Here is a 57,671-nt window from a genome sequence, read left to right as displayed (position 1 = left end):
CAAGTCCTCTTTCGTACCGAAGTAGTTGAAGACGGTCATCTTGGAGACCTCGGAGGCGTCGGCGATCTCCTGCACGGAGACCGCGTCGAAGCCCTTCTCGTCGAACAGGGCCACCGCGGTCCGGTAGATCCGTATCGCCGTCTGAAGCTTCTTGCGCTCGCGCAGCCCCATGCCCTCAGCAAAAGCCATGGCGGCACCCTACCAAGCATCGCTGTACCAGGATGAAATTTGATCCGAGATAAAACATTGACTCGGTACACAATCCTCGGGCATGGTGCTGCCCATGACCGAAACCCAGCGCAAGATCGGCTTCCTCGTCTGCCTCGCCACGATCGTGCTGGCCGTCCTGGACATGCAGATCGTGTCCGCGGCGACCGTCCCGATCGTCCGGGACCTCGACCCCGCGCACGGCATCGACAAGATCCCGTGGCTGGTCAGCGCCTTCTCGCTGGCCTCGGCCGCGGTGCTCCCGCTCTACGGCAAGCTCTGCGACACCCTCGGCGCCAAGCAGGTCTTCCTCGGGGCCGTCGGCACCTTCCTGTTCGGCTCGGCGCTGTGCGGCGCCGCCCAGTCGATCGGCCAGCTGATCGCCGCCCGGGCGGTGCAGGGCATCGGCGCCGGCGGCCTGATGAGCGTGACGATGGTGGTGATCGCCCAGCTCAAGGACCCCGGCAAGGAGAAGGACAGCAAGGGCGCGGGCATGGGCGGCATCGTCGCGGGCGGCGGCATGGCACTCGGCCCGTGGATCGGCGGCGTGCTCTCCGACCACGCGAGCTGGCGGTGGATCTTCTACGTCAACCTGCCGATCGGCATCGCCGTCCTGATCGCCTCCGCACTCGCCCTGAAACTCCCCCGGCACACCGAGCGCCACCGCATCGACTTCCCCGGCGCGGCCCTCGCCGCCGCCTTCTCCACCACGCTGCTGCTGGTCACCGAATGGGGCGGCAAGGAGTACGACTGGACGTCACCGCAGGTCATAGGGCTGGCGCTGGCCTCCGCGGCCTCCCTCGCGCTCTTCCTGCGCCGCCAGAGCACCGCCGCCGAGCCGATCCTGCCGCTCTCCATGTTCCGGGTCCCGGAACTTCGCTGGGGCTTCGCCATCCAGGGGCTCGTCGGCGCGGCCATGGTCGGCTCGATGTACTACGTGATGGTCTATCTCCAGGTCGTCCGGGGCATCGCGAGCTCCTCGGCGGGGCTGTATCTCCTCCCCATGGCCATCGGTATGACCGTCGTCGGCATCGTCACAGGCAAGCTCACCGAACGCGGCTGGTCCGAGCGGACGTTCGTGGTCACGGGGTCCGCCGTCACCGCCGTGGCCTTCCTCCTCCTGGCCACCACCGGAACCGACACCTCGCTGTGGTGGCTGCGCGCCGAACTGCTCCTCGTCGGCGCCGGGTTCGGTCAGCTGATCGGCCAGCTCATCCAGCTGGTGCAGGACGCGGCACCCCGCCACCAGCTCGGGGTCGCCACCACCGGCATCCGCTTCTTCCAGACCCTCGGCACGGCCCTGGGCGCGGCCCTGTTCGGCACCCTGATCAGCAGGCTGAGCGACGGCACGGACATGACGTCGTACGTCTCCGCCATGGACACGGTGTTCCTGTGCGGGGCGGCACTGATGGGGCTCGGGGTGGCGCTGGCGCTGCGGTTGCCGAAGGCGGGGGCCTCGTCCTCAGAGCCCGTCCCCGCTCGACGTGGGGACGATCACTCGTACGTGTGATCGGCTGCGAAAGCCGCCCCGCAGCGCCGGGCCCCGGACAACACTGGCTTCCGCCTGGAAGGGGGTGCAACATGACGGTTATGGCCGAGCGCACGTCTCAGATGTCGGTGGTGGAGTTCGAAACGATCGCCTCCGCCGCTCCCGAGACCGTCACGTTGGAGTTCATCAACGGACGGATCGGAGTCAAGAAGGTGGCAGACGGAGACCACAACGCCATCGTCTCCTGGCTGGCCCGGCGCTGTATGCAGGCCAGGCCCGACCTAGACCTGATTTACGGCCAAGGGCTCCGGGTGGAGGCGTACCGGGAAGGCAGGGCGAAACCGGACGCAGTGCTCGCGCCCGAGGCCCACTTCGCGGGACAGGGTGAGTGGGCCGACCCGGACGGCGCGCTCATGGTCGTCGAGGTCACCTCGTACGACTCGGACACCGACCGGCGGGATCGGCACGAGAAGCCGACTGCGTACGGGCAGGCCGGGATCCCCCTGTACCTCCTGATCGACCGGGACTCCTGCACGGTCACGGTGCACAGCAACCCGAACCGGCAGGTCGGCGGCTACCGCAGCACCCAGACCTCGAAGTTCGGCGAGAAGGTGTCCGTACCCGGCCCCATGAACATCGAGTTGGACACGGAGATCCTCAAGAACTACGTCCGCTGAACGCCCGACAAGCAGAGAAGGCCCCGCCCGGAAACGTGATCCGGGCGGGGCCTTCACCGTCGTACCACTGCCTACGCGAGCAGCGCCGGGATCGTCTCCTCGTGCGCCTTCCTCAGCTCCTCCAGGGTGAGCGCGAACTCGCCCTGGATGTCGACGGTCTCGCCGTCCACGACACCGATGCGGGTGACCGGCAGGCCCCGCGCACCGCACATGTCGTTGAAGCGGACCTCCTCGGAGCGCGGCACGGCCACGACCGCGCGGCCCGCCGACTCGGAGAAGAGGAAGGTGAAGGCGTCCAGCCCGTCCGGTACGACCAGACGCGCGCCCTTGCCACCGAGCAGCGCCGACTCCACGACCGCCTGGACCAGACCGCCGTCGGACAGGTCGTGCGCGGAGTCGATCATGCCGTCGCGGGAGGCGGAGATCAGGATCTCCGCGAGGAGGCGCTCCCGCTCCAGGTCCACCTTCGGGGGCAGACCGCCCAGGTGGTCGTGGACGACCTGCGACCACGCCGAGCCGCCGAACTCCTCGCGGGTGTCGCCGAGGAGGTAGAGCAGCTGCCCCTCCTCCTGGAAGGCGACGGGCGTGCGCCGGGCGACGTCGTCGATGACACCGAGCACCGCGACCACGGGCGTCGGGTGGATGGCGACCTCGCCGGTCTGGTTGTAGAGCGAGACGTTGCCGCCGGTCACCGGGGTGCCCAACTGCTGGCAGGCGTCGGCCAGTCCACGGATGGCCTCGGCGAACTGCCACATGACGGCCGGGTCCTCGGGCGAGCCGAAGTTCAGGCAGTCGGAGACGGCGAGCGGCTTGGCGCCGGTCGTCGCCACATTGCGGTAGGCCTCCGAGAGGGCCAACTGCGCGCCCGCGTAGGGGTCCAGCTTCGCGTAACGGCCGTTGCCGTCCGTCGCGATGGCGACGCCGAGGCCGGTCTCCTCGTCGATGCGGATCATGCCCGAGTCCTCGGGCTGGGCCAGCACCGTGTTGCCCTGCACGAAGTGGTCGTACTGGGACGTGATCCACTTCTTGGATGCCTGGTTCGGGGACGACACGAGCTTCAGGACCTGCTGCTTCAGCTCGTCCGAAGTCGCGGGTCGGGGAAGCTTGTTGGCGTCATCGGCCTGGAGCTCGTCCTGCCAGGACGGGCGGGCGTACGGGCGCTCGTAGACCGGGCCGTCGTGCGCGACCGTGCGCGGGTCGACATCGACGATCTTGCCGCCGTGCCAGAAGATCTCGAGGCGGTCGCCGTCCGTGACCTCACCGATCACCGTGGCGATGACGTCCCACTTGTCGCAGATCTCCAGGAACCGCTCGACCTTCGCCGGCTCCACGACCGCGCACATGCGTTCCTGCGACTCGCTCATGAGGATTTCCTCGGGAGAGAGCGTCGAGTCGCGAAGGGGGACGTCGTCCAGCGTCACGCGCATGCCGCCCGAGCCGTTCGAGGCCAGCTCGGACGTCGCGCAGGACAGGCCCGCCGCACCCAGGTCCTGGATGCCGACGACCAGCTTCTCCTTGAAGGCCTCCAGGGTGCACTCGATGAGGAGCTTCTCCTGGAAGGGGTCGCCGACCTGGACGGCGGGACGCTTCGAGGGCTTGGCGTCGTCGAAGGTCTCGGAGGCCAGGATGGAGGCGCCGCCGATGCCGTCGCCGCCGGTCCGGGCCCCGTACAGGATGACCTTGTTGCCCGCGCCGGACGCCTTCGCGAGGTGGATGTCCTCGTGCCGCATGACGCCGATGGCACCGGCGTTGACCAGCGGGTTGCCCTGGTAGCAGGCGTCGAAGACGACCTCGCCGCCGATGTTGGGCAGGCCAAGGCAGTTGCCGTAACCGCCGATACCGGCGACGACGCCCGGCAGGACGCGCTTGGTGTCGGGGTGGTCGGCCGCGCCGAAGCGCAGCGGGTCGACCACGGCCACCGGCCGGGCGCCCATCGCGATGATGTCGCGGACGATGCCGCCCACGCCCGTGGCCGCGCCCTGGTAAGGCTCGACGTAGGAGGGGTGGTTGTGCGACTCGACCTTGAAGGTGACCGCGTAGCCCTGGCCGACGTCCACGACACCGGCGTTCTCACCGATGCCGACGAGCAGCGCGTCGGACTGCGGGGCCTTCTCGCCGAACTGGCGGAGGTGGACCTTGGAGGACTTGTAGGAGCAGTGCTCGGACCACATGACCGAGTACATGGCGAGCTCGGCACCGGTGGGCCGGCGGCCGAGGATCTCCACGACCCGCTCGTACTCGTCCTTCTTCAGACCGAGTTCGGCCCAGGGCAGCTCGACGTCGGGGGTCGCGGCCGCGTGCTCGACCGTGTCCAGAGGCGTCCGGCTCATGCGTTGACCAGCTTCTTGAGGATCGAGGTGAAGAACGGGAGGCCGTCGGTACGACCGGTGCCGATCAGCGGCTCGGTGGCGTGCTCCGGGTGCGGCATGAGGCCTACGACGTTCCCGGCCTCGTTGGTGATGCCGGCGATGTCGCGGAGGGAGCCGTTCGGGTTGAAGTCGACGTAACGGAACGCGACCCGGCCCTCGGCCTCCAGCTTGTCCAGCGTGTACTCGTCGGCGACGTACCGGCCGTCCATGTTCTTCAGCGGGATGTGGATCTCCTGGCCCGCCTCGTAGTCGACGGTCCACGCGGTGTCCGCGTTCTCCACCCGCAGCTTCTGGTCGCGGCAGATGAAGTGGAGGTGGTCGTTGCCGAGCATGCCGCCCGGGAGGAGGTGGGCCTCGGTGAGGATCTGGAAGCCGTTGCAGATACCGAGGACCGGAAGTCCTGCCTTGGCCTGCTCGATGACCGTCTCCATCACCGGCGAGAAGCGGGAGATGGCGCCGGCCCGCAGATAGTCGCCGTAGGAGAAACCACCCGGAAGGACGACCGCGTCCACCTGGTGGAGGTCCTTGTCCTTGTGCCAGAGAGCGACCGGTTCGGCGCCCGCGAGGCGGATCGCGCGCTGGGTGTCCCGGTCGTCGAGACTCCCCGGGAAAGTGACGACGCCAATACGAGCGGTCACTTCGCGGCCTCCGCGACTTCTTCCACCTTCACCGTGAAGTCCTCGATCACGGTGTTGGCGAGGAAGGATTCCGCAAGATCATGGATGCGGGCGAGGGCGGCCTCGTCGACCGGCCCGTCAACTTCCAGTTCGAAACGCTTTCCCTGGCGGACGTCCGAGATGCCTTCGAAACCCAGACGCGGCAGTGCGCGCTGCACCGCCTGGCCCTGGGGGTCGAGGATCTCCGGCTTGAGCATGACGTCGACTACGACGCGTGCCACTGGCACTCCCGGTGTGTGGTGCTGAGCAGGTTCCTTCAGACTACCCGCACAAAATTTCTACGCGCGTTGACTTGTAGGAAGCTACGTGACGGCTGTCACGATCCGGTATCGGGGCCGGTGTTCACCAAAATTTCCAGGAAAGATCCGCGATCGACACCCGATACCTATTGCGCTCGGACACGCCAAAGGATTTAGTCGGGCTTCACAATGCATTGTCGGGCACTGTACAAATGAATTGGCAAAGTGCCGTACGAAGGGACCGATATTCGTGGCGCAGAAGGTCGTGGTCACTCTCTTTGACGACATCGACGGCTCGGAAGCGGCGGAAACGATCGCCTTCGGACTCGACGGCAAGTCGTACGAGATCGACCTGAATCAGGTGAATGCCAAGAAACTGCGTAAGGCGCTCGAGCCCTACGTGGAGGCCGGCCGGAAGCGCTCGCGGTCCGGCAAGGCGTACAAGCAGACCGAGGTCGCTCCCGACCCGGCGGCGGTCCGCGCCTGGGCCCAGGCCAACAAGATGGACGTGCCCGCCCGCGGCCGTATCCCCAAGAAGGTCTACGAGGCGTTCGCCGAGGCGCAGTAGCCCCGTCGACGCCCGGTCACCCGCCCCCCGGGGCAACCGACTTGCGCTGCACCCCTCCTGGTCGGCTAGAGTCTGGAGCACGCCGAGGGGCGGGGACGGAAAAGCCCAGCCCACGGAGTACATGCGGGTGTAGTTCAGTAGCAGAACATCCCCCTTCCAGGGGGAAGGCGCAGTGTGCAATTCCTGTCACCCGCTCTGCATCGCCGGTCTGGTCCTCTTGTGGATCAGGTAGGATGGTGCTCGCGCCGATCAGTGAGAGCTGGTCGGAGGCAATGCGAACGTAGCTCAGTTGGTAGAGCGCAACCTTGCCAAGGTTGAGGTCGCGAGTTCGAACCTCGTCGTTCGCTCCAGATCAAAGCCCCCCGGCTTCAGTCGGGGGGCTTTCTTCATGCCCGGTCGGCATGCCTGGTCAGGCGTCTGACATTTGTCATGCCGAGTGATGACAGCGCGCACTGCCTCCGGTCCCGAAGCGCCGAGATGCTGGGGCCATGAACACGAACGTGATTGAGGTCACCGACCTGCGACGCGTCTACGGGGGCGGGTTCGAGGCGGTCCGCGGGATCAGCTTCTCCGTGGCCCGCGGCGAGGTCTTCGCGCTGCTCGGCACCAACGGGGCCGGCAAGACATCCACGGTCGAACTACTGGAAGGGCTCGCGCCACCGGCCGGGGGCCGGGTGCGGGTGCTCGGGCACGATCCGTACGTCGAGCGGGCCGTCGTACGGCCGCGGACAGGCGTGATGCTCCAGGAGGGCGGCTTTCCGTCCGAGCTCACCGTCGCCGAGACCGCCCGGATGTGGGCGGGGTGCGTGAGCGGGGCACGGCCGCCGGCCGAGGCGCTGGAACTGGTGGGGCTCGCGCGCCGGAGCGACGTACGGGTGAAGCAGTTGTCCGGGGGCGAACGGCGGCGGCTGGATCTCGCGCTCGCGCTGCTCGGACGGCCCGAGGTGCTGTTCCTGGACGAGCCGACGACCGGGCTCGACGCCGAAGGGCGCCGGGACACCTGGGAGTTGGTGCGGGCGCTGCGCGACGGCGGTACGACCGTGCTGCTCACCACGCACTATCTGGAGGAGGCCGAGGGCCTCGCCGACCGGCTCGCCATCCTGCACGAGGGGCGGATAGCGGTCACCGGGACGCCCGCCGAGGTGACCGCCGGGCAGCCCTCGCGGATCTCCTTCGAGCTGCCCGAGGGGTACTTCGTCGGCGATCTGCCGCCGCTCGGGGAACTGGGGGTGCTCTCCCACGAGGTCGACGGGCGGGTCGTACGGCTGCGGACGCGGGAGTTGCAGCGGGCGGCGACGGAAGTGCTGGTGTGGGCCTCGGGAGCCGGGGTCGAGCTGCGGGGGCTCGATGTGCGGTCCGCCTCGCTGGAGGAGGCGTTCCTGGGGATCGCGGCTCAGGAGGTCAGGGCATGAGCGCCGTGGTCGATCGGGTCGTGGTCGGTCGGGTGAAGGCCCTCGCGCGGGCCGAGCTGACGCTCTTCGGGCGCAGCAAGGGAATGATCGTCACCGCGGTGTTCGTGCCGCTGGTGCTGCCGTTGAGCGTGCGGGCCGCGGTCGAGGACATGGACCTGACGGGCACCGGGCTCAGCGTCGGGATGGTGCTGCTGCCGGGGGCGATCGGGTTCTCGCTGCTGTTCGCGGTGTACTCGGCGCTGGTCGGCGTCTTCGTCGGGCGGCGCGAGGAACTCGTCCTCAAGAGGCTGCGGACGGGAGAGCTGCGGGACGGCGAGATCCTCGCCGGGACCGCGCTGCCGGCCGTGACGACGGGGTTCGTGCAGTCCCTGGTGCTGGCCGCGGCCTGTACCGCGCTGCTCGATGTACCGGCTCCCAAGGCGCCGCAGCTCGCCGTCGTGGGCCTGCTGCTGGGGCTTGTGGTGTGCGCCCTGCTGGCCGCCGTCACCGCGGGCGTCACCAGGACCGTGGAGAGCGCCCAGGTCACGGCGTTGCCGCTGGTGATGGTCGCCATGGTGGGTTCGGGGGTCACCGTCCCCCTGGAGCTGATGCCGGACCGCATGGCGTCGCTGTGCGAGCTGCTGCCGCTCACGCCGGTGATCACGCTGATCCGCGGCGGCTGGACCGGCGAGCTGAGCGCGTACGGGACGATCGGGCCGGTGATGACCGCGCTGGCCTGGGCGGCGGCCGGGGTGTTTGCTGTAGGACGGTGGTTCCGGTGGGAGCCGAGGCGCTGAGGTACGGGGAGAGCATGCGCAAGCCGGGGAGCTGGTGGGGGCGGAAGAGCACGCCGGCCAAGGTCGAGACGTACACCCGGTGGTCCTTCCACTTCTTCGCGGTGATCGAGGTCGCCTCCATCGGGCTGCCGCTGCTGGGCTCGATGACGGTCTGGCTCGCGGCGCCGCTGCTGGCGCTGGTGACCGCGCACGGCACGGCCTGTGCGGTCACCGCCTCGCAGGCGCTGGACTGGACCCTCGGCCGGCGTGAGCAGCCCGTCCACATGCTGTGGACGCTCGGCGCGGTCACGACCGTGGTCGCCGTCGCCGCGATCGGCATCTCGGAGCGCGGGCCCGGCGGGGACGACGTCGACACCGCGGCCGGCAGCGTCTTCGGGGTCGTCCTGATCTTCGGCGCCGGCGTCATCGCGATGGGCGTGCGCGAGCGACGGCGGGTGTACGCCGTCGTCGCCGGGTTCGCGGCCGGGGCCGGGGTCGTGGCCCTCCCCCTGGGACTGCCGGCGGCCGCCGCCCTGGTGACGATGCTGATGGTGCTGCTCGGCGGCGGGTTCCTCGCCTTCACCTCCGCCTTCTCCGTCTGGCTCCTCAACGCCGTCTACGCCCTCGACGAGGCCCGTGAGACCCGGGCCCGGCTCGCCGTCGCCGAGGAGCGGCTGCGCTTCGGACGCGATCTGCACGACGTCATGGGCCGCAACCTCGCGGTGATCGCGTTGAAGAGCGAACTCGCCGTACAGCTGGCCCGGCGCGGGCGGCCCGAGGCCGAGGAGCAGATGATCGAGGTGCAGCGCATCGCGCAGGAGTCGCAGCGCGAGGTGCGGGAGGTCGTGCGGGGGTATCGCGAGGCCGACCTGGGGGTCGAACTCGCCGGGGCACAGGGGGTGTTGGCGGCGGCCGGGATCGAGTGCACGGTCAGCGGGGAGGTGGCCGGGCTGCCACTGGACGTGCAGTCGGCGCTCGGCTGGGTGGTCCGGGAGGCCACGACGAACGTCCTGCGGCACGGGGACGCCAAGCGGTGCACGGTGGCCGTACAGCGGTCGGGCGAAGGTGTGGTGCTGACGGTGGAGAACGACGGGGCCGCCGGTCCGTCCGGGCCGGGTGGATCCGGGCTCGCCGGGCTGCGGGAGCGGCTGGCGGCGGTGGACGGGACGTTGGAGGCGGGACCTGTGCGGGAGGGTGTGTTCCGGTTGGTGGCCCAGGCGCGGACGGAGGCGGTCACGTGACGGCGGGGCTGGTGGCCCGGGGGTCGGCGGAGGTGGCCTCGTGACCGTACGGCTGCTGCTCGCCGACGACGAGCATCTGATCCGGGGGGCGCTGGCCGCGCTGCTGTCGCTGGAGGAGGATCTGGCCGTCGTCGCCCAGGCCGCGTCCGGGCCCGAGGCGTTGGCGATGGCCCGGGCGCACGCACCGGATGTGGCGGTGCTCGATCTTCAGATGCCGGGGGCGGACGGTGTGAAGGTCGCCACATCGCTGCGGGCCGAACTGCCCGGCTGCCGGGTGCTGATCGTGACCAGTCACGGTCGGCCCGGACATCTGAAGCGGGCGCTTGAGGCGGGTGTGCGCGGGTTCGTCCCCAAGACGGTGAGCGCCCAGAAGCTCGCCGAGATCATCCGCACGGTGCACGCCGGAAACCGTTACGTCGACCCCGAGTTGGCCGCCGACGCGATCTCCGCCGGGGACTCGCCGCTGACCGCGCGCGAGGCCGAGGTGCTGGAACTCGCCGCCGACGGGGCGCCCGTCGCGGAGATCGCCGAGCGGGCCGCGCTGTCCCAGGGGACCGTACGGAACTATCTGTCGTCGGCCGTCTCCAAGCTCGGGGCGGAGAACCGGCACACCGCCGTACGTCTCGCGCGCGAGCGAGGTTGGGTATAGTGGGCACCGCGCTTCGGCGCAGTGCGAACGTAGCTCAGTTGGTAGAGCGCAACCTTGCCAAGGTTGAGGTCGCGAGTTCGAACCTCGTCGTTCGCTCCAGATCAAAGGCCCCGGTCATCGACCGGGGCCTTTGTCGTGCGGTCAGCTCCAGCTCGTACCCGTCAGACGCTCGTACGCCTCGATGTACTTGGCGCGCGTGCGGTCCACGACCTCCTGCGGCAGCGCCGGCGGCGGCTGCTCGCTCTTGCGGTCCCAGCCGGAGGCCGGCGAGGTCAGCCAGTCACGCACGAACTGCTTGTCGTACGACGGCTGCGCGTGCCCCGGCTCCCATGACTCGGCCGGCCAGAAGCGGGAGGAGTCCGGGGTGAGGACCTCGTCGCCGATGACGAGGGTCCCGCCGTCAAAGCCGAACTCGAACTTGGTGTCCGCGAGCAGGATGCCCCGTTCACGGGCGATGTCCCGGCCGCGGGTGTAGACGGCGAGGGTGGCCTGGCGCAGCTGGGCGGCGGTGTCGGCGCCGACCTGGCGGGCGACCTCCTCGTACGACACGTTCTCGTCGTGCTCGCCGACCGCGGCCTTGGTGGCCGGGGTGAAGATCGGGGCGGGGAGTTCGCTGCCGTCGGCCAGGCCCTCGGGCAGGGCGAGACCGCAGACCGTGCGGGAGTCGTTGTACTCGACCAGGCCGGAGCCGGTCAGGTAGCCGCGGGCCACGCATTCCACGGGGACCATCTTCAGCGACTTGCAGACCACCGTGCGGCCCGCCCAGTCGGCGGGGGCGCCCTCGGGCAGCTCGGTGCCGATGATGTGGTTCGGGATCAGATCGGCGAGCTGGTCGAACCACCACAGGGAGAGCTGGGTGAGGACGCGGCCCTTGTCGGGGATCTCGGTGGGCAGCACCCAGTCGTACGCGGAGATGCGGTCGCTGGCGACCATCACGAGGTCGCCCGCCTCGTTCTGGTACAGCTCGCGCACCTTGCCGGTGTGCAGATGCACCAGACCCGGAACCTGGATCGGCTCGGGCTTTTCTACGAATCCGGACACGGTTCCTCCCCGTGGTTCTGTCCAACGGGTCGATTGTCCCTTATAGGCGGCTGACCTCGGACCAGGGGTCAGTCGCGCTTGCAGATGCGGTCCAGGAGGTTGGCGGTGGCGCGCTGGACGCGGGTGTCCACATGGCCCGGGCGGTCCAGGGACGGGGACCAGGCGAACGTCCCCGACGCGAAGACCAGGGCGCCCGAGGGGGCGCGGTAGAGGGAGGTCTCCTGGTGGCGGAGGGCGCCCTCGCTGTCGGCGTACGGGGAGTGCGCGAGCAGGATGCGGTCGTCGTGCTCGGGAAGCGCGGTGCGCGGGAAGTAGCGGTCGGCCTCGCCCGCGACCAGGCCCTCGATCTCGTCGCCGTCATGGGCGCCGGTCGCCTCCCACAGCCAGTGGCCGGCGTTGCGCACGACCAGGGGGTGGGGATCGGGGACGCGGCCCGCGTACTGGATGCCGACCAGCTGCTGCTCGGGGCGGTCGATCTCGCGCCACAGCACCGGACGACCTGGGCCCCTGCGCTTGCGGCAGGTCAGCAGGCGGTCCGGGACGCCGGACGGGGACGGGCCCAACTCCACCTGCCAGTACATGGTGTTGGCGGAGAGGAAGACCAGCGAGGTGCCGTGGTCCCTGGCACGTTCCACCGTGCGGCGCATGTTCGTCGACCAGTACTCGTCGTGGCCGGGGAAGACCAGACCGCGGTAGCGGGTGGGGTCGACGCGGCCGGAGTGCAGATCGCGGGCCTCGGCGTAGGCGAGGTCGTAGCCGTAGCGCTCGGCCCAGCGGATGAAGTCGTAGGCGTGGCCGACGTGCAGGGGCAGGCCCGCGCCCGCGTACGGGCGGTCGAAGGAGACGGTGGTCGCCGCGTCGGACTCGCCGAGGAGACGGCCGTCCTCGTCCCAGGCGTGGTAGAGGCTGGCGCCGGTGCGGCCGTCCTCGGGGTAGAGGTTGTACGCCTGCCAGGTGACGTCCGGCAGGAGCAGGAGCAGGTCGGCCGGCTGGTCGTGGCGGACGGTGAAGGGAACGTGGGAGCGGTAGCCGTCGGCGGTGGTGAGGACCGCCACGTAGGCCCCGATGCTCCAGTAGGAGGGGATCTGAAGGCGCCAGCTCAGCCACCAGTGGTGGCAGGAGACCGTGCGGTCCGCGGTGAGGGGCGGGGGCTGGACGATGCCGGACAGGCGCGGGCTGGTGGTGATCTTCGCGGCGCCGTCGCCGCCGTAGTGGCCGATGCGGTAGACGTCGACGCTGAATTCCTGGGGCGGGTCGACCGTGATGTGGAAGTCGATGGCCTCGCCCGGGGCGGCGGCGCCGGTGGAGGCGAAGCCCTTGATCTGGCGGCGGACGTCATCGGCGGCGCGGGGGCCGCCGGCGGTTCGGGGGGCGGGGATCCGGGCGCCGGTGGCTCCGGCCGGGGGCTGGGGTGGGGCGGCGTCCACATACCAGGGGACGACCTGGCCGGTGTCGTCGAAGTAGGTCTCGCTGCCGCGGAGCCAGGGGAGGGGGCCCTGGCCGAAGGGGTCCGACACGGCGTGCGCCAGGGCTCCCGACTCCCAGCGGCGGATCGGCTCCGAACCCATGGCTGCTCCCCTCCCTCGTGCCCCCGTGTGGTCGTGCGTGCGTTTGTCTTATGTCGTAAGCCCTTGCCATGTGCGCGATCGGTCCCAGCACATCACATTACGCACGCAGGCTGTCACTATTCGTTGCGAATTGGCCGAAAGTGGAATCCAGGCTTCCGATACGGCGGCCGGTCTCAGACGAGGCGGAGCGGCTTCTCCGGACGTATGCCTGCCTGGGTGAGCCAGTGGCGCAGCGGGGTGGGGTCGCCGTCCTCGACGAGGCTGAGGACCCCGGGGGCGAGGTCGGGGGTCCGCTCGCCGTCTATGAGGAGGGTCGGGCCGTCCAGCCAGTCCAGTCCGGGGGTGGCGCCGGCGGTGTCCATCGCGGCGCAGCAGACCATCGCCGTGACGTGGTCGGTGAGGAGTTCGCGGGCGGTGCGCGGGGGCTGGAGCGGGAAGAGCGGGAGGGTGGTGTCGTCCCAGGGGGGCGGGGTGTCGGGGGCCTTCGCCTTGGGGGCCGTGGCCTCCTCGCGGGCCAGTGCGGTGGTGAGGGCCGCGGCGAGGGTGGCGGTGCGTTCGTTGTCGAACTCGGCCTCGGAGTCGCCTTCGGCCTCGGCGCTCCCGGGATGGGGATCGGGATCGGGGGCCGGTGCGGGCTGCTGGAGGCCCGGGGTCGCCAGGTAGTCCAGGACCCTCGACAACGTGGGGCCCGCCGGTGCCAAGGCCGTGGGCGGCGCGGTGTGGTGGATGCCCTGGGCGTCCAGGACCCGGTGGAGGCGGGCCGCGTCCAGGCGCCACTTTCGGTCCACCACCTCTTCCGGGTACTCCTGCCAGTCGACCGGGGCCCAGTCCGGGCCGCGCTCGGCCGGGCCGCCGTGGAAGAGGCGGGCGGCGAGGAGGGAGGTCGCCTCGTCGATCGCGCCGGGCTCCTCCAGGAGGTCGCAGGCCGGGCGCTCGCCCAGACGCGAGGCGAAGCCCTCGGCCAGCCGGTCACGGCGGGACAGCTCCGTCAGCGCGGCCACCACCCCGGCATCCAGGCGGGAGGGCCAGCGGCCCATGCGCCAGGCGGGCAGCGCGACGCGGGTCAGCAGGCGGTCCCAGCCCGCGTACGCCAGGCCCACCTGCTCCTGCGCGACGATCCGCAGGCCGTAGTCCACCGCCTGCGCGCGCTCGGCCGCGGCGGCGGCCACCCCGCGCTCCATCAGCGCCGCGTGCTCCCGGCAGCTGCGCAGCAGCAGCCGCGCCACCCAGCCGACGCCCGCGCAGACCACGCGGGTCAGCGGGCAGCGGCCGGAGGTCGAGGAGACGGCGACCGCGGCGTCCAGACCGCGCACGAAACGGCGGGCCGCGGCTATGTCCGGGTGGGCGGAGGGGCCCGTACCGGCGACGACGGGGGCGAGGACCGCCCGGAGCTCGCCCACGCGCATCCACCACAGGAACGGGGAGCCGATGACGAGGACGGGGGCCGCGGTCGCCCGGCGGTTCGCACCGCGGGCGCCGGTGAGCTCGTCCCGCTCCTCCTTCGGGGGCGGGCCGTGGGCCGGGTGGGTGCGGTCCTCCAGCCAGCTGTCGCAGTCCGGGGTGAGCGCTATCGCGGAGGGGGCGGGGACGTCGAGGCGGTCGGCCAGGTCGCGCACCATGCGGTACAGGTCCGGGGCGGACTCCTCGGCGATCGGGACCGTCGGACTCACCGCGGGGCGGGCGCGCGCGACGACCAGGGCGATGACGGCGGCGGCCGTCAGGACGAGGACGGCGAGCGGGGTGACGGTCCAGCGGGCGGCATGCCAGCCGGGGCCCACCAGATGGCCGGTGGTCCCGCCCGCGTACAGCACCACGGCGAACGCGGCGGGCAGCAGGGCGACGGCCAGCGCGCGACTGCGGATGCGCAGCACGGCCAGCGCCCGGGAACGAGCGGCCTGTGCGCCCGCCTCCACACCCATACCGGTCACGACCGGAGTCGCCCCCTCCCTGCTGTCCTGGCGTTGCTCATTCCCCCACTGTGGCACCCACCACCGACATCGCAATGCCGGTGGGCCAAGTGCCGGAACGCTTGCGCCGCACCCTAGTTGGGCCCTTGGCCTCCGTCAGCCGGAAAAGACATCGGTCACTCGATGGAATGGCTTTGGGGAAAGGTGGATGACGGACAGCGAGGATCAGGCCCGGGATCTTGACTTGGATTCAGTCACGTTCCCCGTCACGTTCACAGGCACGCAGAAGGGGCAGGCCCCGAATCCAGAGACGGATTCGGGGCCTGCTCGGTTCATCGGATCCCGTGGCCGGTTACGGCCGTTCAGGCGCCGGACGCCGCCTTCGCGGCGATGTCCGTGCGGTGCTGGGAGCCGTCGAGGTGGACGCGGCCGACGGCGGTGTACGCGCGGTCGCGGGCCTCGGGGAGGTCCTTGCCGGTCGCCGTCACGGACAGCACACGGCCGCCCGCGCTGACCACGGCGTCGCCGTCCTGCCGGGTGCCCGCGTGCAGGACGTACGCGTGCGGGGCGTCCTCGGCGGCCACCGCGTCCAGGCCGGTGATCGGGTCGCCGGTGCGCGGGGTGCCGGGGTAGTTGTGCGAGGCGACGACCACGGTGACCGCGGCGTCCTCGCTCCAGCGCAGCGGCGGCAGATCGGCGAGGTCGCCCTTGGCGGCGGCCAGCAGGAGACCGGCCAGCGGGGTCTTCAGCCGGGCCAGGACCACCTGGGTCTCGGGGTCACCGAAGCGGGCGTTGAACTCGATGACACGGACCCCGCGGCTGGTGATCGCGAGGCCGGCGTAGAGCAGCCCGGAGAAGGGGGTGCCCCGGCGGCGCATCTCGTCGACGGTCGGCTGGAGGACGGTGTCGAGGACCTCCTCCACCAGCTTCGGGTCCGCCCACGGCAGCGGGGAGTACGCGCCCATGCCGCCGGTGTTCGGGCCCTCGTCGCCGTCGAGGGCGCGCTTGAAGTCCTGGGCGGGCTGGAGGGGGACGACGGTCTCGCCGTCGGTGACGGCGAAGAGGGAGACCTCGGGGCCGTCCAGGAACTCCTCGATGACGACGCGGTCGCAGGCGTTGGCATGCGCCCGGGCGGCCTCCAGGTCTTCGGTGACCACGACGCCCTTGCCCGCGGCGAGCCCGTCGTCCTTGACGACGTACGGGGCGCCGAAGGCGTCGAGCGCCTCGTCGACCTCGTCGGGGTTCGTGCAGACGTAGGAGCGGGCGGTCGGCACACCGGCGCCGGCCATCACGTCCTTGGCGAAGGCCTTGGAGCCCTCCAGCTGCGCGGCCTCCTTCGAGGGGCCGAAGACCGGGACACCCAGCTCGCGCACGGCATCGGCGACACCGGCGACGAGCGGCGCCTCCGGGCCTACGACGACCAGCTCGGCGCCGAGCTCACCGGCCAGCGCGGCGACGGCCTTGCCGTCCAGGGCGTCGACCTGGTGCAGCTCGGCGACCTCGGCGATGCCGGCGTTGCCGGGAGCGCAGTACAGCGCGGTGACGTCGGGGTCGAGGGACAGGGAGCGGCACAGGGCGTGTTCGCGGGCGCCGCTGCCGATGACAAGGACCTTCACGGGGTTCAGGGTAACCGGCCGGGACGGCGGCGCTTTGTGCGGGTTGCCGAGGGGAAGGGGGCGGGAGCCTTGTACGTTCCTCTGACGCCCTCTCCTCGAAGGGCACCCGCCCTACTCGTTCGTGAACTCCTCCATCACCGTCGCCCCGAGCTCCCGCACGATCAGTTCACGGCCGGAGAGGGCCGATTCGTTGAGGTCGGGGTCGTCGTCCTCCGGGATGTCGTCCTCGGGGGCGACCGGGGGCGGCTCCGGGGCGGAGGGCCGCGGTGCCGGGGTCGAAGGCGCCGGAGCGGGGGGCGCCTGGGCCGGTGCGGGGGAGGCCGGGGCGGACTGCGCCGGCTGGGGGCGGGCGGCGGGGGCCGGGGACGGCGACGCGGGGGCGCCGTAGCCACCGCCACCCGGGGTGCCGGGGGTGCCTGGGGTGCCGGGGGCGCCTGGGGTGCCGCCACCGCCGTAGCCGCCGCTGAAGTTCTGTGTCGCGCCCCCCGTCTGGGGTGGGGCGGAGCCGCCGGACGCGTCGACGAGCGCCTCGATCTTCCACTGCACGCTGAACTGCTCGGCCAGCGACTGCTTCAGGACCTCCTCGCTGCCGCTGCTCACGAAGTTGTCGCGGGCACCCGCGTTGACGAAGCCGAGCTGGAGGGTGGTGCCGTCGAAGCCCGTCACCTGGGCGTTCTGGCTGAGCAGGATCCAGGTGAAGCGGCGGCGGTTCTTGACGGCCTCCAGGATGTTCGGCCAGAGCATGCGGGGGTCGAGGCCACCGGCCGGGGGTGCGTAGGCCCCCGCGGTCGCGGGGGGCGCGGTCGGCGGGGTGGGCGCCGGGGTGGCGGCGGCGACCGGCTGGGGTGCGGCGGGTGTGTTCGGTGCGGCCGGGGGCTGGGCACCGCCGCCGGCCGGGGTCGCCGTGGGCCAGCCGCCGGGGCGCCGGCCGCCGCCCGCGGGCGCGGCCGTGGGCCAGGCGCCGGGAGCGGGCCCGGAGGCAGGGGTGGAGGTGGGGTTAGCGGTAGGTGCTGGTGCGGGAGGGGGCTGGGGCGGGTTGGCTTCCGTCGGCGGCATGGCGGCGGCCGGGGTGGCGGGCTGAGGCGCCACCGGCATCCCTTGAACCGGCTGGCTCGGCTGAACCGGCTGGCCCGGCTGGCCGTCCTGGCCCTGCGGGGCCTGCTGCACCGGCTGGCCCGGCGCTCCCCCGGGCGCGCCTCCTCCCCGTACCGCCGCCCGGGCCGCCGCGGCGCCGCCGCCCGGTGGGACGGGGGCGGCAGCCATGGGTGCGTGGGCGTCAGGGGCGGGGACGTACCCCATCGCGGGCGCGGCACCGGCGGCCCCGGCGGAGAAGTTGACGCCTCGCTCCAGGCGGTCGAGGCGGGCCATCACCGAGCGTTCGTCGCCGTAGGCGGCGGGCAGCAGCACGCGCGCGCAGATCAGCTCCAGCTGGAGGCGCGGGGACGTGGCACCCCGCATCTCCGTGAGGCCCTCGTTGACGAGGTCGGCGGCGCGGCTGAGCTCGGCCGCGCCGAAGGTGCCGGCCTGGGCCTGCATCCGTTCCAGGACGTCGGCCGGGGCGTCGATGAGCCCCGTCTCGGTGGCGTCGGGAACGGCGGCGAGGATGACGAGGTCGCGCAGCCGCTCCAGCAGATCCGCGACGAAGCGACGCGGGTCGTTGCCGCCCTCGATGATCCGGTCCACGACCTCGAAGGCGGCGGCGCCGTCACCCGTGGCGAAGGCCTCGACGACGGAGTCCAGGAGCGAGCCGTCCGTGTAGCCGAGGAGGGAGGTGGCCATGGCGTAGGTCACACCCTCCTCGCGCGCACCGGCGAGGAGTTGGTCCATGACGGACATGGAGTCACGCACGGAGCCCTGCCCCGCGCGGACGACCAGGGGCAGTACCCCCTCCTCGACGGGGATGTTCTCCTTCCCGCACACCTCGCCGAGGTACTCCCTCAGCGTCCCCGGCGGCACGAGCCGGAAGGGGTAGTGATGGGTCCGCGAGCGGATGGTGCCGATGACCTTCTCGGGCTCGGTCGTGGCGAAGATGAACTTGAGGTGCTCCGGGGGCTCCTCGACGACCTTCAGCAGGGCGTTGAAGCCCGCCGACGTGACCATGTGGGCCTCGTCGATGATGTAGATCTTGTACCGGCTGCTCGCGGGCCCGAAGAAGGCCTTCTCACGCAGCTCACGGGCGTCGTCCACGCCTCCGTGGGACGCGGCGTCGATCTCGATGACGTCGATGGAGCCGGGGCCGTTGCGCGCGAGGTCCTGGCAGGACTGGCACGTGCCGCACGGGGTGGGCGTGGGACCTTGCTCACAGTTCAGGCAGCGCGCCAGGATGCGCGCGCTCGTCGTCTTGCCGCAACCGCGCGGACCGCTGAACAGGTACGCGTGATTGACCCGGTTGTTCCGCAGCGCCTGCTGCAACGGGTCGGTGACATGCTCCTGCCCGATGACCTCGGCGAACGACTCCGGGCGATAGCGGCGGTACAGCGCGAGAGACGACACGCATACGAGGTTATAGGCGCCCACTGACAACCCGGGCCCACGGAGACTCCCCCGGCTGCCCGGGAACGCAAGCGCCCCCCACGCACCCGCCAGAGCCGACCTACCCTTGCTGCCTTCCGGCCCTGGGGGAGTTCAGTCAGATAGCGCCGCGTGAGGGGCTGCCCAAACAGTACCCGATGGCCGGGGGTGGGAACGAGTTCGCGAGCACTCCTCAACGTCTTGTATTGTTTGCGGCGGAGGATTCGCCTAGAGGCCTAGGGCGCACGCTTGGAAAGCGTGTTGGGGGCAACCCCTCACGAGTTCGAATCTCGTATCCTCCGCCAGTGCCTCACCGGGCACGATGTCGAAGGGCCCCACCGTTCGCGGTGGGGCCCTTCGACGTGCGTGGTTGCAGTTTTGGTTGCAGTTGCCGCTGGAGGACAACTCCTGGCTACCGGCCATTGAGCGTGCCACGACACACCGCGCAGTACATGGCCGCATGGCGTCCGGATCGGCGCATCAACTGACCACACCCCGCGCACAGCCCCAGCTCCCACGGTGGGCACCCCAGCGCGGCAGAGGCGGCAGCCCGCTCAACAGACGTGATCAGCGTCGGCTTCACAGACCTCCGCAGCGGCATCCGGGGCAGAGTAAAGCCGCCAGTTGGTTGGCCAAGATCGCGAATGGGCCTGGCATCGCTAACGAACCACCCCTCCTCGCCAGCGCGGCATGTCCGATCGATCTCCTGCTCGGCAAAGGTGATCTCATCGTCCTCCTCCTTCCCCGGTACGACTGGAAGCGGCACCTTCTCCCCAACCAGCTCCCGCCACCGCTCACAATCGGTCGCCGGCACCCACATGTGCCGTCCAGCCCGTCCGCTCCCCCGGTTGGGCACATAGACAGGGACGCTCTCCCCCGTGGCGCTCGCCAGCACGAGATCTTCGAGGTGGACCGCCTTCTTCTCCGGCTGACACAGCGCAGGCAGGAACCACTCGGCATGAACGCCGTCGCAGTGGCCCGCTCCATCGGTCAGTGGGCAGTGACGATCGCTGCTGGGTACGCACTTCCAGACCTGGAGATGGCGGTAGCCACCTCGGATCAGCATTTCCCTGCCGTCGGAGATGTCCTTCCACGGCATGTCGTCCACCCGGGCCCATGGCGCCCGGTCGATCAACGAGGCCGTGCGATCCTTTGCTACCCACAGGGGCGTGATCTCGTGCCGTACGGCGTTGACGGACCTCCGGTGGACGCTGCTAGGGCTGATGTGGTGGTACTGGATCTCCCAGCCGATGCGTATGCCTGTTGGCCCAGTGATGAGGGCATCGGAGATGGTCCGCCGGTTCGCGGTCGAAACTTCGGCTTCTGCGTCCAACCCACATCGCGAAGCCGTCTCGATGATCCGTTCCTTTGTGGCCTTGTGCTGTGCGCTCTCCGCAGAGGTCGCCTTGTGCGTGATCGGCAGGTGTGACGCCACAAGCGGCCGTCGGCCTCCGATGCGCCCTCGACGGATGAACATCCATGGCGACTTTCCGCCGGACTCGGACAGGCACTCGCGCCCGTCATGGTGAGCGAGACATTCGAGGAGTTGCGGATCGCGGTCCGCGACGCTCGAAGTGATCTCCCGGAGGAGATCAGGACGGTCCGGGTGGCCAAGATCAGGAAGCGACAGATTGATCTCTATGCCATATCTGGTGTGCCACACCCCATTTGCCATCTCACTACGATAAGGAGCACCCCTGACATTCGGGACCCGTCCGTACACTCGCCGGTTGATCGCTATGAGTCTGTTCGGCCCGGCCAGCCGAAAGCGGGATTCTGTGGTCATCCACCAGCCGAAGCTGAATGATGGGGTTTGTTACTACGCACCACACGGGGGCAAAGGTGAGGCTGCCTGAGATCGAGTTCTCACGAATCCGGCCGCTGGCTCCTGAAGGGCAGCGATCAGGTTTCGAGCAGTTCGTCTGCGAGCTGGCAGCGGAGGACCCTCCACACCCCGAGGCCGAGTTCGTGAGTCTGCGCGGCGCAGGCGGAGACGGCGGAGTGGAGTGCTTTTGGACGTCGCCCGACGGCACGGAGGTGGGGTGGCAGGCGAAGTTCTGGCTCGCCACTGAGCAGATGAATGCCGCCAAGAGCCAACTCGACAACTCCGTAGCAACAGCCCTCACGCAGCACCCATCGCTGGTGCGATACGTCATCGCCCTGCCGCTCGATCCCACCGGACCGACGGGCGGCAGGGGCAAGTCGCTGCACGAAAAGGTCCTGGGCGAGGAAGGGTGGCGCAAGGGCTGGGAACAGTTGGCAGCCGAGCGCGGCATGCACGTGACCTTCCAGGTCGAGTGGGCAACAAACCTCATCAGTCGCTTCAGGACGATCGACATCACGGGGGTGCGGACGCGCTATTGGTTCGACTCGGAACTCCTCGCTGCCCAGTGGTGGCAGCGCCGTCTGGAAGAGGCAGTTCAGGCGGCGCGCCCCCGCTACCTGCCAGAGCTGAGCGTGCGTGTTCCAGCGACCCAGCATGCCCTGGCAGCACTGTGCGGTGACGACGAGTGGCACAAGCGCCTCGAAGCGGACATCGCCCAACTCGAAGAGCTCCTCGAAAACGTGCGCGAGGACCCCTTTGGCAGCCAGCAGACAGCCAGCGCGCCATCCGTCGATCTCGAAGTAGTACGACAGCGGGGCGCGGAGCTGGTGACTGCGCTAGCGCAGTGGCAGCACGCGCCAAGCGGCTCGTCTATTGGCGCGGTGCGTACCGCACTGGAGGCCGTCGAAAAGGAGAGCAGCGACGCCGAGGCTGCTGGGGCCGATGTCTTGACTGCCACGCATGGACCGAACTGGGACACGCCCTCGTGGCGGCAGATGCAGGCCGAGTACATGGTGTCGTTTCCGGCAGCGGCCGTTGACGCCCTGCGTAAGCTGAACAACTTCCTGGCTGACGTGACTGCGCGGGTCACGGGCCTGATGGAGCACCTGCGCACCGCACGTAGCGTCCTGCTGACCAGCGCCGCAGGTATGGGCAAGACTTTCGTCACCTTGGACTATGTGTCACAGCGCCTGAGCTGTGGCCGTCCCAGCGCATTGGTGCACGGCCGCCACTTCCGGGAAGGCCCTCTACTCGAACAACTCCGCATGCGTCTGGAGCTACCAGGCGACCTCAGCGGGGATGACGTTCTGGGGCTCTTGAACCAGGCAGGGCGCAGCGCCGAAAGTCCAGTACTGCTGGTGATCGACGCGCTCAACGAGTCGCGGCCACGGACCATTTGGCGGGATGAAGTCGACACGCTGATCACCAAGATCGCGCGATTCGAGCACCTGCGTGTGGTGTTCACCTTCCGGTCCCACTATCGGTTCCAGGTCCTGCCCGACGAAGTGGACGTGCCAGAGATCATCCATCGCGGCTTTGAGGACGTCGAGTACGACGCGATTCAGGAGTACGCGGACTTCTATCAACTGGAACCACCGACTACACCTCCTGTCCAGGCCGAATTCAGCAGCCCACTCTTCTTGCGGCTCCTGTGTGAGGCCCTCAAGGAACAGGGACGCCGCTCCCTGGACAAGGCATCCATGGGCCTGGACGAGTTGGTGGATTCACTGCTGGATCAGACCAATCGACGCATCAGCGCCCAGTTGGACGCCCCGGTCGCCGATCAGATCGTGCGCCGGGCGATGCTGGCCATTGCCGAACACATGGGCACCAGCACACGATCATGGATCGATCGCGTCAGCGCTCACACTCTGCTGCGGGACATCTGGCCCGACCGCAGTGCGCAGACATCCCTGCTCGAAGCCCTTGTAGGGGAGGGCCTGCTGGCGGAAGACATCAACCCTGCAGCTATTGGACCGCAGCGTCAGGTCGTGGCAATGGCCTTCGAGCGGCTCGGCCAGCACCTCGTCATCCTCGCCGCCACGTCGACACTCAGCAGCAGAGAAGACGTACGCCGGTCTCTCGTATCCGGCCCGCTGCGGCATCTGTTGGGCCTAGATGCCTTGTCAGACCCTGGCCTGTTGGAGGCGCTCTCCGTCGTCCTCGGCCACCGGGGCATGGAGCTGACCGACTTCCGGGATGAGATCGGCGATGGTCAGGCTGTCGCTGCAGTTGTCGCGGGCCTGTCCTGGCGGTCCAACACGAGCATCACCCAGGCCACGATCAACTGTGTGCACGACGCACTGAGCGCGCCAGAGTCCCTCACCGAGGCCCTGGACGTGCTCTTCCGGCTCGCCCCCCGGCCGGATCACCCCCTCAACGCCGACCACCTGGATGCTTATCTGTTTACTTGGCCGATGGCAGAGGTCGACGCCCTTCTTACACCGTGGCTCCACGGCACCAGGGAGGAGGGCGGTGCAGCGCATCGACTGATCTTCTGGGCCCGAGATCGGGACATCACGCGCACGGGTCACGGGACCAGCCGACTGTGGGCGACCGCGCTGCTGTGGTGCACAGGTTGTTCGGACCGACGCGTCCGCGACGACGCCACTGTCGCAGCCGCCCGTCTGCTGATCGCACATCCAGGGCACGCCCCTGCCTTGCTCGCCCACTTCCTCAACGTCGAAGACGACTGGATCAGAGAGCGGGCCTGCTACGCCGTGTACACCGCACTGTTGCGCTCGGGCTCGGCTGCCGACTGGAGGGCCGCCGGCCAAGCCGCCTGGAACGTGATGGCTTCTGATACCCCGCCCGCCAACGCTGCCCTGCGTGACGAGGCGCGCCGCATCATCGAAGCCGCGGCCGAGCGGCAGGCACTGCCCGCAGACCTGGACCTCAACCGCATCCGGCCCCCTTACGCGAGCTCATGGCCTATCTCCTGGCCCACACCCGAGGACGTGGAGTCCTACAAGGAAGATCGCGGCGACTACCCCAAGCTCCACTTCAGCTGCACGGCTGACGACTTCTTCACCTACGTCATCAAGTCGGGGTTGCTCGATCGGCCCGAAATCGACCCTCAGACGGCTGCCCGCCGCGTCCTCCTCGATGCGGTCCAACTTGGCTACTCGCCTGACCGCCACGCGCCCTTCGACCAGCACGTCATCGACACCTACGGGGGCGGTCGAAGCAAACCCAAGTGGATCGAGCGCATCGGTAAGAAGTACCAGTGGATTGCTTTTGCCCGGCTGCTGGGACGGCTCAATGATCACGTTCCCCAGAGACGCGACCGGTGGGATCCGCCACCTCCCTCCGTCCCCGGGCCGCAAACAACCCGGCTGCGCCAGATGGACCCCACCGTTTGCGACGCCCCGCCGGATGAAAGCGCCCTAGCCCGACCCCACGTTCCGCACTACGCCTGGGACTCCTTCGATGAGGCAGCCTCGCCCGAGGCGTGGATCGCCAATGCCATTGATCTGCCCGAAGTCTCCATCGACGTCACCTCCGGCCCCAGCCCACACGTGGTCCTTGCCGGTAACTACGAGTGGCGGCGAGAAGGGGAACCGAGGCGCGACCGCCCCACGATTTGGGCTCACCTCGTGTCCCTCTTCGTCAAGAACGTCGACCTTGACGCGCTTGCGACCGAACTGGCTGATAAGGATTTGGCCGAGTACGTCAGCAGCACGGGTGGGGCGATGTATACCGACGGCTTTGTCGGCGAGTATCCCTTCGGACAGCACTACGCGGCGGAGGCGTACGTTCGCGCATACGAACACGAAGAGCCGTTTGGCGTGATCACGCTGCCCACCACTTTCGACCTCCTTGGCGAATACGAGTACTCGCCCACGTCACGGATCTCCTTGACCGCCCCTTCGCCCGTTCTGTTCGGTCCGGCGCCCGGGCAACTGCGGTGGAACGGCAGTCGAACATGGCGAGATGCCGCAGGCCAGAACATCGCTGCCGTGCGCAAGGTGTTCGGCGGAGGGCAGAACGAACTCACCATCGACCGCGCGTGGCTGGATACGTGGCTGGGCGAACAGGAGATGACCATGGTCTGGTTGGAGCTGCTCGGCAAGGACATCCTGCGAACCTCATTCAGCGAGGGAAGCCCAGGTCGGCTTCTACGCTCCCAGGCTCGGCACCGAACCGGCGACGGCCGCGTCGTTTCCCTGCAGCCCTTTTACGAACGGATTCCGCCCTTGCGCCGAGACGACGATCGTCCCCAATCGAGTAACCGGCGTACGAGAAGAGATCAGTCGTGAGCTGATGGTGGGGCGTCGCCCGCGGCGACGCCCCACCATCAGCTTCACAGGACACCAGCATCCGGACCCGGAGTGCGGGTGGCCTCGATGGTGTCGACCTACTCCTCGGTTTGAGGGCGCTTGTCGCTGGCCGATGCCGATTGAGGAGTCGGCGTCAGATGCAGAGCTGGGCGAGGATCTTGGGTGTCGAGGAGCTTGAGAACCATGTCCTCAGGCCAACGCAGCTCCCCAGCCAGCCTCTGGACCGTGATGCCTTTGCGTTGAGCCATTTCAAAGGCTCGCTGCAACAACACGGGGACTTCCCCCGGGAAGCCCTGAACCGGCGTGAATGGCAGCAGCCCTTGTGTCCGCAGGGCCTTCAGACGTCTCCATGCGCGGCTGCTCACCGCTTCGGTATGAAGTCCTAGCTCCCGACATCGAACCAATAGGGAATCCAGAGAGACACCCCAAGTCTGCTGCAGCCGCCCCAGGGTAGTGAAGTCAACTCGAGTTGGCAGCGAACCCGTCAGCCTCGTTGCGGGTGTCAAAAACTCGGCCGCGAAGGCATCGGCCTGGCGTTCGTGCTGAATGTCGCCGGGATGCGCTTCGCCGTGTAGCAGTAGGTGGCCCAGCTCATGAGCACAGCTGAATCGGTGGCGATATACGTCGTCACGTTCGTCGTTGAGCACGACCACAGGCCGGGTAGGTAGCCGGGCGGTTGAGAAGCCGTCCAGTTTCCTGCTGTCCGAATTGAGATAGGGCAAAACCGTTACGACGATGCCGCGCGACTCCAACAAGCGCACGAGATGAGGAATTGGGCCGTCGCCCAATCCCCAGCGGACCCGCAAGGCTCGGGCGGCTTGTTGCGGATCAGTGGGCAGGTCAGGGATCGTTTCGCCGCTATCCCAGCCAGGCAGGTCAACCTCAGGCAGCCGGATATAGGTCTCCAGGGCGTACGCCAACTCCCACAGTAGTTCCGTGAACGACAGGCTTCGCTCCCGCTCGCGTGCGGGAGCTGAGCGTAGAGAACGGAAGTGGACTGCAGCCGTGTCCAGCCCGGCCCGGGGACGTCCGGCAGTGAAGAAGGCGCTGGGCATCCCCAGCACTTCGGCGAGTTGACGGACATGTTCTGGACGGGGACGGATGCCACCAGCTTCATATTGGCCCACAGCGGCAGGTGTGACGTCGATCTTCGCTGCCAGCTCTTTCTTCGTCCAGCCAGCGAGGCGCCTGGCCTGCGTCAGCCGTGCGCCATCAAAGGCTGCAGCCACAGAAGCCGAGACGTCCAGTGGCAGGACCGGCGCCAGCGACAGTGAGGAATGCTTAGTGCTCATTGCTTTCGTTCGCGGTGTCTTCCGCGTCTTCCAGGTTGATGGGGGGCTCTTCGCCTGTGCCGAATCCCGGAGTGAACGGGCCGGTGGGGGCCACGACAGATACTCCGCCGGTGCCGCCTTCCGCGTCTGTGATGGGGAGCGACTCAATCCACTCCCAGGTCACGGCACCTGAGGAGTCCAGGGTGGCCTCCCCTACGAAGCAGTTCAACAGGCCGCCCTCGCGATTGCTGGCGTATGCCAGCAGGAGCATCTTCGGCTGCTCGGGCAGCTCTTCGGGCGTCTCTTCGAAATCCTCGAACGTCCACTCCTGACCGTCAATGCCTTCGCTGATCCGCAGCGCGGTCTGGACCTGCGGCGCGAGCCTGCCATAGGCAGCAAACATTTCCTGACGGATCTGCGAGATCCGTACCTTCATGTCCCGCACATCGGTGGTCGAGTCGTTGGCGTAGCAGACGGGGTATAGGACCGCGCCGCCAACGCCGAGCATGAAGGTGCTCTGCACCCGTAGGGGCTTGGCTTCGGGAAGCTCCTGGAGTTTGTCCCGGTCCTTGAGGGCTCCTACGCAGAACCGCCACCGATTGGTACCGAAGGTGTGGCCGTCGCTGTACTTGCTGAACTCGTAGGCGTCGATCGCTTCCTGAACCCCCGTCTTCAAGGCCCAGATCACGTGCCTACGCACCAGCGGAGCCGGCACCCCGACCAGCTGATCGAAGCGAGAGCTGTGCAACGCCAACGAAGCCACCCCCAAGATACGACGACAGATCCAGAAACTTTACTCAGCGCTGCGATCATGCTGCCGCACTTTAGTTTCTGCGTCAACATGGACACGCGGATGGGGCGAGCATCAATGCACAGCGCCCGACATCGATGCCGGAATATAACTTAATGACCATAGTTATCCCGTTTTTCGTCCAGGCGGAGACCGGCGACACCTCAAACAGTCCCAGAGATGCCCCCAGGCCAGTAGTTCGCGCGAAGGAATTAGAACCGATCAGGGGTGTCGCCATATTTGTGCGGGTACCTGGCACGATCCACAGCCTGTGCACACGCTTCAGCAAACGCGTCCGCAACAGCTGCCTCGTCGGTGCCGCGAACTTGTGCCTCCACCTCTTGACCAGGGCGGCGGGTGGTGTGCCAGCGCACGGGCAAGTCCGTGTAGAGGTCGGGCTCGAACTCCCAGGCAGAGACACACCATCGCTCATCGCAGCCGATGTTGAGCCGGTCACCACCGGGCAGGAAGACGGCACGGGCATGGTGAACAAGTCGGTGATCGGGCATACGGTCGCGGGCCACGCGCAGGCCGCCCGGGGCCTCGCGCTCCCACCTTTGTCGTTCCCACTTCTCGACCTCCGCCTGGCGACCTAGGTGATCCGAGCGCCACTGGGTGGCCAGAGTCTCCGCGTGCTCTCGGTGTATGAACGGAACGCAACGTTCGCCAAGGAGGGCGATATACACCCACGGCCCCACCGGGGCTGCCTTCTAGCCTGATCCAGGCAAAGCGCTTTCGGCTGTCGGCGAGATCACGTTCGGACGCGCCCCCCACAGCAGGCCGCCGACCTTCGCGGCAGTCTGCTGGAGCACCGGGCTGGTCAGGTGCTGGTACCGGCTGCGCATCCGGGCGGACTTACCGGGCTCCCAGCCCATGATGCGGTCGACCACCGCATCGGCAACACCGAGGATCAGCAGGACGGTCGCAGCGGTATGGCGCGCGTCGTGGAGTCGCCCGTCCCTCACCTTCGCCGCCTTCAGCAGGTCCTTCCACCGGTGGAAGTCGGTGTTGGGGTTGAGGGGTTCGCCGGTCGGCGAGGTGAACACATACCCCTTCTCCACCCACAGGTCGCGGGCGAGCGCTCGCTCGCGCTCCTGCTCCGCCTTGTGCCGCTGGAGCAGCTTCAGCAGTTCCTCGGGCACGCCGATCGGACGCTTGCCGGCGCGGGTCTTGGTGTCCTTCGTCTCGCGTCGGACGCTGATCTTCTGCGGGCAGTAGCCAGGCTTACGCCCGCACTTGTCGCCGCAGCCGTGCTTGTAGCGGGGCCGCAGTCGGCCTCGGCGTACGAGGATCACGCCGACCTCGAAGTCGACGTCCTCCCACTTCAGGCCGAGCGCCTCGCCCTGGCGCAAGCCGAGCGCCAGGGCGATGACCCAGCGGGCGGTGTTGCGGTGCTTGCCCGCTTCGAGGAGGAGCCGCTGGACCTCCTCGATCGAGTACGGCTCGACCTCCTCCTCTTCGAGCTTGGGCGCCTTGGCGATGGCGGCCGGGTTGGTCGTGAGGTGGCGGCGGCGTACGGCTTCATTGAGGGCCGTACGGACCGTGCGGTGCGCCTGGTGGGCGGTGCCGGCGGCACTGCCGTTGGCCTGCATCTTCCGGTAGAAGCGCTCCAGGTGCTCGGGCTCCAGCTTCTCCAGGCGGTGGGCGCCCAGACCGGGGATGAGGTGGTGGTAGACGGCTACTCGGTAGCCGTCGATCGTGTTCTCACCGACGCTCGGGGCGGCGATGTTCTCCACCCAGTGGGTGAGCCACGTCTCGACCGTCCAGGTCTGACCGGCCTTGCGGACACCGGTGGAGTCGCGCTGCTTCTCCAACTCGCGCACGCGTCTGGTGACCTCGGGGCGGGTCTTGCGGCTGGCATGGCGACGGTCCGGGCTGCCGTCGTCCTTGACGCCGACGGTGACGTAGCCGTGCCAGCGGCCATCCTTGCCGAAGAAGATCGAGGACGCGCCGTTGGGCTGGCGGGACTTCTGGGGCTCTCGGGGCTGTGCCATGCACGCCCCGCTCAGGCTGCGGCGCCGAAGTCCGAAGGCCGGTAGCGGCGGGCTAGGAACTCTCCGACCGCTTCGGCGGGTATGCGGCGCAGGCTGCCGATCTTGACAGAGCAGATCTCGCCGGACGAGACGTACTCGTACATCTTCGTGCGGCCGATGCCGAGGCGGCGGGCGGCTTCCTCGACGGTGAGTCCGACGAGGGTGGGGTCGCCGGGTTCGTCACCTCGTTCAGACATCAAGGCGCGCAAGGCGGCCTCGGGGATGCCGAGCAGCTGGGCGATCTGGGTTACGGGCAGGGGGAACTCGGGCAAGAGGGCTCCTCACCCCGGTCACGTACGGAGCGCCAACTCCGGGTCGGACCGGTCGTGGTGGTGTGGGTGGTGGTTGGGCGGTTGCGCGAACGCGCGAAGGGGCCGCAATGGTGGACGGGCCCTAGGTGTTCCAGCACCGAGGGCCTGGCGGCGGTGGGTTACTCGTCGGCGTCTACGGCAGCGTCGGAGGCCGGTGGATTGAAGGCGTCACCGAGCCAGCGGATCAGCCGGGAGCGGGCTCCCTTGTGGCGGTGGAAGTCGCCGTTGGAGGCCGCGTCCAGTTCGTGGGCGAGCAGGTTGCGGACCATGGTGTCCTGGTCCGGGTTGGCCTTGGTGTACTCCCGGAGCTGGTCCTGGATCGCGTCCATGGACTTGCCGAGGGAACGCCATTCCTTCCACAGCTCGACGTACTCGCCGACCAGCCGGCGGATGATCGGGTTGGCCATCTGCCCTGGCGAGCTGGCCAGTTCGTCGAGGGTCATGTCGAAGACCTTGCAGAAGCCGAGAGCCTCGTCGGTGTTGACGCGGCGGCGGGGCTTGCCGCTCTCAATGCGCCAGATCGCGGACTGGCCGATGGGGTGGCCGGCCTCGGCCATCTTCTCGGCCAGGGTGACCGAGCTCCAGCCTCGTGCCTCGCGCTCCAGCTTCACGCGCTCGGCGATGTTGTCCTCGACCGGAGGACGCGCGTTCGAGGCCCGTGCGTCGTCATCTCCCTTGCCGGTGGCCATGTTCACCTCCTCGTCGTGCGGCACGGCCGTACAGATGCGGCCCAGGGTGAACTAGTTAACGTCATTTGGGAGCCGAATGCAAGTAGATGTTTCCCGAATGCCTGGGGTACACTTATGGCGTCCGGCGGTGAACGCGGCTGGACAAGCAGAAACCCCCGGTGCTGGAACACCGGGGGCGAAGCGGAAACCCTCACAACCGCCCAACCATGACGATCTGGACCGGTGGCCGGAGTTGGCGCTCCATGTGGCCTGCCGGGAGAGGAGTCCTATTGACCCAGAGTACGGGTCACATGCACGAGATGCCATCGCGCTTCGGATACGGCCCCACGCAGCCATCTCCGGACGAGTCCGCGCAGGCTCCTTTCAACCTGGACGCCGAGTGCGCGGTGCTCGGCGCCTGCATGCACGACAGCGGCGTCATCGACACGGTCCGGCCGATCCTGGGCGAGGACGCGTTCTACCGGCCGGCGCACGAGACCATCTGGCGGGCGCTGCTCGCCCAGCACCGCGAGGACAAGCCGACCGACCCGATCGTCCTCACCGAGCTGCTCCAGCAGCAAGGGGACCTGGTGCGTGTCGGTGACCGCGCCTACCTGCACCAGCTCGCCAACGTGCACTACGGCACCGGAGGCGCCGGGCATCACGCGGAGATCATCCGTGAGAAGGCCAACCTCCGTCGCCTGCTCGCCTCTGCGATACGCATCGTCCAGCGCGCCCAGGAGCCGGGGGCCGACCCGGAAGCGATCCGCAGCCAGGTCGAAGCGGAGATGCGGGCCGAGCGCGAGTGGGCGCTCGCCTCGGGCCAGGGCCGTCTGAACCGCTTCGCCGTCGACGGGTGGACCTTCGTCAAGGAGACCGGCGCCGACACCGAACCCTTGTGGGGCACCCCCGAGAAGACCCTCTGGGCTTCTCGGGAGAGCTTGATGATCGTCGGTGCTCCTGGGGTCGGCAAGACCACCCTGGCCCATCAGGTGATCTTCGCCCGCCTGGGTCTGTCGGAGACGGTCCTGGAGATGCCGGTCGCCCCCAGTAGGCGGGTGCTCTACCTGGCCATGGACCGGCCCACGCAGATCGCCAAGGCCATGCGCCGCCGGGTCTTCGACACCGACGAGAAGATCCTGCGCGACCGGCTCGTCGTCTGGCAGGGGCCGCTACCCGCCAGCCTGGACAAGGAGCCCGACCTCCTCACCGATCTCGCCGCCGCCCACCGGGCCGACACGATCGTGATCGACAGCCTCAAGGACGCGGTGAGCACGATGGTCGACGACGGCCTCGCCGTCGCCTTCCACAACGCCCGCAACCGCGCCCTGCGAGACGGCGTGGAGATCCTGGAACTGCACCACCAGCGCAAGGCCACCGCCGACGCCCCGCGCGGCCAGCGCCCCAGCCTGGACCAGGTCTACGGCTCCACCTGGTACGTCTCCGGCGCGGGCAGCGTCCTGTTCGTCACCGGCAAGGCCGGCGACCCCGCCGTCACCCTGCACCACCTCAAGACCCCCACCGGGGAGGTCGGCCCGCTGGACGTCACCCACGACCACAGGCGCGGCACCACCACCCTCGACCCCAGCAAGGACCCCGCGGTCCTGCTGCGCACCGCCCCGAACGGGATGACCGCGCGCGAGTTGGCCGCCGTCCTGTTCGGCGGGGGCGACCCCGAGCGCGCGGAACTGGAAAAGGCACGGCGGCGCCTGGAGGCCCTCGTCTCCTCCGGTCTGGCGACCAAGGCCGACGGTGCCGCCGGAGGGGCCGGTGGCGGGCAGCAGACCCGCTACTACGCCTCGGCTCGCCACCTCACCGCCGTCGGCTGAACCCCGTTTCCGCCCGCGCGGAGCGATCACGCGACCGTACACGCGGCCCTCGCGCGCGCATGCCCCGGAAAACCGCTCACGACGTCCACGCTCACCGCGAAACCGCAGGTCAAGCGATCACGCGAGCGTCCACGCCGTACACGCGCCTTAGCGATCACGCGCGGGGCCCCCTTTAGAAGGGGGCCCCGCGCGTACGCCCCCTCCGTGAACGCCGGCCACTCCCACCCCATAAGCCTCACTTCACCACCTTGGAGCCCGCCTCTTGCACGCCCCCGCCCCGATAACCCCGGCCGCCGTTCCCGACGGCCACAGCCTCCACTCGGGCATCGCCCTGCTCCGGGGTCGCCCCGGCCGCCGAGCACGCGGACGCGCTGGGAGTCGTCGCATGAGCCGCATGGGGCGCGGCACCCTCGTCATCGGCCTGGTGGCTGTGGTCCTCATGGCCTTCCGGGTCTCGTGGAACGCGCTGTCCGACGTGGCCCGTGCCATCGGCGCCGACCCCACCGCCGCCCTGCTCTACCCGATCGTCATCGACGGCCTGATGGCCCTCGCGCTCGTCGCCACACTCGTGCTGACCGGCACCGACCGGAGGTTCGCACTGCGGGTCCTGGCGACCTACACGATCGCCAGCCTCCTGCTGAACTACGTGCACGGCCTCATCCCAGCCCTGCACACCGAGTCCGTCCAGCAAGGCCGACTCACCGACTGGGCCCCGGCGAACTGGGCCCTCGTACTGCTGGCGACCTCGCTCCCGGTCGGGTCGATCTACTTCGGATCGGACCTTGTGGCGAAGGTGCTGCACCACCACCCCGACTCGGCCGGGTCGGCCGACGTGGCCTCTGCCCAGTCGGTCGACCCGCAAGCTGACGAGTCGGCCGGCGAGCAGGCCCCACGGTCGAGGTCTGACCAGGCCGAGTCGACCCCCGTGAAGGTCGACGAGGCACCGGCGACGAGGCCGACCGGAGCCGCCCCGCGTCGGGCGCCCAGTCGGCGGCCCGCCAGCACCAAGTCGACCACCGATCGCACACGCACCGACACCGAAATCCTGAACGCAGCCCGACTCCTGACCGCCAAATGGAGCACCGACCGGCTGACCGCCGAGAGCCTGCGCCGCGAACTACACATCGGCCAGGAACGCGCCCGCGCCCTGCGCGACCAGCTGAAAGCCGAGCGCACCAGCGCGGTCGAGCCCGTCGCGTACGACGGCGTCGAGACCGAGCCTCTCGACGGGCGCGGCGATGCCTCCTCCCCGCCGCAGGCGCCACTCGACACAGCCCCCGCCAGCGCCGCCTGACACCCGCAAACGCACCCCACGGAGACCCACCGCATGCACGACCCTCACCACGAATTCCCGACCCCTCAGCAGGAGATGACCACCGGCCTCAACAGCACAGCAAGCAATGGCCTTGGACCGTCCATGGGCCGGTCCAAGGCGGACTCCTCCGCCCCGGGGGTGGCGGAGGAGCTGCTCCGGCGCGAGGGCGCGCCGGAGCAGGGGTCGGGGGTGGGCGAAGACGTCGCCGTCGAGCAGCAGCCGACTGTCGTGCGCGCTGCCGACGAAGCCGCGCTCTACCGTGTCCTGCGCCGCCGCGAGCGTAGTGACGACGGCCGTCGCGAGGCCCGTGTCGATGCCCGCTACAGCGACGACGAGAAGGCCGCGATCGTAGCCAGGGCCAAGGCGTTGGGCATCGCCGGCGCCCACCTGGTCGGCGCGGTCGTGATGGCCTTCGTCAACGGCGAGACGCATCCGCCCGACCAACGCACCGTCTACGACGACGCGATCGACGAGTTCGCAGCCCTTCGCACGCAGATCGCCCGGATCGGCACCAACGCCAATCAGATCGCCCGCCGCCTCAACTCCGAGGGCGATCCCCACCCTGTGGACGCCGCCGTACTGGACCGTGCCGAACGCCTCCTGGCCACCGCCCGTGACACGGTGCGGGCGGTGGACGACGCTGCCTTCCGGGCCGCCGAGCAGAAGGCAGGCCAGGCGTGATCGCGAACATCGTCAAGCCGGGCAGCAACACCCGCGGCGTACTGAAGTACCTCTTCGGGCCCGGTACCGCCACCGTCCACACCGACCAGCACATCGTCGCCTCGTGGGACGGCTTCGTGCCCGATCCCGGCCCCAAAGGCAGCCCCGGCCACGACGATCGGATGGACCAGCTCGTCAAGGCCCTCGACCTGCGCGTCAAGCAGGCCGGCGACCACGCGCCCGAGGGGCAGGTGTGGCACTGCTCGCTGCGCGCGGCGCCGGAAGACCGCATCCTCACCGACGCCGAATGGGCGCAGGTGGCCCGTCGCATCGTGCACGCGACAGGCATCGCCCCCGTCGACGATCCGGACGGCTGCCGCTGGATCGCCGTGCGCCACGCGGACGATCACATCCACATCGTCGCCACCAAAATGCGCGGCGACCTGCGACCGCCCCGCAACTGGAACGACTACCACCGCGCCATGACCGAACTCACCTCGATCGAGGAAGAGTTCGACCTCACCCGCCTCTCCCACGGACGCCAGGCCGCCGCCGGCACCCCGGCCGCCAAGCGCCCCACCCGCGCCGAACAGGAAAAGGCCAAGCGCACCGGCCGCACCAGAACCGTGCGCGAGGAACTCCGCCACGTCGTCCGCACGGCGCTCGCCCACGCCAAGAATCTGGAGGAGTTCTTCAACCTGCTCGCCGACGCCGGCCTCCAGGTCGAAACCAGAACCCTGCCCTCCGGCGATCTGCAGGGCTACAAGGTCGCCCTGCCTGGTGACACCAACGCCGACGGCGAGCCCGTCTTCTACTCCGGCTCCAACCTTGCCACCGACCTCTCCCTCCCCCAGATCCGACAGCGCCTCGCCGCCGCCGAGGCCGGTCCTCTCGAGACCACACCTGCCGGGCGCCGACCCAACCCGTGGCACCAAGCCGCCATGGCCACCGAACGCATCCGCGACCACATCGACCACAGCTCCGCCGACATCACTCAGGCCCACCTGGCCGCCTTCGGCGAGGCCCTCTACGCCCTGCCTCTCTATGCCCCCGCCCACCTGAAGGCCGAACTCCGCCGGGCCGCAGTCGCCTTCGAGTACGCCGCCCACACCCGTGCCCGCGTCGACCACCAGCACGCCCGCGCCCTGCGCGGCGCGATCAAGGCCATGCGCCACCACCCTGCCGACGGCTCCGGGCTGGCGATGCTCCTGGACGCCGCCATCCTCATCGTCGCCGCCGTCCAGCGCCACAACGCGCTCCAACACCACGACCGGCAGGTGGCCGCCGCCCGCCAGACCTTGGTCCACCTCCAGGCCGCCTACGACCAGGCCGCGGTAATGCCTCTGGCCGCCTTGGCCGCCCGCCAACCTCCGGCCACCACTGTCCTCACGTATGCCCACCACGTACGCGATGCGGTTCCGGCCTACGCCGAGCAGATCCTCACCGAGCCCGCCTGGGAGGCACTGGCCACGGCCCTCGCCGCCGCCGAGGCCGCCGGTCACGACCCGGCCGAACTCCTCCACCGCGCAGCCGGGCGGCGCTCGTTGGACGACGCCACCTCACCGGCCAGGACCCTCACCTGGCGCATCCGACGCCTGGGCGACCGGCACGTGCCCGGACGCCAAGCACGGGCCGCGCAGGCCCGCACGTCCCACATCCCGCCCGCTGCGCGAGGCACCGCCGCGGTACTCCCCACATCCACGCCGTCGTCATCCCTCACTCACCAGTCGCGGTGAGCACGAATCCGGTGCCCCGAGCACCGCCTGCCGCCCAACTCGTCAGCCCAGCCGAACCTACGACCGCACAAGGAATCCCCCATGCCCTCCACCTCCGTTCGACCCGAAGTCGTCGCCCTCTTCACCGACGTGGACTTCAACCGCCACGGCGACGCGACCCGCCTGTACCACCGCGACGGACGTCCGTTCACCGCCGTGTATGCCTGGAGCTTCTCCTCGTTGACCTGCCCGGCGGTCAGCATGGTCGGCGAAAGCAGCGGCTGGAGCAGTGTGGCCACACCGAGCAGGGGGCGGCGAATGGTTGGGGGAAGCATCAGTCGTCCTCCCCGTCCTCTTCACTGCGGTTCAGGACCGCCGTCATGGCGTCGGTGAGCGGTTTCAACGGCTTCTTCGGACCGTACTCCAGGAAACCCTTCACGCCATCAAGGCGCTGCTTCCACTCGTCGACCGCTTCCCAGGAACCGAATACCTTCGATCCCAGAGGGTCCGTCTCGGAGAGTTCGGCTAGCGCGTGCGCTGCCTTGGTCGCGGAGGTCAGCGCGGAGTCGAGGTTCCTCTGCTCCTTGACGTGCGGTGGGAGGGGGAGATCGCCGTCCTCCTTACCGGCCGCAGCCAGCTCCTTCCGGGTCGCGGCAACGGTCTCCTCGGCCAGCTTGGTGTCGGCATACCAGGCCAGGTCCCACTCGAAGCGGATCGACACCTGGGCACGGGCCTTGTCGATGACGGGATCGCCGTCTTCCACCGTGCGGCCGTCGATCGCATCGACGCGCGTGTGGAACGCCTTTACGGTCCGGGTGTCCGTGACGTGGGCGCAAGCGATCGAATGCAACATCTTGCGGCCACCGAGAGTCGAGGACAGGAGCGTGAGGAGCCGGGTGGGAGTGGCTCGGTAGGGGCTCTTGAGCGGCTCGGCCTTCACACCCAACTTGGAGCCGCGGTCACGGGTGATCAGCCCACGCAGGATGGCGGCGGTTCCCCCGAGAACGGTCAGCTCCGCGATGGCTGTCTCGTCACCGACCAGGGCCTTGGTGAGGATCTCGTCGAGGACCTCCACCGGATCCAATCCCTTCGTGAGCTCCCAGGGGCGCTTCCAGACCAGGTCCGTGATGGTCCCGCCGTTGTCAAAGGCACGAAGCGCCTGGTCGATGGTGTCGCTGCGGTAGGGAGAAAGGATCAACGCACCTGTGCACTTGCCGATCAGCTGCCGGTCGGCGCGCCGGAACCCGAATTCCTGGCGCAGCAGTTCCTTCATCTCCACCGCCCGACTTCCGGCCAGGAGAACCTGCTGGTGTACCGCCGATGCCCAGAGACGGTGCGGAGGAAGGCCCAGGAAGGTTTGGAGGTCATCGACTCGGGCGGTACCGGTGAGGATCTTGTACTCGTTGTCGTTGACCAGGCCGGTGGTCCCGGCATTGCGGTAGACCCGTCGCATGCCCTGGGAGTTCTGTGCGGTCTCTGACCACGGTGTAACTCGGGTGTGGAGGTTGCTCAAAAGGTCATCACGGGCAACGACGAGGTCGGCCATGGCAGTACCGGTGTCGTCCCTTGCACCGACCACGACCATGGCCGGGAAGCTGAGCGTATGGCCCTCGCGGCGGGTCGCCTCGGTGAGGGTGTCTTCCTCCAGGCCGGCCCTAACGCGATGTGCCATGGCCGCCACCCCGTTCCGAGCACGACGCAATTCCGCTGCGCTGCGGGGGAACTTGCGGTCGACCGAACCGATGATGGCCGCCACGCAGGCGCTGGCAGCCTCGTGGATGTCGCCGCCAGTCCGGGCGAGCCACAAGCTGATCAACCTACTGTTGCCGTCACCGGTGATCAGGTAGGTCTCGTGCGTCCCGTCGTCGAACAGCACCCGCACCAAGAACAGCGTCAGTGGCTCCTTGACACCCTCCTGGAGAATGCTGCCGGTGTAGACATTGCGCCGCTTCGAGTCTGCCATGTAGGTGTTGACCATGCTGTCGTACACGGCCTCAGCCAGGGCGCGCCTGTCTCGCATCCGGATGGTGAGGATAGCCAGAGGGCGCTGGGTACCCGTGTCATCGTCGACATGCAGTGTGCTGTAGGCCGGAGGCTGACCGTCCGCCTTGGGATCCATGGCAGTCAAGATGGTGTCGCCCCAGCGCCCATTGATGAGGTCGGGCAGGACCATGAGGTCGAGGTACCGCCGATGTGGTCCGAGCAGGTACAGAGCTCCGCCCGCGACCGGCTTACGGAAAAGCAGGTTGACGTCGCTGCTCACGCTGGCAAGCGCCACAAGGTGGGCTGGGTCCACGGCGCCGAAAGTGACGGTGTTCCTGGACTCATCGTCCTGGGCGTCCTTGCACAGCGGATTGCTCGCCATGGTTTTCCACGCACGGCGCAACTTCGCAACCGGTTCCGGAGCCTTCGGCTCGTCGGGACGGCGCGTGAGAGGTGGGATAGCCGACTCATCGAGGTCGAAGTCCCCGGCTGAGTTGGTAATCATCAGAATCGTCCTCTTCAGAGATAGCGCGCCTCGGGGCAGAGCCCCTCGCCGTTGACGCCGGGCGTCAAAACGGCCGCTGCGCGCCTCCCGAGGTCGGCGTGCGCCGTCACGTCACAAGCCCGGTTCACGTCTCCGGTCCGTTCGGTGCCGACCGGCATTCGGCGGGATCAGGTGAGCCGCTGGTCGCACGGACAAATGTCCCGTGGTGAAGTGCCAGTCGCTCGTCACACGCAGCTCACAAGTCTGGCGTGTGCGATTCCGATGTAGCCGGAGCGGTTACGCGATGCCATGTACCAGTAGTCACATGACGGTGACCAACTGTTGTGTTTGCGCAAGGAGTTGTCAAACGTGCAGGTGAAGCAGCCCTGGGCAGCGCTCGCTTGGGACTTCGCCCCGATCAACTACCGCTTCAGTCTGGCCAACTATCACTGGCATGACGCGGGCTCGCCGGAGCGGAGACTGGCGAGTGGAAGCCGGTCTGGACTGTCATGGAGGCGTTCGCCTCGCAGCGCGGTGATGGCGATGTGCAAATCGTCGTGGATCGACAACTGAGTGGGCCCGGCCACGAGTCCTACCCGCAACCCCTCGAAGCTCTCCAGCCGAAGTTCTGGCAAGTTTCGGCAAGTTCCTCGCTCGGCAGCCCGGTCGCGGGCAAGCTCTGGCACAGAGATCCTTACCGGCATCCGAGGAGGACATCATGGCCCTACGCAAGCTCGGCAAGGACCCGGAGAGTCCCAGTGGCGGCTCCCCCACCATCTACCTCGACGAGGAGAAGGACAGCTACCTCGTGCAGGGTTGGAAAGTGGAGGACTTCGAGCGCCTCACACAGATGGACATCCCCGGCCATGAGTCGGTCGTGGAGATCCCCCGGCGCATGGTGCAGTTCTTCCTGGAGGTGAAGAAGGACCATGAGGACCCCGACGTTTGAGGAGTTGTTCCGTGACTGCCAGAGGACGGCTGTCCATCTGGAGATGCGCGACGCCTACATGAAGTCGGACCCGGCCTTCATCGACTGGAAGGCCGGCGTGGTCCTCGACCCCGCCGAGCGCTGGGCGGACTGGCACGCCATCGTCACGGAGGCGACCTCGCGCGGCGTCGAGGTCCGACGCGCCCGCGTCATCTCGACACCGGTCAGCGAATACATCCGCTTCGAGTACGACGTCACGGACGGGCTGAACATCGCGGCCGGCGAAGGCGTGCGGTGGCTCTCGCGGCGCTCTGCGACCGACATCGCGCTTCCGGGCAACGATTTCTGGCTGTTCGACTCCCGTCTCGTCCTCGTCAACTATTTCGACGGTGAGGGCGAGAACATGGAGGTCGAGCTCACGGAAGACCCTGAGGTGGCGAAGCTCTGCGATTCGGCCTTCGAGGCCGTGTGGCAGCGCGCGACGCCCCACGCCGCATTCGAGCCGGCCTGACAAGCCCGAACACCACCGTCGCGCCGACATGACATCGCCCTCTTCGAGCGTCCAGGAAGCCCGCAAGGCGCTCGGACAACGTCTGGCCGAGATCCGGAAAACGGCCGGACTCACCAAGCGAGCATTGGCCCAAAGCCTGGGCTGGCACGAGTCGAAGGCTTCGCGCTTCGAGAGCGGCACACGCGCGCCCTCGGAGCGCGACCTTCACGCTTGGTGTTCCGCCTGCGGTGCGGAGGACCAAGCAGATGACCTCATCTCGACGGCCCGCGGAATTGAAGGCATGTACGTCGAGTGGCGCAAGATGGAACGCCACGGTCTCAAGTGGGCGCAGGAGTCCGTGGTTCCTCTATGGGAACGCACCGAACGCTTCCGTATTTACTCACCCTGGCTCATCCCCGGCCCCGTGCAGACGGCCTCGTACATCACCGCGCTTCTGACCTCTATCCGTGACCGCCGAGGACTCATCGACGATGTGCCGGCGGCCGTCAAGGTGCGCGTCGAGAAGCAGCAGGTCGTTTACGGAAACCATAAGTTCGCCATCCTCCTGGAAGAGAGCGTGCTGCGGTACCGCATCGGCGGCACCGATGTGATGGCAGGCCAACTCGGCTATCTGCTCAGCGTCATGGCCCTTCCGTCGGTGAGCATCGGCATCATCCCCCAGGACGCCGACCGCTCGGGTCTGTGGCCGGTCGAGGGATTCTTCTTGTACGACGACGATTTGGTGAACGTCGAACTGATTTCGGCTCATCTCACCGTCGTCCAGAAAAACGAACTTGCCATGTATGCCAAGACGTTCAGCGAGCTGGCAGAACTTGCCGTCTACGGTGCCGCAGTGCGGGAAATCATCACCGCTGCCATCGAATCTCTCGGGTGAATGCCCGGCAAGTTCCGGCACACTCATAGAGCCCCATCCACCTCCCTTCCTAGCGTTATAGGCACGGCTGAAAGCGTGCTCCGGAGGGGCCAGTGATGACAGTGGCAAGTACGGGCAAGACGTTCAAGGCGGCCGAGGGCGACGGCACCCCCATCGACGTAGAGGCGATCTCCTCGCGGACGAACACCGTCCTCGGCCTGCGGATGGACACCACGACCCGCGCGGCGATGGACCAGCAGGTGCCGGCGATCGCCAGGCACCTGAATCTCCTCCTACGCGAGGACCTGGGCGCCGACGACGACAGTGAGGTGCGCGAACTCCTCCGCAAGGGAACCAAGTTGGTCGACCTCACCAGCCGGCCGAACCCCGAAACACCCGCCTTCGGGACCTACATCTACCTCCGCAATGTCGCCCTGCTGACGCGGCGCCTGCTGTGGATCTACGCCGAGCGCAACGGGCTGGATGCCCCGTGAGCGTCAAGGACGACCAGATCGTGCGGGAGCTCTCCCACTACATCTACGAGCACCCCGCCGACAGGATGGCGCTGATGCCGGTCTACGACGCGGCCCGCGACCACTCCCAGCGCCGCACCTGCACCCACGACCAGCGCTGCCCCCTCGTGACAACGGGCGCGGTCGTCGTCGACGAGCACGATCGCGTCCTGTGCCTGCGACACGACGGAGGCTACGCCCTCGCGGAGGCGGAACCGGAGGAGGTGGACGACTCCCTCAGCGCTGCGGCCCTGCGCCTGCTGGCCGAGGAGGTCGGCATCCGCGACGTGTGGACGCAGCCCGGCGCCGAGGGCCCCTTCCTGGTCGACGTGACCAGACCAGGACAGCACCGGTACGGGCCCCGCTTCCGGGTCGGCATCCGCTACCTGTTCCGGGCCCACTCGGGCGCCGTGTTCCCGTCGATGATCGAGACCGGTGCGGCAGCCTGGGTGCCCCTCCCCGACATAGGCATCCCGTCGGTCCGCGCCCGCGTGGAGCACCACCTGATCGGAACCCTATGAGCCCCCGCAACCAACAACTCGCCTACGTGGCAAGCCTCGTCGCACTCGGCGGCTCCCTCCTGCTCGGCATCTGGAGGCGCTGATGTACGAGCACAGAGCCAAGGCACCGCCTCCCCTGCCTCCGCCACCCGCCGGAACGATCGGGCACACCCGGCCTCCAGGCGATGTCCACGTCGGTGACTTCGTCTACCTCGACGGCGAGTACCAGCGCGTCCGGGACATGAGGTCCGCTGGCACCGCAGCCCACCGCGTACTGATCTTCGCCCGACGCGAGCCCTGGGTCATGCGAGAAGCCCGGACCACATACCGGCCCATCGACCGCCACTGACCCCGCCCTGCTCGGGCACCGCCCCCTCACTCCCACCTCACCAAGCGAGGAACTTCGCCATGCGACGCTTCCGCAAGATCCACGGCGCGGGAAATGACTTCGTCCTGCTCTGCGACCTCGGGCCGGACGACGACAAGGAATGGTCCAAGGAGGCGGAGCGCCTGTGCGCCCGGCGTACCGGCGTGGGTGCGGACGGCCTGGTCATCAGCAGACTGGTCAGCAACAGCCCCGCCGTCCTCGACGTCACCTGCTTCAACGCGGACGGCTCGACCGCGACCATGTGCGGCAACGCCCTACGGTGCTCCGCCTGGGCCGCGCACCATGATCACGGCTTCCGGCAGATGGGTCTCCACATGGCTGGCGTGGAGCACGAGGCGGTCGTGTCCGACGACTCCGTATGGGTCACGGCCGAGGTCGGCGCGGTCCACCCACGCCGGTTACAAGCCGTCATCAACGGCAGACCGACCTGGTTCGACAGCGCCCACACCGGCACGGAACACGTCGTAGCCATCGTCGACGACGTGGACACCATCGACACGGTGACGGTCGGGCGCCTCGTGCGCCACCACGCCGACATTGCCCCGTTGGGCACGAACGTCAACTTCGTTCAATCCGCAGGTCATCAGGCACTGAGGATCCGCACCTACGAGCGCGGGGTCGAGGCCGAAACCCTGTCGTGCGGAAGCGGCGCCGTCGCCGCCGTCGTCATCGCCACCCTGCGCGGGTTGGTCGCAGGGCGCGCTGTCACCGTCCACAACCTCGCCGGGCAGCCCCTCACCGTCCGGCCCCACGACACCCGACCGACCCGAACGCAATGGGTCGGCGGCCCGGTCACCCACACCTTCGAAGGGGTACTCGCATGACTCGCTTCCTCAACCCCAGCTCGGACGGCGCACTGCAGAAGGCCGCCAGGGAACTTCGTGAGTGGGGGCAGAGCCGTCAGGGCCTCCGAGTTGCCCTCATCTACGGGCCCGTGTCCGCCGAGGACAGGCTCTACCACTCAAAGTGCCCCGTCGAGCAGCGATCCGTCACTGCACTGAGTACGGCACTGGAAGAGATCGGGACCCAGTCGAAGGTTCTGGACCCGTGCGAACCTGACTTCATCGTCGACCTGGCCGGCTACGACGTAGCACTCTCCAATCTCCACGGACCCTACGGCGAGGACGGCCGGCTGCAGGGACTGCTCGACTACCTGCGCGTGCCCTACTGCGGCAGCGGAGTCGCTGCATCCGCGGTGGCCGCCGACAAGATCCTCTGCAAGCAGGTGATGCTGACCCTCGGCGTCCCCACGCCCGGCTGGCACGTCTGGTCCGGCGGCCCGGGCACCTGGAACGGGCGCCCCGTGATGGTCAAACCACCCTTCGGCGGGTCCAGCGTGGGCATGAGCCTCGTACGCGATCCGGCGGACCTGCCCGCCGCTCTCGCGGAAGCCGCTGGCGACGACGAGGCCGAGGTGCTCGTCGAGGAGTACGTGGCGGGCACGCCGATGACGGTGGGGCTCCTGGAACTGCCGGGCGGCTCGATCGTCGTCTTCCCGCCGCTGGCCACCGAGGCGACCGACGCCGACTTCTACGACGCCGACACCAAGCTCGACGTGGACTCCAGGAGCGCCGTCACCGTGCGCGCCGCCGAGCTGGAGCCCGAGGTTCTGGACAAAGTCACCGGGCACGCCGGGACTCTGTGGGACGGACTCGGGCTGCGCGGTTCAGCACGCATCGACTTCATCCTCACCGAGGACGGCGATCCGTACGTGCTGGAGGTCAACAGCACGCCGGGCATGTCCCGGAACAGCAACTACGCGGTGGGGGCGGCGATGGTCGGACTCACGCACACGGACGTCGTGTTGGCGATGCTCCACGAGGCCCTGGCCCGCCCGCCATACGATGTCCCCCTGCCCACTCCCGCGTTCGCCGACACCACACGCGCCCGGGAGGCTGCCGTCTCGCCGTAGGAGCCCGCCACTGTGCCGCGCGTCCACGATGTCCCCCTGTGCCGTCAGCTCATCGACCCCGCCGAATGGGACCTGCACGGCGGATGGGCACTCGGGGACAGGATCGAATGGTCCAACCGGGCGTGCGGCCTGGCCTCGCTGAGAATGATCCTGCTCGCCTACGGCCGCGAAGCCCCCACAGTCACGGAACTGCTGAAACTCGCGGTCAAGCATGAGGTTCTCACCCCGCGTGGAGCACTTCACGCGGGGATCGCGAGCCTGGCGACCGACCTCGGAGTCCCTTCCACCGCCGAGCCCGTCTCGGTCGAAGACCTTCCGAACCGGCTCGATGACGCCCCGCTCATCGTGTCCGTCACCGAGCAGTTCCCCGACGACGGTCGCGCCGGCGGCCACCTCGTCATCCTTCGCGGCTACGAGGACGGCCCCGACCCGACGATCCACTTCCGGGATCCGTCGGCCTGGGGCCAGACACACGACCGAGTCCCCCTCAGCCGCATGTCCGCTTCCTACACCGGCCGCGCGATCACCTTCGCGCCCCTCACTCACCACGGAGAGTCTTGATGACCGAGGCAGACGGCGACACGGCCGAGGCCGCAGGCGGCCGGAGGATCGCCGTACTCGGAGAAATGCTGGAACTGGGCGACGAAGCCGTCGAAGCCCACCGCGAAGTCGGACGCATGGCAGCCGAGAACGGCGTCGACCTCGTCGTCGCGGTCGGCGGGGCCATGGCCAAGCAACTCGCCCTCGCGGCAGGCGCGGCAGGAGTGCCAGACATCGCGCTGGTCGGCGACAACATCACCGCCGCCGCCTACCTCGACTCCATCCTCCGCCCCGACGACGTGGTACTCGTCAAGGCGTCCCGCGGCGGCCAGCTCTGGCAGATCGCCCAGGCGCTCACCGGGCGGCCTGTCACGGGGTTGTGAGTCATCGACACTCCTGGCGAATGAGCTCAGCGCCCTGCCCGTCGAGCTGACGATCCTGGCCTTCAAAACAGCTACGCCGCAGGCAATTCCTCAGAGGCTTCCGACCCAGCTGACAGACTGCCAATAGTGAGACCCAGCATTAGGGCCCCTTCGAGTGCCGATAGGACACCCAAGAGCTGGCTCTTCTCCTCAGGCGTGCCGTGATCAGCGTGCTTCATCTTCTGCAGCTGGTTCCGAATGGAGACCAATGCAATTGCGATCACGTCGTGGAGGAAATCGGGGCCTTGACCATCATCGTTCTCGGTAACCTCACGCGGCAGGATGGGGTCACCACCGTAAACAAAGCACAGGGCTTCCGCACGCTTGGTCGGGCGTATCTGCCCCTGTACTTCATGCGTCAGATCCTTCCCTCCGGGAAGGTTGGCATCTACCCAATCCAGCACCTCGGCCGGCTTGAAGCTTTCGCGCATGATGCGGTCAAGCAGTTCGATGAGGGAGTTGGCGGCCTGGGAGACGCCGTCCTCCGAGAAGCGAAGAGCGTCTCGCGCTCCTCGAATTTTCCTCACGAGCGGAGAGTTCCTGCGCTCCACACGCTTGACGGAAGCTTCCGCCACCATGGAGCGGAAGCTGGCGACGAGGCTGTCTACGCCCTCCGGCGCCAGCGTCGCAAGGTCAGAACTCTTCGCGCTTGTCACTTCCATGGGCAGAGAGGCAAGGACCTTCTCCCCGAGGAAGTCGTCGAGCGACACCAGCATTTCAACGGCATTCACCGTGATGAGGTTGGCCGGCTGGACGTCCTTCAGTTGCTTTTGCGAGGAAATCTTGACGGCGTCATTCCATGCCACAACGAAGGGAGTGAGCGCACGGACACCACGTCGAACCGCCAGCGCGACAACAGCACCGTCTTGCTTCAGGGCATCAACGAAACGCCTATACATTGCGGCGCCCAGTAGGCGCTCAGCAAAGCTGCTGTAGTTCTGATTCTTAAACCGCTCCGCCCAGCGCTGAAACTGCTCGCTCTCACACTCGTCAACGAATGCCTGGAACAGGTCTGTCAGCCGCTCTTCCGTAACCCCTGAAAAGCAGTCTTCAACCCGCTCTTGCCACGGCCGCGGGTCACTGTCATTGGTGAGTGCCCTGCACAGTGAGACAAAAGCCTCCATCACGAGCACGGCAGATTCGCTGATACGCAGCGTCTTGAGCAGGCTAGGGTCCAACGACCGCGCGCAGGCGGCAAAGCTGGACTGGTAGACGGTGACAGGTACGGGTTCTTGCACTGTGTCTCGCCTCGCTCTGACAAGTACGCGCTCACCAAAGAAAGTACCGATGTACGCAACGATGCGGTACGGAATTTTCGTGGGCGGAGCTGCCGACGGGAACTGGCAGCGTCGTCCGGGGTCGGACTGTACGGCACACCACTGACATCGCTGAGTGCCCGTCAGATGGCCAGGCTGTGCTGCAGCGTCACCGCCACTCTCGCGGGCTGGCACCGAGCAGGGAACGGCCGAAGACTCTGGACCATAAGCCACCAGGCCGCATCGTCGACTGCCACAGTCCGCGGCCAACCGCCATGTCGTATCGGCCTACCGCGGCAGGTCCGCATCTGGCCCAGGCAGCCGTGCTCCTTCCTTGAGGAGCATTCGCTCGGCCAGGGCACGGAATTCGGCGCGTGCCTCGTCCTGATCGCCGCCGCGCAACAGAATCCCGGTCAGGGAGTCCAGGCTCCAGGTGACGAGCACACCGTGCCGACCGAGGTACAGCCCGACGTGGCGTATCCGATAGCGATCGGCAATGTCTAGCCAGGCATAGCCGATCAACTGCCACAGCCAGCGCACGGAGCGATCCGCTTTGTCGGTCTTCACCACCGTCTTGACGTCGATCAGCGTGGAGCCAGCCGGGCCGGGTATCAACAGGTCGCCATCGGCCCAGTGATTGACGAAAACGGGCCCGGAGATGCCTAGCGGCTGGCCCTCGGAAGGATCCCCCGCCAGCCGACGCATCTCGGCCAGGGCGCCATAGACCTCTGTCTGCCGCGCCAGCCGCGTCAGCTCGTCCACCACCGATTCGCTCGCGGCCGCGCGCATCATCTCCACGCTGGGGACGCTTGGTCGGAAGACTTGGTGCATCGACTCGTGGATAGTGCCGGACCGATAGACGTCCTCGAACATGTCCAACAGCCAGCAGACACGGGCGAGCCCAGCCTCGGCACCGCGGGTACCAAGCCGTCCGGGAGGTGCGTGCTGCGCAGAGTAAGCACGGGTACGGGCGAACAGGTCTGCCAGCACAGGCTCCGCCGGCATGTAGCGGTCGGACCGGGAGTTCGGCCGCACGATGCTGCCAACCTCCGCGCGGGGGGCGTCCATGACGCTGTGGACGAAGCCAGCGCGTTCCGCGTCGGAACTATGCCGTGACGGTACGGAACGGGCCACGGGGAGAAGGTCGAGCCACCCCGTTGCGGTCGGGCGCAGGTCGAGTGCTCTAGAGCGTTCCCGCTCGCTGAGGCCGGCGTGAGTCAGGTAGAGCGCGGCCTGCTCATTGGCCCATGCAGAGCTGGCCAGCTTGGCCGCCACCAGACCATGCAGTGCGTAGTACGGCGGTGCGGGCTGCACCAGCGTGGCCAGGCGGGTACCGAAAGCGCCGCCGATCGAGGCCCAGTGCCGCCCGTCTACCTGTCCACTCGGGAAAACTGGCCTGCGGCCGCGAGTGGCGCTCACTATCCGGCTGACAGCCTCCGCCGAACCGATGAACCGTCTGGCACACCACTTGCTCAGTTCCCCGTCATGTAATTGAGACGTCAACGACATTGGCCCACCTGCGCATTGACCCACTCCACCGACTCAGAGCTATCACATGCCCCATGGCCTCGAAGGGGTTACAAGAAGACCAGTCTGATGAACGAACACCCGCACCGTCCGCTCGGTCGTGTTCCGGGAACGGATTGGTGTCGCGAGGCAGGGGCTCCGTCTGACCAGCAAGAACCCGACGCCTGGTGGTTGCAGTTCCGGTTGCATTCACCGCTGTTCAGCACCGTCCAGGACATGCCCGTGACTCTGCTCCACCGCAGGTCAGGACGCTCCTGATCATCCCCGGACCCCCAGACGAACATTTGGAAAGCGTGTTGGGGGCAACCCCTCACGAGTTCGAATCTCGTATCCTCCGCCAGTGCCTCACCGGGCACGATGTCGAAGGGCCCCACCGCGAGGTGGGGCCCTTCGACGTTGTCCCTCAGCCCTCGTTGTCCTGGTTTTTGTCCACAGGAGCCGTTTCCGGGGTCTTGGCGCCGAAGCGGCTCGGCCCGCCTGTGACGTTTCCTGTCAGTCGAGGTGCACCCTCATGAAGTCCCGATCGACGCTTGCGACCTGGCTGGGCGAACTCGACCGTTCCCGCTTGGCACGCGTACTGGCCATGCGGAAGGACGCGGCCTCCTCTCCGGAACCACGCTCGGTGGGGGAACTGGCGGACCGTCTCCAACGTCCGGGGTCCGTGGCACTCGTCCTGCCGCACCTCACGCTGCCGTGCTTGCAGGCCGCCGAGGCGCTGGCAGCCCTGGGGGCGCGGGCGACCCGGGACAGCCTCGCGGTGTTGCTCGGCTCGACGTCCCCCGCGGCGGTACACACACTGGACGCGACCCTGGAGGCGCTGTCGGATCGGGCGCTCGTGTGGCACGACGGCAACGCGGCACTCCGCATGTCCACGCCCTTGCGACAGGCGTGGAGCACGCCCCTGGGGCTTGACGCCCCGCTGGAGGAGCTGCTGGTTGGCACCACCTCGGAGGAACTGCGCGGCATGCTGACGGTGCTGGGTATCAGGCCACCCGGCACCAAGCAGCAGCGACTCGCGGCTCTGGTGGAGCATCACGGTGACGCGGAACGGGTCGCCGCGCTGGTGGCGGGGGCACCGGCGGCCACACGGAAGTTGCTTGAGCACAGCGCCAGGTCCACGCCGCGGCAGTCACTGTTCGTCGTGTTCGGGGCCCCTGACGACGACCTCCGGCCAGGCGCCCGATGGGCACTCGACCGCGGGCTTCTGGTCCAGGACCGTCACAGGTACGGGACCGTCCGGATGCCGGTCGAGGTGGCCCTGGCTCTGCGGGGCCCCGATTGGCGTGCTCCGTTCGAACCCCTGCCGCCCGCCACACAGTTGGTGCCCATCACCTCCTCGGAGGTGGAGCGGGAGGCCGCGGTGGCCGCCACCGCGTTCGCGGCCCATGCCGCCTCCGTCCTGTCGGCGTGCGCCACCGCTCCACCGGCCCGACTGAAGTCGGGCGGGATCGGCGCGCGTGAACTGGCCCGCATCGGCAAGGCAGCCCAAGCGGACGACGCCGTCGTACGTATCGCCCTGGAGACCGCGTACGCCGCCGGGCTGCTGGCCCGCGACGGCGATCGTGTACCTCCCACCGAGGCGTACGACACCTGGGCCGAGCAGGAGCCCGCAGAACAACTCGCCGTACTGCTCCGGGCATGGCGGGACCTGCCGCTCACCCCCACCCGGGCGCGCGACGAAGACAACAAGGCGCTTCCCGCGCTCGCCGGTGCGCCTGAGTGCAGCGGCTGTCTGCAAGCCCGCCACGGGCTGCTCACCGCGGCGGCGGAGCTCCCGGCAGGACAGGGTGTGAAGGTCGCTTCGGAGCTGGGGCCGCTCGTGGCCTGGCACCGTCCGCTCGCCGACGACGCCTCGTCGGAGGACACGGCACCTTTCAGCACCGTGATCCGCGAAGGCGAACTGCTGGGCGTGCTGGCACGGGGTGCGCTGTCCCCGCTCGGTGCCCACCTGGCGGCCCACGCCGACGAGGAGCTCGACATCACGGCCCGGCGGCTGCTGCCGCCCGCGACCACGACGGCCCGGATCGGCGCCGACCTCACCGCCGTCGTCACCGGCACCCCGTCGGCGCGACTCGCGGCGCTGCTGGATTCGACGGCCGACCGGGAGACCAGTGGCACGGCGTCGGTATGGCGCTTCAGTACCGGCAGTATCCGCCGGGCCCTGGACGCCGGCCGCACCCCGGACGACATCGCAGCCGACCTGGCCGGTAGCTCCGCCACGGCCCTGCCACAGCCGCTGACCTATCTCATCGCCGACACCGCGCGAGGTCATGGACGGGTGCGCATCGCCCCCGCGGCCTGTGTCATCCACGGCGACGAGCCCGCGCTCCTGGCCGAACTCGCCGCCCACCGCGCACTGTCCAAGCTCGCCCTGCGGCAGCTCGCCCCGACGGTCCTGGTCAGCGGCAGCCCACCCACGACGACTCTCGCCGCGCTCCGTGCCGCGGGCTACGCCCCGGTCGCCGAGACCGCCGGGGGAACGGTGCGCATCGAAAAGCGCCTGCCGCAGAGGGCCGCTGCTGCCGTCCCGCCCCCGCGAAGGAACACCGGGCGGCGCGGCCCCCGGACCACCGCAGCCCACGCCGCGGATCTGCCGGCCGACGTGGGGATGGACGTCCTGGCGGACCGGCTGCTCAAGGCCCCGCCAACCGCACCGGAACCCGACCCGTTCGGCAGCGGGGCACCTTTCGCGACGGACACCGAGGAGATCGTCGCCGGATACACGAAACACCTGTCGTACAGCGACGTCCGCCAGGTCGCCCATGCCATCGACACGGGTGCGGCCATCACGGTCGAGTACATCGCCACCTCGGGCAACCGGACCGTACGGACCCTCAGCGAGCTGGAACTCGACCCGCCCTACCTCGACGCCTGGTGCCACCTGCGCGAAGCGGAACGCGTCTTCACTCTCTCCCGCATCCATGGCGTGATGCCCGCGTAGGACTCGTGTGCGCGCCCTGCGGACACCTGACGAGATATACTTCACCCCACATTTGATATCATGGAGGCACTCGTGAGTCGGACGGTTATCGACCTGGATGACGAGCTGGTCGCGGACGTGGCCAAAGCCCTCGGGACAAGCACCAAGAAGGAGACGGTCAACACCGCTCTTCGCGAGGTGCTGGAGAGTCGACGCCGTGCCCTGGCTCTCGCCCGCCTGCGGGCCGCGGCCGGGGACGGCGCGTTCGATCTGGAGCTGTTCGAGAGCAAGGGGAACTACCGCCGGTGAACGCGGCTCAGTTCCTGATCGACACCAGCGCGCTCGCCCGGTTCATGCGCGAGGACGCGGAGCAGTACGGCTGGGACCAGGCGGCAGCCGCCGGGCTCATCGCCACCTGCCCGGTCACCGAGCTCGAGTTCTTCTACAGCGCCCGGTCGGCCGCCGACAGGGCGCGCGGCATCGAGGACATGCGCCTGATCTTCGGTTGGGTTCCCGTCGACGACCGCGCCTACGACCGCGCCTGGCAGGTCCAGGAAGCACTCACCAAACAGGGAAAGCATCGCAGTGCGGGTGCGGTGGATCTCGTCGTCGCCGCGACTGCCGAGCTGCAAGGGCTCACCCTCCTGCACCGCGACCACGACTACGCCTGCATCGCCGCAGTGACCGGCCAGGCTCTCCAGTGGTACGGCCCGGAGAGCGGCAAATAGGCCGGCGATGGTTGCAGTTCTGGTTGCATTCACCTCCGTACAGCACCGTTCAGGAGCCCCACCCGCCTCCGCCAGTGCCTCACCGGGCACGATGTCGAAGGGCCCCACCGCGAGGTGGGGCCCTTCGACGTGTTGTGGGTGCGGATCAGCCGGCGGCGAGGAGTTCGAGGGTGTCGATCACCCGGTTCGAGAAGCCCCACTCGTTGTCGTACCAGGCGACGACCTTGATGTGGCGGCCCTCCACGCGCGTGAGGGCGGAGTCGAAGATCGACGACGCGGGGTTGCCCACGATGTCGGACGAGACGAGCGCGTCCTCCGAGTACTCGAGGACGCCGGCCAGCGGGCCCTCGGCGGCGGTGCGGTAGGCGGCCAGGACCTCGTCGCGGGTCACGTCGCGGGCGACGGTCGTGTTGAGCTCGACGATCGAGCCCACCGGGATCGGGACCCGGATCGAGTCGCCGGACAGCTTGCCGTCGAGGTTCGGCAGGACCAGGCCGATCGCCTTGGCGGCGCCCGTCGTGGTCGGCACGATGTTGACGCCGGCGGCGCGGGCGCGGCGGGCGTCGCGGTGCGGGCCGTCCTGGAGGTTCTGCTCCTGGGTGTAGGCGTGCACCGTCGTCATGAAGCCGTGCTCGATGCCGGCGAGCTCGTCGAGGACCGCGGCCAGCGGCGCGAGCGCGTTGGTCGTGCAGGACGCGTTGGAGACGATCGTGTGGAGTTCGGCGTCGTAGGCGTCCGTGTTCACGCCGTACGCCAGGGTGACGTCGGCACCGTCCGACGGGGCGCTGACGAGCACCTTCTTCGCGCCCGCGTCGAGGTGGGCGCGGGCCGCCTTCGCCGAGGTGAAGCGGCCGGTGGCCTCCAGGACGATGTCGACGCCGAGTTCGGCCCAGGGGAGCTGTGCGGGCTCGCGCTCGGCCAGGACCTTGATCCGGCGGCCGTCGACCACGAGCGTGTCCCCGTCGGCGGTCACCGGGCGGCCCAGGCGCCCGGCCGTGGAGTCGTACGCCAGGAGTCGGGCGAGGGTGGCGGGCTCCGTGAGGTCGTTGACGGCGACGACTTCGAGGTCGCTGTCACGTTCCAGCAGGGCGCGCAGCACATTGCGTCCGATGCGGCCGAATCCGTTGATGGCGATGCGAGTCATGACTGCCCCTTGATGTCTGTGCGGCTTCGACTCCAGCGTCGCGCGCGGCGTCCGGCCCGGACAGTGGCGACATCGCCATGGTTCAAAAGGATCGCGCCAGGCGGGGCGACCCGCTACTCGCCCTGGGTGAAGGTGCGCCGGTAGTCGCTCGGGGTCGTGCCGAGGATGTGCTGGAAGTGCAGCCGCAGATTCGCGCCGGTGCCCAGACCGACGTCGGCGGCGATCTGCTCCACGCTCCGCTGCGAGCGCTCCAGCAGTTCGCGGGCCACGTCGATGCGGGCGCGCATCACCCACTGCATCGGGGTGTAGCCGGTCTCCTCGACGAAGCGCCGCGAGAACGTACGCGCCGACACCCCGGCCTCCCTCGCCATCATGTCGAGGGTGAGGGGCTCTCCCAGCCGGTGCAGCGCCCACTCCCGGGTGCGGGCGAACCGCTCGCCGAGCGGCTCGGGCACGCTGCGCGGCACGTACTGCGCCTGGCCGCCGCTGCGGTAGGGGGCCGCGACCAGACGCCGGGCCGCGTGGTTGGAGGCGGCCACGCCGAGGTCGCCGCGCAGGATGTGCAGGCACAGGTCGATGCCGGAGGCGGCGCCCGCCGACGTGAGCACGCTGCCCTCGTCGACGAACAGGACGTTCTCGTCGACCTGGACGAGCGGGTGCTTCGCCGCGAGGGCCCGTGTGTAGTGCCAGTGCGTCGTGGCGCGGCGGCCGTCGAGCAGGCCCGTGGCGGCCAGCGCGAAGGCGCCCGTCGAGATGGCGGCGAGCCGGGTGCCCCGGGCGTGCGCGGTGATCAGCGCGTCGACGACGGCCCCCGGCGGGTCCTCGCGGTCGGGGAACCGGTAGCCGGGGATGAAGACGATGTCCGCCCACGCGAGCGCGTCGAGGCCGTGGGCGACGTGGTACGACAGTCCGTCGGCGCCGGTCACCAGGCCCGGGGCCGCCCCGCACACGCGCACCTCGTACGGCATGCTCGCGCGGGTCGTGAACACCTGCGCGGGAATGCCGACGTCGAGCGGTTTCGCCCCGACGAGCACGAGGACGGCGACGCGATGCAGGCGGGAGGAGGACGGCACGGGGACAGGCTACGAGGGACGCCCCCGGCGCCACCCCGCGCGCGTCACACCCCTCCGCGCGTCACACCGGCTCCGGCTGCGGCTCCCTCTCCGGCACCGGAGCGACCTCCCGCTCCCACGCCCGTGTGATGCGGACGTAGGCGTAGATCACCGATCCCATCGCCAGCAGCACCAGCGGCCCGTACAGCCACGGGTGGAGGGCCATCTCCATCGGGAGGTAGCGGTACGACAGCAGGAGCGCCGTGAAGACCGCCGTGCCGTAGCCGACCAGGTGGGTCGCCGTACGGTCCCAGCCGCGGGCCTGGGCGCGCAGGCCCGCCTCGATGGTGAGGGTGAAGACCACGCCGGCGACCAGGTCGGTGCCGTAGTGCCAGCCGAAGCCGAGGGTCGCCGTGAGCGTCGCGAGCAGCCAGAACGTGCCCCCGTGGCGCAGCACCGCAGGGCCCTTGCGGGAGTGGATGAAGATCGCGGTGGCCCACGCGGTGTGCAGGCTCGGCATGCAGTTGCGCGGGGTGAGCTCGTCGAACGGGATGGGCTGCGGGTCGGTGAGCGGGGGTGGAGTGTGCGGCCAGAAGTCGCCCACCATCCACTGGGCGGTGTCCGGCGTGTGGGTCCACAGGCCGTCCGGCTGCCAGTGCTCGACGCCCGTGCCGTAGGCGAAGATCGGGCCGACCACCGGGAAGATCATGTAGATGCCGGGTCCGAGCAGGCCGATGACCAGGAAGGTGCGCACCAGGTGGTGGCGGGGGAAGCGGCGTTCGGCCGCCACGTTGCGCAGCCCGTACAGGGAGACGACGACCGCGGCCACGGCTAGCTGGCCGTAGACGAGGTCGAGGAAGTGGGCGCCGACCGGGCCCGTGGCCTTGAGCATGCGGCCGACCAGCCAGGACGGGTCGCCCAGCGCGTGGTCGGCGACCGCCAGATAGGGGTCGAGGACCGTGGGGCGGGCCTTGGCGGTGATGAGCAGCCAGGTGTCGCCGGTCTTGCGGCCCGCCACCAGGAGCAGGGCCAGGCCGACGCCCTTGAGCAGCAGGACGCGTTCATGGCCGGTGCGGCGGGTGACGGCGATGACCGCGCAGCCCAGGATGACCCACAGCGCCCCGTTCCCGAACGGGTGGCCGCCGTGCAGTCCGGTGCCGGTCGCCCAGCGCAGCAACAGCAGGACCGCGTCGATGCCGAGTGCGACGCCGAGCGCGATGAATCGCTCGCGCCGGGTGAGCACCACCATCATCAGGGCCATGCTGCCGTAGAGCAGGAAGCCTGACTTGGGCGGGAAGATCACCTCTTTGACCTGAGTCGTGAGCGGGCCCGGCAGGCCGTAGTGGCGTGCGGTGATCTCCAGCGCGACAAGGAATCCGAGGGTGACCGCACCGGCCGCGGCCCACAGGAGGACCTGTGGCCGACGCCACGCGGCGGATGCCGATCTTCGTCGTATTCGCGGCAGGTCCCGCGACTCTCCAGGTATCAATTGGCTGGCCGATTCTCAGACATATGGGTGCAAGGCAGTCACTGTGCGGATGCCGGGCGGGCGTTGAGCGCACGTTGGGCGGGCGTTGGGACGCCGATCATCGTAAGTTCAAAGACCCCCCACAGTTCAGAGGGCCGAGCCAGGAATCTGGTTCGGCCCCTCAGTGCGTCCGGGGTCGCTCACGTCAGATTCAGGCCACCGTCCAGCACGACCACCTCGCCGGTGAGATAGCGGTGGGCGATCAGCGCGGCCACCAGGTCGGCCACGTCGGCGGGTTGGGCGGGGCGGTGCATCGGGGCGCGGTCGCGCCAGAGTTCGTGGGCCTGCGTCCAGTCCTTCGTCATCGGGGTGTCCACCAGGCCGGGCGCCACGGCGTTGACCCGTACGTCGGGGCCGAGCGCGGCGGCGAGCAGGCGCGTCACATGATTCAGGGCGGCCTTGCTCGCCGCGTACGGGACGGAGGAGCCCTTGGGGCGCACCCCGGCATGGCTGGTGACGTTCACCACACAGCCGCCGGGTGCCTCGCGGAGCGCCGGGAGCGCCTCCGTGCACAGCACCCAGGGTGCGATCAGGTTGACCTCCAGCAGTCGGCGCCAGTCCGCGGGGGTCGCGGCGGCGAGGTCGGCGTGCGGGACGGGCCAGCTGATGCCCGCGTTGTTCACCAGGACGTCGAGACGGCCGTAGCGGTCGAGGGTGGTGCCGACCAGGGCACGGGTCTCCTCCTCAACCTCCAGATCCGCCCGTACGTACGTTCCGCCGAGCTCCGCCGCCAGTGCCTCGCCGGCGTCGGTGCTGCGGCGCGAGTGCACGACGACCCGCGCCCCGTCCGCGGCCAGCCGCCGGGCGACGGCCTCACCGATGCCCGAGGTGGACCCGGTGACCAGGGCCACGGGACGGTCCTGCTGTTCTGTTCCCATGCCCGCGGATCCTGCCACCGCCGTGAGTCGACCTTCTTACTTCCCCTCGGCCAGCGTGTGCGCGACCGGGCGGCCGTACTTCTTCTCGATGAAGGGGAAGTAGGTGGCGGGGCCCTTCACCGGCTCGGTCATGTGAATCTCATCGGGGGTTCACCGGTCGTCTCCGCCCAGAAGTCGGCGAGTTGTCGCCACTCCCCACTGGTCCAGGGACAGCAGCCGGTCGCTGGACGCCATCAGGCCCCCGGTCGCCTCGACATGCGCCGCCCAGCGCTCGCGGGTCTCCACGGCGGGGCGGGCCATCAGACAGTCGGGGTCGTTGACCCAGAGGCGGCCGTGCTGCCACTGGCGTGCGACGCCGGTGAACTCGGCCGGATCCTGCCCGGGTTGGCTGTAGTCGCCGGCCTCGGGGCGACGGTGCGGGGCCGTGTCGGGGCTGACCCGCATGGCGTCGAAGAGGCCGACGGAGGGCAGGAGCGGGGCGCCGCAGCCCAGCAGGTAGGCGTCCGCGCCGATCGCCTCGCGGATCAGCTCGATGCCGGAGCGGTACGCCTCCAGCGCGTCGACCGGCGCGTGGCGTACGCCGTCCAGGGCGCCCGCGTACAGGAAGTCGACCTTGAAGTAGTCGTAGCCCTCGTCCCGCAGCGTCCGGAAGACGTCCGTCAGGTACGTGGCCGCCTCGGGGTGGGTCGTGTCCAGGACGCGCAGGTCGTGGCCCCAGTTGCGACCGGCGTGCGCGAAGCCGCCCGCGGCGTCCCGGACCAGCCAGTCGGGGTGTTCGGTGGCCAGGTCGCTCGCCGGGTCGACAAGGAAGGGTGCCGTCCAGATGCCGGCCCGGCGGCCCCGGGCGCGGATCGCGTCGGCGATGCCCCGGCGGGAGCGGAAGCGGCCGGAGAGGGTGAGCCAGTCGCCGAGGGCCTTCTGGTAGCCGTCGTCGATCTGGACGACGTCGATGGGCAGGTCGAGGGTGTCCATCGCGCGCAGGTTCTCGTGGATGTCGTCCTCGGTGACCTGGGTGAAGTACTCGTACCAGGAGCACCAGACGGTCGGCGCGGGACGCGGCGTCCGCACGCCGATCGACGCGGCCCACTCCCCCAGCACCGTCTGGATGTCGGCCCCCGTCCACTCCTTCACCGGGCCGTCGGCGCTCACCTCCGCGACGGTCCCGGCCAGGACGAGCCTGATGGACGGGACCTCGCGGACCGGATCCGGGGCCGCCCAGAGGCGGACCGGGGAGCCGTCGCCCGGGTCGAGGGCCAGCAACCCCTCACCCTGGAAGGCTCCTTCGGGGACGGTGACGCCGGGCCGGTAGCAGACCGTCGCCCAGTTGCCGTTCGTCGGGCGGTACGGCCTGTCGTCGAGGGCGTAGGCGCCGCTGGGGCTCCAGGACTGCCAACCCTCCTCGTGGACACGGGCGTTGGCCGGGTCCACCGGGACGGAGGCGACCGGGGTGAAGGGGAGGGACACGGTGGTTCTCTTTCAAGTACGAGGGGCTCAGCCCTTGTTGGCGCCCAGTGTCAGGCCGCTGACGAACTGGCGTTGCAGGGTGAAGTAGACGATGAGGGTGGGGATGGCGGTGAGGAGGGCGCCGGCGGCGACGAGGTTGGGGTCGGTGAAGTACTGGCCGGAGAGGTTGTTCAGGGCCGAGGTGATGGGCATGTTCTCGCCGGTGGAGATGAGGACGATGGCCCAGAAGAAGTCGTTGTAGATCCAGATGGAGAGCAGGGTCGCCAGGGCGGCCATGGCCGGTTTGCACAGGGGCAGGGTGATCTGCCAGTACAGCCGCCATACGGAGGCTCCGTCGACGAGGGCTGCTTCGGTCAGTTCGTGCGGCAGGGAGCGCATGTAGTTGCTGAGCACGAAGGCGCAGAAGCCGGACTGGAAGGCGATGTGGATGAGGACCAGGCCGAGGGCGGAGTCGTAGAGCTTGCCGCTCGTGGTGATGCCGGGCAGGTCGATCAGGAGGTAGAGCCGGTAGAGGGGGG

Annotated in this window: 48 protein-coding genes, 4 tRNA genes, 1 other RNA gene and 2 pseudogenes (1 of these 55 running past the window's edge); 29 read left to right on the top strand and 26 right to left on the bottom strand. The window is 68.8% G+C overall.

Translation table 11 applies throughout. The features are described 5' to 3' along the window. Positions 1-189, bottom strand: partial view of a TetR/AcrR family transcriptional regulator gene (locus ACIHIX_RS43815; protein WP_399966203.1) — the 5' portion only. Its footprint begins 459 nt before the window's first position; 189 of the gene's 648 nt are visible here — the first part of the coding sequence; the start codon lies at positions 187-189; its stop codon lies beyond the left edge, outside the window. A gap of 94 nt (positions 190-283) precedes the next feature. On the opposite strand from ACIHIX_RS43815, the gene ACIHIX_RS43810 reads away from it, so the two are divergent. Next, complete coding sequence (locus tag ACIHIX_RS43810) at positions 284-1,717, top strand: MFS transporter (RefSeq protein ID WP_399966202.1); 1,434 nt, start codon at positions 284-286, stop codon at positions 1,715-1,717. Between the two features lie 71 nt (positions 1,718-1,788). Then, positions 1,789-2,373 carry a Uma2 family endonuclease gene (locus tag ACIHIX_RS43805; protein WP_399966201.1) on the top strand — a complete coding sequence of 195 codons (585 nt, stop codon included), beginning with the start codon at positions 1,789-1,791 and terminating at the stop codon, positions 2,371-2,373. Positions 2,374-2,444: 71 nt separating this feature from the next. Here ACIHIX_RS43805 and purL read toward each other — a convergent pair whose 3' ends face one another. From purL to purS, 3 genes are read right to left on the bottom strand one after another with little or no spacing between them, the layout of a single operon-like run. Further along, a complete protein-coding gene (purL, locus tag ACIHIX_RS43800) occupies positions 2,445-4,703 on the bottom strand; it encodes a phosphoribosylformylglycinamidine synthase subunit PurL (protein ID WP_399966200.1) in 2,259 nt (752 codons plus the stop codon). Beyond that, positions 4,700-5,380 carry a phosphoribosylformylglycinamidine synthase subunit PurQ gene (purQ, locus tag ACIHIX_RS43795; protein ID WP_399966199.1) on the bottom strand — a complete coding sequence of 227 codons (681 nt, stop codon included), beginning with the start codon at positions 5,378-5,380 and terminating at the stop codon, positions 4,700-4,702. Before purQ ends, purL begins: the two co-directional genes overlap by 4 nt. After that, positions 5,377-5,640, bottom strand: coding sequence for a phosphoribosylformylglycinamidine synthase subunit PurS (gene purS / locus ACIHIX_RS43790; protein ID WP_015659417.1), 264 nt, complete (start codon positions 5,638-5,640; stop codon positions 5,377-5,379). The genes purQ and purS overlap by 4 nt, the downstream gene beginning before the upstream one ends. Before the next feature lie 268 nt (positions 5,641-5,908). Between purS and ACIHIX_RS43785 the strand changes: the two genes are divergently transcribed. The 8 genes from ACIHIX_RS43785 (at position 5,909) to ACIHIX_RS43750 (ending at position 10,382) form a co-directional block, all read left to right on the top strand. Further along, the gene (locus ACIHIX_RS43785) at positions 5,909-6,226 is read left to right on the top strand and encodes an Lsr2 family protein (RefSeq protein WP_399966198.1); all 318 of its coding nucleotides are present in this window, start codon (positions 5,909-5,911) and stop codon (positions 6,224-6,226) included. A 123-nt stretch (positions 6,227-6,349) separates the two neighbouring features. Then, a tRNA-Gly gene (locus ACIHIX_RS43780) sits at positions 6,350-6,421 on the top strand. Between the two features lie 79 nt (positions 6,422-6,500). Next, positions 6,501-6,576, top strand: a tRNA-Gly gene (locus ACIHIX_RS43775). A 138-nt stretch (positions 6,577-6,714) separates the two neighbouring features. Then, positions 6,715-7,638 (top strand): ABC transporter ATP-binding protein, encoded by a 924-nt coding sequence (locus ACIHIX_RS43770; protein ID WP_399966197.1) that lies wholly within the window; start codon positions 6,715-6,717, stop codon positions 7,636-7,638. Further along, a complete protein-coding gene (locus ACIHIX_RS43765; protein WP_399966196.1) occupies positions 7,635-8,414 on the top strand; it encodes an ABC transporter permease in 780 nt (259 codons plus the stop codon). Before ACIHIX_RS43770 ends, ACIHIX_RS43765 begins: the two co-directional genes overlap by 4 nt. 14 nt (positions 8,415-8,428) lie before the next feature. Further along, on the top strand, positions 8,429-9,634 hold the full coding sequence (locus tag ACIHIX_RS43760) for a sensor histidine kinase (RefSeq protein WP_399966195.1): 1,206 nt from the start codon (positions 8,429-8,431) through the stop codon (positions 9,632-9,634). Positions 9,635-9,674: 40 nt separating this feature from the next. Continuing rightward, the gene (locus ACIHIX_RS43755) at positions 9,675-10,283 is read left to right on the top strand and encodes a response regulator (protein ID WP_399966194.1); all 609 of its coding nucleotides are present in this window, start codon (positions 9,675-9,677) and stop codon (positions 10,281-10,283) included. A 23-nt stretch (positions 10,284-10,306) separates the two neighbouring features. After that, a tRNA-Gly gene (locus tag ACIHIX_RS43750) sits at positions 10,307-10,382 on the top strand. Positions 10,383-10,424: 42 nt separating this feature from the next. On the opposite strand, the gene ACIHIX_RS43745 is transcribed toward ACIHIX_RS43750, so the two are convergent. The 6 genes from ACIHIX_RS43745 to ffs all read right to left on the bottom strand — a co-directional run bounded on the left by ACIHIX_RS43745 (position 10,425) and on the right by ffs (position 19,071). Beyond that, positions 10,425-11,324 carry a phosphoribosylaminoimidazolesuccinocarboxamide synthase gene (locus ACIHIX_RS43745; protein WP_399966193.1) on the bottom strand — a complete coding sequence of 300 codons (900 nt, stop codon included), beginning with the start codon at positions 11,322-11,324 and terminating at the stop codon, positions 10,425-10,427. A 68-nt stretch (positions 11,325-11,392) separates the two neighbouring features. Continuing rightward, positions 11,393-12,892: a N,N-dimethylformamidase beta subunit family domain-containing protein gene (locus ACIHIX_RS43740; protein ID WP_399966192.1), complete on the bottom strand. Its 1,500-nt coding sequence runs from the start codon at positions 12,890-12,892 to the stop codon at positions 11,393-11,395. A 173-nt stretch (positions 12,893-13,065) separates the two neighbouring features. Beyond that, entirely contained in the window at positions 13,066-14,811 is a 1,746-nt protein-coding gene (locus tag ACIHIX_RS43735; RefSeq protein WP_399966249.1) for a hypothetical protein, read from the bottom strand. A gap of 350 nt (positions 14,812-15,161) precedes the next feature. After that, complete coding sequence (gene purD, locus ACIHIX_RS43730) at positions 15,162-16,415, bottom strand: phosphoribosylamine--glycine ligase (RefSeq protein WP_399966191.1); 1,254 nt, start codon at positions 16,413-16,415, stop codon at positions 15,162-15,164. A gap of 111 nt (positions 16,416-16,526) precedes the next feature. Continuing rightward, complete coding sequence (locus ACIHIX_RS43725) at positions 16,527-18,908, bottom strand: DNA polymerase III subunit gamma and tau (protein WP_399966190.1); 2,382 nt, start codon at positions 18,906-18,908, stop codon at positions 16,527-16,529. Between the two features lie 64 nt (positions 18,909-18,972). Then, an RNA gene (gene ffs, locus ACIHIX_RS43720) (signal recognition particle sRNA small type) lies at positions 18,973-19,071 on the bottom strand. A 72-nt stretch (positions 19,072-19,143) separates the two neighbouring features. Between ffs and ACIHIX_RS43715 the strand changes: the two genes are divergently transcribed. Further along, a tRNA-Ser gene (locus tag ACIHIX_RS43715) sits at positions 19,144-19,231 on the top strand. Between the two features lie 107 nt (positions 19,232-19,338). Here ACIHIX_RS43715 and ACIHIX_RS43710 read toward each other — a convergent pair. Further along, positions 19,339-20,601: a hypothetical protein gene (locus ACIHIX_RS43710; protein ID WP_399966189.1), complete on the bottom strand. Its 1,263-nt coding sequence runs from the start codon at positions 20,599-20,601 to the stop codon at positions 19,339-19,341. Between the two features lie 167 nt (positions 20,602-20,768). Here ACIHIX_RS43710 and ACIHIX_RS43705 point away from each other — a divergent pair, with 167 nt between their 5' ends. After that, positions 20,769-25,010, top strand: coding sequence for a hypothetical protein (locus ACIHIX_RS43705; RefSeq protein ID WP_399966188.1), 4,242 nt, complete (start codon positions 20,769-20,771; stop codon positions 25,008-25,010). Between the two features lie 98 nt (positions 25,011-25,108). On the opposite strand, the gene ACIHIX_RS43700 is transcribed toward ACIHIX_RS43705, so the two are convergent. The 5 genes and pseudogenes from ACIHIX_RS43700 to ACIHIX_RS43680 form a co-directional block, all read right to left on the bottom strand. After that, entirely contained in the window at positions 25,109-26,323 is a 1,215-nt protein-coding gene (locus ACIHIX_RS43700) for an XRE family transcriptional regulator (protein WP_399966187.1), read from the bottom strand. Next, positions 26,313-27,056: a hypothetical protein gene (locus ACIHIX_RS43695; protein ID WP_399966186.1), complete on the bottom strand. Its 744-nt coding sequence runs from the start codon at positions 27,054-27,056 to the stop codon at positions 26,313-26,315. The genes ACIHIX_RS43700 and ACIHIX_RS43695 overlap by 11 nt, the downstream gene beginning before the upstream one ends. A 257-nt stretch (positions 27,057-27,313) precedes the next feature. Continuing rightward, a pseudogene (locus ACIHIX_RS43690) lies at positions 27,314-29,086 on the bottom strand (tyrosine-type recombinase/integrase); the annotation flags it as partial. An 11-nt stretch (positions 29,087-29,097) separates the two neighbouring features. Further along, positions 29,098-29,397, bottom strand: coding sequence for a helix-turn-helix domain-containing protein (locus ACIHIX_RS43685; RefSeq protein ID WP_399966185.1), 300 nt, complete (start codon positions 29,395-29,397; stop codon positions 29,098-29,100). A 158-nt stretch (positions 29,398-29,555) separates the two neighbouring features. Continuing rightward, a complete protein-coding gene (locus ACIHIX_RS43680; RefSeq protein WP_399966184.1) occupies positions 29,556-30,125 on the bottom strand; it encodes a helix-turn-helix domain-containing protein in 570 nt (189 codons plus the stop codon). Between the two features lie 299 nt (positions 30,126-30,424). Here ACIHIX_RS43680 and ACIHIX_RS43675 point away from each other — a divergent pair, with 299 nt between their 5' ends. From ACIHIX_RS43675 to ACIHIX_RS43660, 4 genes are all read left to right on the top strand, one after another. Then, a complete protein-coding gene (locus tag ACIHIX_RS43675; RefSeq protein WP_399966183.1) occupies positions 30,425-31,933 on the top strand; it encodes a DnaB-like helicase N-terminal domain-containing protein in 1,509 nt (502 codons plus the stop codon). A gap of 385 nt (positions 31,934-32,318) precedes the next feature. Next, a complete protein-coding gene (locus ACIHIX_RS43670; protein WP_399966182.1) occupies positions 32,319-33,227 on the top strand; it encodes a DUF2637 domain-containing protein in 909 nt (302 codons plus the stop codon). Positions 33,228-33,260: 33 nt separating this feature from the next. Continuing rightward, on the top strand, positions 33,261-33,929 hold the full coding sequence (locus ACIHIX_RS43665; protein ID WP_399966181.1) for a MobC family plasmid mobilization relaxosome protein: 669 nt from the start codon (positions 33,261-33,263) through the stop codon (positions 33,927-33,929). Next, positions 33,926-35,644 carry a mobilization protein gene (locus tag ACIHIX_RS43660; protein WP_399966180.1) on the top strand — a complete coding sequence of 573 codons (1,719 nt, stop codon included), beginning with the start codon at positions 33,926-33,928 and terminating at the stop codon, positions 35,642-35,644. The genes ACIHIX_RS43665 and ACIHIX_RS43660 overlap by 4 nt, the downstream gene beginning before the upstream one ends. Positions 35,645-35,957: 313 nt before the next feature. On the opposite strand, the gene ACIHIX_RS43655 is transcribed toward ACIHIX_RS43660, so the two are convergent. Continuing rightward, positions 35,958-38,111, bottom strand: coding sequence for a hypothetical protein (locus tag ACIHIX_RS43655; RefSeq protein ID WP_399966179.1), 2,154 nt, complete (start codon positions 38,109-38,111; stop codon positions 35,958-35,960). Positions 38,112-38,808: 697 nt separating this feature from the next. Here ACIHIX_RS43655 and ACIHIX_RS43650 point away from each other — a divergent pair. From ACIHIX_RS43650 to ACIHIX_RS43605, 10 genes are all read left to right on the top strand, one after another. Further along, positions 38,809-39,039, top strand: coding sequence for a hypothetical protein (locus ACIHIX_RS43650; protein ID WP_399966178.1), 231 nt, complete (start codon positions 38,809-38,811; stop codon positions 39,037-39,039). 43 nt (positions 39,040-39,082) lie between these two features. Then, complete coding sequence (locus tag ACIHIX_RS43645; protein ID WP_399966177.1) at positions 39,083-39,529, top strand: DUF6879 family protein; 447 nt, start codon at positions 39,083-39,085, stop codon at positions 39,527-39,529. Between the two features lie 28 nt (positions 39,530-39,557). Then, positions 39,558-40,403 carry a helix-turn-helix domain-containing protein gene (locus ACIHIX_RS43640; protein WP_399966176.1) on the top strand — a complete coding sequence of 282 codons (846 nt, stop codon included), beginning with the start codon at positions 39,558-39,560 and terminating at the stop codon, positions 40,401-40,403. A 95-nt stretch (positions 40,404-40,498) separates the two neighbouring features. Then, on the top strand, positions 40,499-40,876 hold the full coding sequence (locus tag ACIHIX_RS43635; protein WP_399966174.1) for a hypothetical protein: 378 nt from the start codon (positions 40,499-40,501) through the stop codon (positions 40,874-40,876). Further along, complete coding sequence (locus ACIHIX_RS43630) at positions 40,873-41,415, top strand: NUDIX domain-containing protein (RefSeq protein WP_399966173.1); 543 nt, start codon at positions 40,873-40,875, stop codon at positions 41,413-41,415. The genes ACIHIX_RS43635 and ACIHIX_RS43630 overlap by 4 nt, the downstream gene beginning before the upstream one ends. An 82-nt stretch (positions 41,416-41,497) precedes the next feature. After that, positions 41,498-41,743, top strand: a complete 246-nt coding sequence (locus ACIHIX_RS43625) for a hypothetical protein (protein ID WP_399966171.1) — start codon at positions 41,498-41,500, stop codon at positions 41,741-41,743. 59 nt (positions 41,744-41,802) lie between these two features. Continuing rightward, entirely contained in the window at positions 41,803-42,606 is an 804-nt protein-coding gene (gene dapF / locus ACIHIX_RS43620) for a diaminopimelate epimerase (RefSeq protein WP_399966169.1), read from the top strand. Further along, entirely contained in the window at positions 42,603-43,694 is a 1,092-nt protein-coding gene (locus ACIHIX_RS43615) for an ATP-grasp domain-containing protein (RefSeq protein WP_399966168.1), read from the top strand. Before dapF ends, ACIHIX_RS43615 begins: the two co-directional genes overlap by 4 nt. A 12-nt stretch (positions 43,695-43,706) precedes the next feature. Continuing rightward, positions 43,707-44,255, top strand: a complete 549-nt coding sequence (locus ACIHIX_RS43610; protein WP_399966167.1) for a C39 family peptidase — start codon at positions 43,707-43,709, stop codon at positions 44,253-44,255. Further along, positions 44,255-44,617 carry a glutamate ligase domain-containing protein gene (locus tag ACIHIX_RS43605; protein WP_399966166.1) on the top strand — a complete coding sequence of 121 codons (363 nt, stop codon included), beginning with the start codon at positions 44,255-44,257 and terminating at the stop codon, positions 44,615-44,617. Before ACIHIX_RS43610 ends, ACIHIX_RS43605 begins: the two co-directional genes overlap by 1 nt. Before the next feature lie 71 nt (positions 44,618-44,688). Here ACIHIX_RS43605 and ACIHIX_RS43600 read toward each other — a convergent pair whose 3' ends face one another. Then, positions 44,689-45,894 (bottom strand): hypothetical protein, encoded by a 1,206-nt coding sequence (locus ACIHIX_RS43600; protein ID WP_399966164.1) that lies wholly within the window; start codon positions 45,892-45,894, stop codon positions 44,689-44,691. 306 nt (positions 45,895-46,200) lie between these two features. Further along, on the bottom strand, positions 46,201-47,421 hold the full coding sequence (locus ACIHIX_RS43595) for a hypothetical protein (protein WP_399966163.1): 1,221 nt from the start codon (positions 47,419-47,421) through the stop codon (positions 46,201-46,203). Between the two features lie 529 nt (positions 47,422-47,950). On the opposite strand from ACIHIX_RS43595, the gene ACIHIX_RS43590 reads away from it, so the two are divergent. From ACIHIX_RS43590 to ACIHIX_RS43580, 3 genes are all read left to right on the top strand, one after another. Beyond that, positions 47,951-50,380, top strand: a complete 2,430-nt coding sequence (locus ACIHIX_RS43590; RefSeq protein ID WP_399966162.1) for a helicase-associated domain-containing protein — start codon at positions 47,951-47,953, stop codon at positions 50,378-50,380. Between the two features lie 72 nt (positions 50,381-50,452). Next, positions 50,453-50,668 (top strand): type II toxin-antitoxin system VapB family antitoxin, encoded by a 216-nt coding sequence (locus ACIHIX_RS43585; protein ID WP_399966161.1) that lies wholly within the window; start codon positions 50,453-50,455, stop codon positions 50,666-50,668. Further along, a complete protein-coding gene (locus ACIHIX_RS43580) occupies positions 50,665-51,087 on the top strand; it encodes a PIN domain nuclease (RefSeq protein ID WP_399966160.1) in 423 nt (140 codons plus the stop codon). Before ACIHIX_RS43585 ends, ACIHIX_RS43580 begins: the two co-directional genes overlap by 4 nt. Before the next feature lie 145 nt (positions 51,088-51,232). Here ACIHIX_RS43580 and gap read toward each other — a convergent pair whose 3' ends face one another. From gap to ACIHIX_RS43545, 7 genes and pseudogenes are all read right to left on the bottom strand, one after another. Beyond that, positions 51,233-52,231, bottom strand: a complete 999-nt coding sequence (gene gap / locus ACIHIX_RS43575) for a type I glyceraldehyde-3-phosphate dehydrogenase (protein WP_399966159.1) — start codon at positions 52,229-52,231, stop codon at positions 51,233-51,235. A 113-nt stretch (positions 52,232-52,344) separates the two neighbouring features. Further along, entirely contained in the window at positions 52,345-53,304 is a 960-nt protein-coding gene (locus ACIHIX_RS43570; protein WP_399966158.1) for a GlxA family transcriptional regulator, read from the bottom strand. Positions 53,305-53,365: 61 nt separating this feature from the next. Then, positions 53,366-54,691: a phosphatase PAP2 family protein gene (locus ACIHIX_RS43565; protein ID WP_399966248.1), complete on the bottom strand. Its 1,326-nt coding sequence runs from the start codon at positions 54,689-54,691 to the stop codon at positions 53,366-53,368. 260 nt (positions 54,692-54,951) lie between these two features. After that, on the bottom strand, positions 54,952-55,689 hold the full coding sequence (locus tag ACIHIX_RS43560; RefSeq protein WP_399966157.1) for an SDR family NAD(P)-dependent oxidoreductase: 738 nt from the start codon (positions 55,687-55,689) through the stop codon (positions 54,952-54,954). Between the two features lie 60 nt (positions 55,690-55,749). Beyond that, positions 55,750-55,821, bottom strand: a pseudogene (locus ACIHIX_RS43555) (DUF4287 domain-containing protein); the annotation flags it as partial. 18 nt (positions 55,822-55,839) lie between these two features. After that, positions 55,840-57,153: a glycoside hydrolase family 36 protein gene (locus ACIHIX_RS43550; RefSeq protein WP_399966156.1), complete on the bottom strand. Its 1,314-nt coding sequence runs from the start codon at positions 57,151-57,153 to the stop codon at positions 55,840-55,842. A 27-nt stretch (positions 57,154-57,180) separates the two neighbouring features. Next, a partial coding sequence (locus tag ACIHIX_RS43545) for a carbohydrate ABC transporter permease (protein WP_399966155.1) occupies positions 57,181-57,671 on the bottom strand: 491 nt, incomplete at its 5' end.

This window comes from Streptomyces sp. NPDC051913 (assembly GCF_044593635.1).
In the GTDB taxonomy this organism is placed as follows: Bacteria; Actinomycetota; Actinomycetes; order Streptomycetales; family Streptomycetaceae; genus Streptomyces.
This window is presented reverse-complemented; position numbering and strand designations above follow the sequence as displayed.

Excerpts from the sequence above, each read along its gene's own strand:
- ACIHIX_RS43810 (WP_399966202.1), top strand. The coding sequence starts at position 284 with ATGACCGAAACCCAGCGCAAGATCGGCTTCCTCGTCTGCCTCGCCACG.
- ACIHIX_RS43805 (WP_399966201.1), top strand. The coding sequence starts at position 1,789 with ATGACGGTTATGGCCGAGCGCACGTCTCAGATGTCGGTGGTGGAGTTC.
- purL (WP_399966200.1), bottom strand. The coding sequence starts at position 4,703 with ATGAGCCGGACGCCTCTGGACACGGTCGAGCACGCGGCCGCGACCCCC.
- ACIHIX_RS43770 (WP_399966197.1), top strand. The coding sequence starts at position 6,715 with ATGAACACGAACGTGATTGAGGTCACCGACCTGCGACGCGTCTACGGG.
- ACIHIX_RS43765 (WP_399966196.1), top strand. The coding sequence starts at position 7,635 with ATGAGCGCCGTGGTCGATCGGGTCGTGGTCGGTCGGGTGAAGGCCCTC.
- ACIHIX_RS43760 (WP_399966195.1), top strand. The coding sequence starts at position 8,429 with ATGCGCAAGCCGGGGAGCTGGTGGGGGCGGAAGAGCACGCCGGCCAAG.
- ACIHIX_RS43740 (WP_399966192.1), bottom strand. The coding sequence starts at position 12,892 with ATGGGTTCGGAGCCGATCCGCCGCTGGGAGTCGGGAGCCCTGGCGCAC.
- ACIHIX_RS43735 (WP_399966249.1), bottom strand. The coding sequence starts at position 14,811 with ATGGGTGTGGAGGCGGGCGCACAGGCCGCTCGTTCCCGGGCGCTGGCC.
- ACIHIX_RS43710 (WP_399966189.1), bottom strand. The coding sequence starts at position 20,601 with ATGGCAAATGGGGTGTGGCACACCAGATATGGCATAGAGATCAATCTG.
- ACIHIX_RS43700 (WP_399966187.1), bottom strand. The coding sequence starts at position 26,323 with ATGAGCACTAAGCATTCCTCACTGTCGCTGGCGCCGGTCCTGCCACTG.
- ACIHIX_RS43680 (WP_399966184.1), bottom strand. The coding sequence starts at position 30,125 with ATGGCCACCGGCAAGGGAGATGACGACGCACGGGCCTCGAACGCGCGT.
- ACIHIX_RS43675 (WP_399966183.1), top strand. The coding sequence starts at position 30,425 with ATGCCATCGCGCTTCGGATACGGCCCCACGCAGCCATCTCCGGACGAG.
- ACIHIX_RS43670 (WP_399966182.1), top strand. The coding sequence starts at position 32,319 with ATGAGCCGCATGGGGCGCGGCACCCTCGTCATCGGCCTGGTGGCTGTG.
- ACIHIX_RS43665 (WP_399966181.1), top strand. The coding sequence starts at position 33,261 with ATGCACGACCCTCACCACGAATTCCCGACCCCTCAGCAGGAGATGACC.
- ACIHIX_RS43655 (WP_399966179.1), bottom strand. The coding sequence starts at position 38,111 with ATGATTACCAACTCAGCCGGGGACTTCGACCTCGATGAGTCGGCTATC.
- ACIHIX_RS43650 (WP_399966178.1), top strand. The coding sequence starts at position 38,809 with ATGGCCCTACGCAAGCTCGGCAAGGACCCGGAGAGTCCCAGTGGCGGC.
- ACIHIX_RS43645 (WP_399966177.1), top strand. The coding sequence starts at position 39,083 with ATGCGCGACGCCTACATGAAGTCGGACCCGGCCTTCATCGACTGGAAG.
- ACIHIX_RS43640 (WP_399966176.1), top strand. The coding sequence starts at position 39,558 with ATGACATCGCCCTCTTCGAGCGTCCAGGAAGCCCGCAAGGCGCTCGGA.
- ACIHIX_RS43635 (WP_399966174.1), top strand. The coding sequence starts at position 40,499 with ATGACAGTGGCAAGTACGGGCAAGACGTTCAAGGCGGCCGAGGGCGAC.
- ACIHIX_RS43625 (WP_399966171.1), top strand. The coding sequence starts at position 41,498 with ATGTACGAGCACAGAGCCAAGGCACCGCCTCCCCTGCCTCCGCCACCC.
- dapF (WP_399966169.1), top strand. The coding sequence starts at position 41,803 with ATGCGACGCTTCCGCAAGATCCACGGCGCGGGAAATGACTTCGTCCTG.
- ACIHIX_RS43615 (WP_399966168.1), top strand. The coding sequence starts at position 42,603 with ATGACTCGCTTCCTCAACCCCAGCTCGGACGGCGCACTGCAGAAGGCC.
- ACIHIX_RS43605 (WP_399966166.1), top strand. The coding sequence starts at position 44,255 with ATGACCGAGGCAGACGGCGACACGGCCGAGGCCGCAGGCGGCCGGAGG.
- ACIHIX_RS43595 (WP_399966163.1), bottom strand. The coding sequence starts at position 47,421 with ATGTCGTTGACGTCTCAATTACATGACGGGGAACTGAGCAAGTGGTGT.
- ACIHIX_RS43590 (WP_399966162.1), top strand. The coding sequence starts at position 47,951 with ATGAAGTCCCGATCGACGCTTGCGACCTGGCTGGGCGAACTCGACCGT.
- gap (WP_399966159.1), bottom strand. The coding sequence starts at position 52,231 with ATGACTCGCATCGCCATCAACGGATTCGGCCGCATCGGACGCAATGTG.
- ACIHIX_RS43560 (WP_399966157.1), bottom strand. The coding sequence starts at position 55,689 with ATGGGAACAGAACAGCAGGACCGTCCCGTGGCCCTGGTCACCGGGTCC.